At 65.3% G+C, this 43,248-nt stretch carries 39 protein-coding genes and 1 pseudogene; 14 read left to right on the forward strand and 26 right to left on the reverse strand.

Annotated elements, in window-relative coordinates; all coding sequences use genetic code 11:
* Nucleotides 1-754: 754 nt before the first annotated feature.
* A complete protein-coding gene (locus DY467_RS01960; RefSeq protein ID WP_164633823.1) occupies nucleotides 755-1,345 on the forward strand; it encodes an HdeD family acid-resistance protein in 591 nt (196 codons plus the stop codon).
* 26 nt (nucleotides 1,346-1,371) lie between these two features.
* On the opposite strand, the gene DY467_RS01965 is transcribed toward DY467_RS01960, so the two are convergent.
* From DY467_RS01965 to epmA, 3 genes are all read right to left on the reverse strand, one after another.
* Complete coding sequence (locus DY467_RS01965; protein ID WP_164633824.1) at nucleotides 1,372-1,635, reverse strand: hypothetical protein; 264 nt, start codon at nucleotides 1,633-1,635, stop codon at nucleotides 1,372-1,374.
* A 158-nt stretch (nucleotides 1,636-1,793) separates the two neighbouring features.
* Entirely contained in the window at nucleotides 1,794-2,885 is a 1,092-nt protein-coding gene (locus DY467_RS01970) for a lysine-2,3-aminomutase-like protein (RefSeq protein WP_164633825.1), read from the reverse strand.
* Entirely contained in the window at nucleotides 2,882-3,937 is a 1,056-nt protein-coding gene (gene epmA / locus DY467_RS01975; protein WP_164633826.1) for an EF-P lysine aminoacylase EpmA, read from the reverse strand. Before epmA ends, DY467_RS01970 begins: the two co-directional genes overlap by 4 nt.
* Nucleotides 3,938-4,074: 137 nt before the next feature.
* Between epmA and efp the strand changes: the two genes are divergently transcribed.
* A complete protein-coding gene (gene efp, locus DY467_RS01980; RefSeq protein ID WP_107344436.1) occupies nucleotides 4,075-4,641 on the forward strand; it encodes an elongation factor P in 567 nt (188 codons plus the stop codon).
* A gap of 67 nt (nucleotides 4,642-4,708) precedes the next feature.
* Here efp and DY467_RS01985 read toward each other — a convergent pair whose 3' ends face one another.
* Nucleotides 4,709-5,647 carry a lipid kinase gene (locus tag DY467_RS01985; protein ID WP_349627599.1) on the reverse strand — a complete coding sequence of 313 codons (939 nt, stop codon included), beginning with the start codon at nucleotides 5,645-5,647 and terminating at the stop codon, nucleotides 4,709-4,711.
* A gap of 278 nt (nucleotides 5,648-5,925) precedes the next feature.
* Between DY467_RS01985 and DY467_RS01990 the strand changes: the two genes are divergently transcribed.
* From DY467_RS01990 to DY467_RS02000, 3 genes are all read left to right on the forward strand, one after another.
* On the forward strand, nucleotides 5,926-7,155 hold the full coding sequence (locus DY467_RS01990) for a lytic murein transglycosylase (protein WP_164633861.1): 1,230 nt from the start codon (nucleotides 5,926-5,928) through the stop codon (nucleotides 7,153-7,155).
* Between the two features lie 17 nt (nucleotides 7,156-7,172).
* Nucleotides 7,173-8,291, forward strand: coding sequence for an FUSC family protein (locus tag DY467_RS01995; RefSeq protein WP_164572060.1), 1,119 nt, complete (start codon nucleotides 7,173-7,175; stop codon nucleotides 8,289-8,291).
* 84 nt (nucleotides 8,292-8,375) lie between these two features.
* Nucleotides 8,376-8,666: a hypothetical protein gene (locus DY467_RS02000; protein WP_011158059.1), complete on the forward strand. Its 291-nt coding sequence runs from the start codon at nucleotides 8,376-8,378 to the stop codon at nucleotides 8,664-8,666.
* 163 nt (nucleotides 8,667-8,829) lie between these two features.
* Here the strand turns inward: DY467_RS02000 and recJ are convergent, their stop codons facing one another.
* The 7 genes from recJ to DY467_RS02035 form a co-directional block, all read right to left on the reverse strand.
* Nucleotides 8,830-10,671: a single-stranded-DNA-specific exonuclease RecJ gene (recJ, locus tag DY467_RS02005; RefSeq protein WP_164633828.1), complete on the reverse strand. Its 1,842-nt coding sequence runs from the start codon at nucleotides 10,669-10,671 to the stop codon at nucleotides 8,830-8,832.
* 112 nt (nucleotides 10,672-10,783) lie between these two features.
* A complete protein-coding gene (locus DY467_RS02010) occupies nucleotides 10,784-11,509 on the reverse strand; it encodes a haloacid dehalogenase type II (protein WP_164633829.1) in 726 nt (241 codons plus the stop codon).
* Nucleotides 11,510-11,623: 114 nt separating this feature from the next.
* Nucleotides 11,624-12,067, reverse strand: a complete 444-nt coding sequence (locus tag DY467_RS02015) for a GNAT family N-acetyltransferase (protein WP_164633830.1) — start codon at nucleotides 12,065-12,067, stop codon at nucleotides 11,624-11,626.
* 16 nt (nucleotides 12,068-12,083) lie between these two features.
* Nucleotides 12,084-13,088 carry a class II fructose-bisphosphatase gene (gene glpX, locus DY467_RS02020; RefSeq protein WP_107344429.1) on the reverse strand — a complete coding sequence of 335 codons (1,005 nt, stop codon included), beginning with the start codon at nucleotides 13,086-13,088 and terminating at the stop codon, nucleotides 12,084-12,086.
* 62 nt (nucleotides 13,089-13,150) lie between these two features.
* Nucleotides 13,151-14,476: a homoserine dehydrogenase gene (locus tag DY467_RS02025; protein ID WP_107355597.1), complete on the reverse strand. Its 1,326-nt coding sequence runs from the start codon at nucleotides 14,474-14,476 to the stop codon at nucleotides 13,151-13,153.
* 78 nt (nucleotides 14,477-14,554) lie between these two features.
* Complete coding sequence (locus DY467_RS02030) at nucleotides 14,555-15,775, reverse strand: LL-diaminopimelate aminotransferase (protein ID WP_164633831.1); 1,221 nt, start codon at nucleotides 15,773-15,775, stop codon at nucleotides 14,555-14,557.
* A 184-nt stretch (nucleotides 15,776-15,959) separates the two neighbouring features.
* Nucleotides 15,960-16,259: a hypothetical protein gene (locus DY467_RS02035; RefSeq protein ID WP_502706435.1), complete on the reverse strand. Its 300-nt coding sequence runs from the start codon at nucleotides 16,257-16,259 to the stop codon at nucleotides 15,960-15,962.
* 338 nt (nucleotides 16,260-16,597) lie between these two features.
* On the opposite strand from DY467_RS02035, the gene DY467_RS02040 reads away from it, so the two are divergent.
* Entirely contained in the window at nucleotides 16,598-18,403 is a 1,806-nt protein-coding gene (locus DY467_RS02040) for a PHA/PHB synthase family protein (protein WP_164633832.1), read from the forward strand.
* A 41-nt stretch (nucleotides 18,404-18,444) separates the two neighbouring features.
* Here DY467_RS02040 and DY467_RS02045 read toward each other — a convergent pair whose 3' ends face one another.
* From DY467_RS02045 to DY467_RS02060, 4 genes are all read right to left on the reverse strand, one after another.
* Nucleotides 18,445-19,722, reverse strand: coding sequence for an amidase (locus tag DY467_RS02045; RefSeq protein ID WP_164633833.1), 1,278 nt, complete (start codon nucleotides 19,720-19,722; stop codon nucleotides 18,445-18,447).
* Nucleotides 19,723-19,794: 72 nt separating this feature from the next.
* Nucleotides 19,795-20,772: an ABC transporter substrate-binding protein gene (locus DY467_RS02050; protein ID WP_164633834.1), complete on the reverse strand. Its 978-nt coding sequence runs from the start codon at nucleotides 20,770-20,772 to the stop codon at nucleotides 19,795-19,797.
* Between the two features lie 55 nt (nucleotides 20,773-20,827).
* Nucleotides 20,828-21,706, reverse strand: coding sequence for an ABC transporter permease (locus tag DY467_RS02055; RefSeq protein ID WP_107355592.1), 879 nt, complete (start codon nucleotides 21,704-21,706; stop codon nucleotides 20,828-20,830).
* The gene (locus tag DY467_RS02060; RefSeq protein WP_349627597.1) at nucleotides 21,706-22,788 is read right to left on the reverse strand and encodes an ABC transporter ATP-binding protein; all 1,083 of its coding nucleotides are present in this window, start codon (nucleotides 22,786-22,788) and stop codon (nucleotides 21,706-21,708) included. Before DY467_RS02060 ends, DY467_RS02055 begins: the two co-directional genes overlap by 1 nt.
* Before the next feature lie 15 nt (nucleotides 22,789-22,803).
* Between DY467_RS02060 and DY467_RS02065 the strand changes: the two genes are divergently transcribed.
* Nucleotides 22,804-23,502: a GntR family transcriptional regulator gene (locus tag DY467_RS02065; protein ID WP_164633835.1), complete on the forward strand. Its 699-nt coding sequence runs from the start codon at nucleotides 22,804-22,806 to the stop codon at nucleotides 23,500-23,502.
* Nucleotides 23,503-23,518: 16 nt separating this feature from the next.
* Here DY467_RS02065 and DY467_RS02070 read toward each other — a convergent pair whose 3' ends face one another.
* From DY467_RS02070 to DY467_RS02090, 5 genes are all read right to left on the reverse strand, one after another.
* Nucleotides 23,519-23,881 carry a hypothetical protein gene (locus tag DY467_RS02070; RefSeq protein WP_011158044.1) on the reverse strand — a complete coding sequence of 121 codons (363 nt, stop codon included), beginning with the start codon at nucleotides 23,879-23,881 and terminating at the stop codon, nucleotides 23,519-23,521.
* 150 nt (nucleotides 23,882-24,031) lie between these two features.
* Complete coding sequence (locus DY467_RS02075; protein ID WP_164633836.1) at nucleotides 24,032-25,828, reverse strand: B12-binding domain-containing radical SAM protein; 1,797 nt, start codon at nucleotides 25,826-25,828, stop codon at nucleotides 24,032-24,034.
* A 254-nt stretch (nucleotides 25,829-26,082) separates the two neighbouring features.
* Nucleotides 26,083-26,682: a class I SAM-dependent methyltransferase gene (locus DY467_RS02080; protein ID WP_107355589.1), complete on the reverse strand. Its 600-nt coding sequence runs from the start codon at nucleotides 26,680-26,682 to the stop codon at nucleotides 26,083-26,085.
* Between the two features lie 68 nt (nucleotides 26,683-26,750).
* Nucleotides 26,751-27,746 carry an N-acetyl-gamma-glutamyl-phosphate reductase gene (argC, locus tag DY467_RS02085; RefSeq protein WP_164633837.1) on the reverse strand — a complete coding sequence of 332 codons (996 nt, stop codon included), beginning with the start codon at nucleotides 27,744-27,746 and terminating at the stop codon, nucleotides 26,751-26,753.
* A 14-nt stretch (nucleotides 27,747-27,760) separates the two neighbouring features.
* The gene (locus DY467_RS02090; protein ID WP_164633838.1) at nucleotides 27,761-28,426 is read right to left on the reverse strand and encodes an FMN-binding negative transcriptional regulator; all 666 of its coding nucleotides are present in this window, start codon (nucleotides 28,424-28,426) and stop codon (nucleotides 27,761-27,763) included.
* Between the two features lie 450 nt (nucleotides 28,427-28,876).
* Between DY467_RS02090 and DY467_RS02095 the strand changes: the two genes are divergently transcribed.
* Nucleotides 28,877-29,422 (forward strand): DUF2087 domain-containing protein, encoded by a 546-nt coding sequence (locus tag DY467_RS02095; RefSeq protein WP_164633839.1) that lies wholly within the window; start codon nucleotides 28,877-28,879, stop codon nucleotides 29,420-29,422.
* Nucleotides 29,423-29,549: 127 nt separating this feature from the next.
* Here the strand turns inward: DY467_RS02095 and DY467_RS02100 are convergent, their stop codons facing one another.
* Both DY467_RS02100 and DY467_RS02105 read right to left on the reverse strand, forming a co-directional pair.
* A complete protein-coding gene (locus tag DY467_RS02100) occupies nucleotides 29,550-30,539 on the reverse strand; it encodes an MBL fold metallo-hydrolase (RefSeq protein WP_164633840.1) in 990 nt (329 codons plus the stop codon).
* An 86-nt stretch (nucleotides 30,540-30,625) separates the two neighbouring features.
* Nucleotides 30,626-31,156 (reverse strand): DedA family protein, encoded by a 531-nt coding sequence (locus DY467_RS02105; RefSeq protein WP_107344413.1) that lies wholly within the window; start codon nucleotides 31,154-31,156, stop codon nucleotides 30,626-30,628.
* 456 nt (nucleotides 31,157-31,612) lie between these two features.
* Here DY467_RS02105 and parE point away from each other — a divergent pair, with 456 nt between their 5' ends.
* A complete protein-coding gene (gene parE / locus DY467_RS02110; RefSeq protein ID WP_164633841.1) occupies nucleotides 31,613-33,664 on the forward strand; it encodes a DNA topoisomerase IV subunit B in 2,052 nt (683 codons plus the stop codon).
* A gap of 45 nt (nucleotides 33,665-33,709) precedes the next feature.
* Here the strand turns inward: parE and aqpZ are convergent, their stop codons facing one another.
* On the reverse strand, nucleotides 33,710-34,432 hold the full coding sequence (gene aqpZ, locus DY467_RS02115) for an aquaporin Z (RefSeq protein ID WP_164633842.1): 723 nt from the start codon (nucleotides 34,430-34,432) through the stop codon (nucleotides 33,710-33,712).
* Between the two features lie 316 nt (nucleotides 34,433-34,748).
* Between aqpZ and DY467_RS02120 the strand changes: the two genes are divergently transcribed.
* Together DY467_RS02120 and DY467_RS02125 are read left to right on the forward strand one after the other, a co-directional pair.
* Entirely contained in the window at nucleotides 34,749-35,225 is a 477-nt protein-coding gene (locus DY467_RS02120; protein WP_205501926.1) for a hypothetical protein, read from the forward strand.
* Between the two features lie 57 nt (nucleotides 35,226-35,282).
* Nucleotides 35,283-35,471 carry a hypothetical protein gene (locus DY467_RS02125; protein WP_042441071.1) on the forward strand — a complete coding sequence of 63 codons (189 nt, stop codon included), beginning with the start codon at nucleotides 35,283-35,285 and terminating at the stop codon, nucleotides 35,469-35,471.
* A 33-nt stretch (nucleotides 35,472-35,504) separates the two neighbouring features.
* Here the strand turns inward: DY467_RS02125 and DY467_RS02130 are convergent.
* Nucleotides 35,505-36,411: pseudogene (locus DY467_RS02130) on the reverse strand (SDR family oxidoreductase).
* A 98-nt stretch (nucleotides 36,412-36,509) separates the two neighbouring features.
* Between DY467_RS02130 and DY467_RS02135 the strand changes: the two are divergent.
* Nucleotides 36,510-37,346, forward strand: coding sequence for a helix-turn-helix transcriptional regulator (locus DY467_RS02135; RefSeq protein WP_164633843.1), 837 nt, complete (start codon nucleotides 36,510-36,512; stop codon nucleotides 37,344-37,346).
* 51 nt (nucleotides 37,347-37,397) lie between these two features.
* On the opposite strand, the gene DY467_RS02140 is transcribed toward DY467_RS02135, so the two are convergent.
* Both DY467_RS02140 and DY467_RS02145 read right to left on the reverse strand, forming a co-directional pair.
* Nucleotides 37,398-38,903 carry a caspase family protein gene (locus tag DY467_RS02140; protein ID WP_164633844.1) on the reverse strand — a complete coding sequence of 502 codons (1,506 nt, stop codon included), beginning with the start codon at nucleotides 38,901-38,903 and terminating at the stop codon, nucleotides 37,398-37,400.
* A gap of 173 nt (nucleotides 38,904-39,076) precedes the next feature.
* The gene (locus DY467_RS02145) at nucleotides 39,077-40,762 is read right to left on the reverse strand and encodes a methyl-accepting chemotaxis protein (RefSeq protein ID WP_164633845.1); all 1,686 of its coding nucleotides are present in this window, start codon (nucleotides 40,760-40,762) and stop codon (nucleotides 39,077-39,079) included.
* A gap of 325 nt (nucleotides 40,763-41,087) precedes the next feature.
* Between DY467_RS02145 and DY467_RS02150 the strand changes: the two genes are divergently transcribed.
* On the forward strand, nucleotides 41,088-42,110 hold the full coding sequence (locus DY467_RS02150; protein ID WP_164633846.1) for an AraC family transcriptional regulator: 1,023 nt from the start codon (nucleotides 41,088-41,090) through the stop codon (nucleotides 42,108-42,110).
* Between the two features lie 272 nt (nucleotides 42,111-42,382).
* Nucleotides 42,383-43,248: DEAD/DEAH box helicase (locus DY467_RS02155; protein ID WP_164633847.1), on the forward strand; the 866-nt coding region annotated here is incomplete at its 3' end.

Below are 43,248 nucleotides of genomic sequence, written 5' to 3' on the forward strand. Positions count from 1 at the left end.
TCCCTGACAGTCCGCTAGGGAGCGCCATCATTCCTTTTGAGCGCTGCAAGGATCCCAGCCAGTCGGTCTCCGGCGAGCAATCCCCATGATGCGTGCGGGTCTGGGCTGACCTCATAGTAATCGGTCTGACCGCAGCTGGCGCATTCGTAGATTCGCAGTTCGATCGATCGCACCGGGGACACCCGGGCGAGCCCCGTGCGAGCACCGCATCTGCTGCAGTGGGGCCGTTTGTCTTTGCACATGCCGCCTCCTAACGGAGACTGATTGCTTGTGGTGCGAACGCCGCGACCACAATTTTAAATTGAATATTTTTCTTTATACTCCCTTTTCGGATGCCCAGCGAATCCAATGTGCAGATTCGGTCGCCGACCGCGCAGGACATGGTTGCGCAAGTGTTTGCCGACGGGTGAATTGGACGCGAACAAGAGGCACGCGCAATTGAGCCTTCCCCGCCCGATCCTCATGATCGGCGGGTGGTGGATATTCTCAGTCTGAAGTCCTGTGCGCTTGAAGTCAGGCGAACACGAACAGCGTGATCGCAAGCGCCAACGCGACCAGATGCAAAACGGCTGGGACCATCGGTCGTCTCCCGCCAAAGTCGTCGCAATCGAACGCTACAATTAACTGATTCCCGACGCCGTTTCGATTCGCCGGCACACCTCGGACCAGCACGCCGAATACCGTTGAACTATTAACGCCGAGGTGCGTTGCGCGGGGTAGGTTCCTGAATGGGAACCATTAAAGGAGAAGTCCCATGTCTCTGCCAGATGACAGCCTTCGCCCCGAAGACGTCCAGCGCCTGCAGGCGCGCGTCGAGGCGGCCATCCGCGATCACTGGAAGGCCTATCTGTTCGAAGGCATCCTGCTACTGATCATCGGCTTTGCGGCGATCCTGCTGCCGCTGCTCGCCAGCATCACCTTCACCATCATGCTGGGCTGGCTGTTCTTCATCGCCGGTGTGGCCGGCGTCGGCTTTTCAATCTGGGCGCGCAAGGGCCCCGGTTTCTGGTGGTCGCTGCTGTCGGCCGTCTTGGCGCTGGTCGCCGGTCTGGTGCTGATCGCGATGCCGCTGCAAGGCACGCTGACCCTCACCTTCATCGTCGGCGTGTATTTCCTGGCCGAAGGTGTCGCGACCATCATGTACGCCTTCCAGCATCGCGGACGGATGTCGGAGCGCTGGGGCTGGATGCTCGCCGCCGGTATCGCCGACATCCTGGTGGCGTTCATCATCATCTCGGGCTGGCCGGGCACCGTCTGGGCGATCGGCCTGCTGATCGGAATCAATCTGGTGTTCGGCGGCACCTCGCTGATCGCGATGGCGCTCGCCGCCCGTAAGAGCACCTAATTGCGCGACGTCTGCCGCGGTTCGCGTCAGCAGCCGCGGCAGATGCTCTTGATCTTGCGGTCGAGCGCCGCATCCGCCGGATCAATCTGATCGATCGTCCGCTCCGGCGGCGTGTCGTTGCGGCGCGGCTGCAGATGCCCGATCGGCGCTTGCCGGAGCCCCGCCCCGCCCCCCGACACGTCCGGCGAAATCGTCGAGCCGGCCGAACCGCCTGTGCCGCTGCCGGATTGCGCCAATACCGCGCTGCCGCTCAGGGTCAGGATCGCGGCGGCGATCATCACAGATTTCATCGGAGCTCTCCTTCCATTCACGCTCCCGCCGCGAGGCTGGGCGCCGATCGCGCCAACATCACGGCAGTCTGCATCGGCCAATGGTCCGCCCAACCCCAGCACCAACGCATCATTCCCGGCCCAGTTGCCGGACTGCACCAGCAACAGAGTACCGCCGCTCATTCCGACCGCGGCGGATACAGATGCACCTCGCCGCAATAGTCGGCGACACGATAGCGCGAATCCGGCTCGGTTCCATCGGCGTCCGACAAATAATTGGGGCCAACCGGCGCCTTGCCGTAGCCGCCGGGAATGTCGAGCACGTACTCCGGCTGGCAAAGTCCAGACACATTACCGCGCAATGCGCGCATCAGGGCCTGGCCCTCGGCGAGCGTGGTGCGCAGATGCGCGGTCCCCGGCGCCAGATCGCCATGGTGCAGGTAGTACGGCTTGATCCGGCACTCGACGAAAGCGCGCATCAACGCCTCGAGCGTCGCGGCGTTGTCGTTCACACCCCGCAGCAGCACAGACTGGCTCACCATCGGAATTCCAGCGTCGACGATCCGCGCGCACGCCGCGCGCGCCGCCTCCGTCAACTCCCGCGGGTGGTTGGCATGCAGCGCGAGCCATGTGGTCTTGCCCGGCACCCGCAGCGCCCGCACCAGATCCGGCGTAATCCGCGCCGGATCTGCGACGGGAAGACGGGTGTGAAAGCGGATGATCTTGACGTGCTCGATCGCGGCGAGTTCGGCCATGATCTCGCCGAGCCGCCGCGGCGACAGCATCAGCGGGTCGCCGCCGGTGAAGATCACTTCCCAGATCTCGTTGTGCGCGCGGATGTAGTCGAGTGCGGCAGCGGTCGCCTCGCGCGACAGCGCATTATCCTTGCCGGGACCGACCATCTCGCGGCGAAAGCAGAACCGGCAATAAACCGCGCAGACATGCACCGGCTTGAACAGCACGCGGTCACGATGCCGATGCACGATGCCTTCGACCGGCGCATGCGCAGCGTCGCCGATTGGGTCGTCACGTTCAAAGGCGAGCGAGGACAATTCCTCGGCGCGCGGGATGTACTGCCGCGCGATCGGATCGTCGGCATCGTCACGATCGATCAGCGCCGCGACCGCCGGCGTCACCGCGATCGCATAGCGCGACGCGACCTCGCTCAGCATTGCGCGATGGTCCGCAGCGGCGAGGCCCTCGGCAATCAGTTCGTCGGGTTGGCGCAGCGTCGCCGCTGCCGGCGTGTTCAATCGGGTGACTTTGGTCATACGCCCTCGCCTGCCGGCGGCGTCCACACCACCTGATCGATCGTGGTTGCACTGGCCGCCAGCATCACCAGGCGGTCGAAGCCGAGCGCGACGCCGCTGGCCTCCGGCATTTCGCCGACCGCCGCGAGAAAGGCCTCGTCGAGCGGATAGCGCTCACCGTAGCGCCGCTCCTTCTCGTCCATCGCGGCGATGAAGCGCGCACGCTGTTCGGCCGCATTGGTAAGTTCGCCGAAGCCATTGGCGAGCTCGACGCCGCAGGCATACAGCTCGAACCGTTCGGCGACCCGCGGGTCGTCCGGCTTGGTCCGCGCCAGCGCCGCTTCAGGCGCCGGATATTCGCTCAGCACCGTCAGCCGTCCATCGCCGAGCCGCGGCTCGACATGCTCGACCAGCACCTTGCTGAAGATGTCGGACCAGGTGTCGTCATCGGCGATCCGCACGCGTGAAGCAGCCGCGTTTGCCAGCGCCGTGCGATCCCCCTCACCGTTGGAGATCGTGGCAAGCAGATCGATGCCGGCAAAACGGGCGAACGCATCGGCCACCGTCAGCCGCTCCGCCTCGGCGCGCGGATCGGCGCGCCGCCCCCTGAACGAAAACGTCGCGATGCCGGTTGCGTCCGCCGCCACGCGGACCAGTGCAACGCAGTCGTCGATCACCTGCTGGTACGGCGCCTCGGCGCGATACCACTCCAGCATGGTGAACTCCGGCAGATGCACGCGGCCGCGCTCACGGTCGCGAAACACTCGGGCAAGCTCGAAGATTCGCGTCTCGCCGGCCGCCAGCAGCTTCTTGCAGGCGAACTCCGGCGAGGTCCGCAGGTATCGGGAGCGCCGCTCGCCGTCCGGCCCTAAGAGGTCCGTGCGCGGGGCGTGCAGATGGGTCTCGTTGCCGGGCGAAATCTGCAGGATCGCGGTCTCGACCTCGGTAAAGCCCGCTGCCTCGAACCAGCCCCGCACGGCCCGGGTCACCGCCCCCCGCGCGCGCAAAAACGGCTGACGGTCCAGATACCTATCCTTGTTCCACCAGGGCGACGGTTGGCTTGTCGCCTCCATCTCAAGTCGCCCCCATCCGGCCGCGCAAAACACTGGCATCAGCGCCACAAATCAGTATGTTGCGCCCCGAAACCGTTTCGGCCTCGGGATACCAACGCCCGGATCGGGCCCGGACCTGAACGACAGGAAACATTCCTTTGAGAGTCATCGCCAGTTCTATTCGCAAGGGCAACGTCCTCGAGCAAGATGGGAAGCTTTACGTCGTCCTGTCTGCCGAAAACATTCATCCCGGCAAGGGCACGCCCGTCAGCCAGATCGAAATGCGCCGAATCAGCGACGGCGTGAAGATCTCGGAGCGCTACAAGACCACCGACCAGGTCGAGAAGGTCACCATCGAAGAGCGCAATTACACCTTCCTGTACGAGGATGGCGAAGGCTTCCACTTTATGGAGCCGGAGTCCTACGATCAGGTCCAGGTCGCCAAGGACGTCGTCGGCTCGGCGGCGCCTTACCTGCAGGAAGGCATGGTGGTGAAGCTGTCGATGCACGACACCACCGCGGTTGCGATCACCCTGCCCCAGCGCGCCACGCTCGAAGTCGTCGAGACCGAGCCGGTGACCAAGGGCCAGACCGCGTCGTCGTCCTACAAGCCGGCGGTGCTGTCGAACGGCGTCCGCACCCAGGTCCCGCCGCACATCGGCACCGGCACCCGCATCGTGGTGCTGACCGAAGACGGCTCCTACGTCGAGCGCGCCAAGGACTAATTGCAATCAGCTCTGCTGACTGCCGCAAAGCCCGCCGCAACCCGGCGGGCTTTTTCGTTGGCGTTGTTCAAGGACGCGGCGGCGGCTGTTTCGGCGCGAATACGCTGACCGCGTTGCGCAGCAGCTCGAACCGGGCCGGCGTAAACGTCACCAGTTCGCCATCGGCATTCACCGGCCGCGGTTTGCGGGTGCGGATTTCGAACGACGTGCCGCGCGCGGCACGCACCTCGCGCCACAACACGTGGCGGCCTTTGCGGAAGTCGTAGGCCACCGCCAGCAGCTTCCACACCTGCGCAAATTCCAGCGAATACAGATCGAACTGGCCGTCGTCGATTTCAGCGGTTTGCTCCACCGCCATGCCGCCGCCGTAGTAACGACCGTTGCCGACCGCGACCTGCATGGTCTTCACCCGCACTTGCTCATCGCCCGACACGATTACCGCATGAAACGGTCGCGCCTTACTTAGGACCTTCGCGGCGGTGAGCGCGTAGCTGAGGCGGCCGAACCTGCGCTTGCTTTCGCCGCTCAGTTCGCGCGCCAGATCGGCGCTCAGCCCGACGCTGGCGACGTTGAAGAACTTGTGCCCGTTGACGTCACCGAGGTCGATGGTCTTGCGATGCCCCGCCGCGATCACGTCTGCGGCGGCTTCCATATCGAGCGGCAGACCGAGCGTCCTCGCAAGGTCGTTGGCGGTCCCCGCCGGGATGATGCCGAGCGGCAGACCGGTCGTGACCAGTGCCGGCGCGGCCGCGTTCAGCGTGCCGTCGCCGCCGGCGATTACAACGCCTGCGGCGCCTTCGGCATGGGCTTCGATCCACGGCGCGACCTCGTGGCGGCTGGAAGGTGCCGAGACCACCAGGTCGAAACCCGCGGCGCTGAGTTTGGAGCCGGCCAGACCGACGGCCTGGCTGCCGGAGCGGCTGCCGCGGTTGATCACCATCAGCAACCGGCGCGGCGGCGCCGCCTGGGCAACGGCGCTGCAAAGGTCGGAGCCATCGCTGGGCACAGCCTCTTCGAGGTCCGGCTCTTCGAGGTCCGGCCCGATCTCGGATTCGCGGTCCACTCAACTCCCCATTGGCTGTCGGCTGCAGCGCGCCTCGAATGGCCGAGGCTGCGGAAGGCAGGTCGGTGTCACCAGTTGGGCGCAGAGCGCGGCGGTACAAGGGCACAGGCGGAGACATCGTGTCGCTGCCGCCTGTTGGAACAATCGGCGGCCTGCTTGCGCAGCTGCTATCGAGGCGCAGCGGCTTTGGGGACGACCTCAATGCCGCTACACTGCCGGCCATGGTCGATCACGATTCCCCCACCTCCCTCACCCGTCGCCACCTGCTCCAGGCGGCCGTCGGCGCCGCCGTGATGCTGCCTGCCGCAGCTGCGGCCGCGGCGCCGGCCGGCTTCGATGAGTGGCGCGACGCGTTCCGGGCCAAGGCGCTCGCCAAGGGCATCTCGCCGCGGACCTGGGATCGGGTGATGGGATCGCTCGAACCCGATATGAGCGTGTTCAAGAACTTCCAGAAGCAGCCCGAATTCAACGAGCAGCTCTGGCAGTACATCAACCGGCGGGTGTCGGATTGGCGGATCACCGCCGGCCGCGAGGCGTTGCGCAAGAACGAAGCGTTGTTCGCGCGGATCGAGCGCGATTTCGGCGTCGAGCGCGGCACGCTGCTGGCGCTGTGGGGCGTCGAGAGCGCCTATGGCGATCCCTTGGTGCAGCAGAACCATATGCGGCCGGTGTTTCCGTCCCTCTCCGCGCTGGCGTGGCGCGAGCCGCGGCGGCGATCGTATTGGGAAACCGAGCTGATCAACGCGCTGCGGATCGTCGACAAGGGCTGGTCGACGCCGGAAGAAATGCGCGGCTCCTGGGCCGGCGCGATGGGCCACAGCCAATGGATGCCCGAGGTGTGGCTGAACGTCGGCATCGACTATGACGGCGACGGACGAGTGTCGCCGTTCGGCCGGCCCGACGACGCCCTCGGCTCGACCGCGAAGTATCTAGTCCGGCGTGGCAACTATCGTCGCGGCGAGCATTGGGGCTACGAGGTCGAGGGCCCCGGCGGCACAGGCAGCGGTCGCCGCAGCTATTTGGAGTGGTCGCGTTCCGGCGTCACCCGCGCCGATGGCCAGCCATTTCCCAATTCCTCGGCCAGCGCGACGATGTGGGTGCCGGTCGACGGCGGCCCGAAATTCCTGATCGGGCCGAACTTCTACGCGGTGAAGAGCTACAACCCGTCGATGAACTACGCGCTGGCGATCTGCCACCTCGGCGATCGCATTCTCGGCGGCAGCCCGTTCATCCATCCCTTCCCCGGATCGGAGCGTGCGCTGACGCTCGCCGAGGTGCAGGAGATGCAGACCCGGCTGACCCGCGCCGGCTTCGACACCGGCGGCACCGACGGCCGGGTCGGCAACGACACCATGAAGGCAATCCGCGACTTTCAGCTCAAGACCGGCCTATCGCCCGCCGACGGCTATGGCGGGCTCAAGGTGCTGGCACGACTGCGGCAGGGTGGATAGAGGCCGCAGGCTTTTCGATGATTCAACATCACTGGACGTGGCACCGGATCAAGGCGCTGGCGCACGAGGAGTGGCGCGAGCTCGTCACCTTCAATCCCAGCGACCGGCCGTGGCAGATGCCGTTCTCGGCCGCACTCGCCGCCGGCGTGCCGATGCTGATCGGCGCGTATTTCGATCATCTCGACTACGGCCTGATCTCGTCGCTCGGCGGCATGGCGTTTCTGTATCTGCCGCGCACCCCGCTGCACCACCGCATGGTCTCGATGATGGCGGCCGGCTTCGGCTATGCGGCCTGCTACACGCTCGGGCTGGTGGTGCATCTGCTGCCGTGGTTGCTGGTGCCGGCGATCACCTTCACGGCGATCGTGGTCACCATGCTGTGCCGGTTCTATCGGGTGGGACCACCGGGTAGCATGTTCTTCGTGATGGCCGCGGCGATCGCCGCCTATACGCCCAGCGACCTGATGCAGCTGCCGCTGAAGGCGGGGCTGTTCGTGCTCGGCGGCCTGCTCGCGACCCTGATCGCGATGATCTACTCGATCGTCGTACTGCGAATCCGCGATCCGCTGCCGGTGCCGCCGCTGGCGATCGACGATTTCGAGCACGTCGTGCTCGACTCCGTGGTGATCGGCATCTTCGTCGGATTAGCGCTGGCTCTGGCTCAGGCGCTGCAGCTCGAGCGGCCGTATTGGGTGCCGGTGAGCTGCCTCGCCGTCATTCAAGGCCTGTCGGTGCGCGCGATCTGGAATCGGCATCTGCACCGCCTGCTCGGCACCGCGATCGGCCTCGGCCTCGCCGCGGTGCTGCTGGCACTGCCGCTGGAGAAATGGAGCATCGCGTTTGCGGTCATCGCGCTGAGCTTCGTGATCGAGACGGCGGTGATCCGGCACTACGGCTTCGCGGTGATCTTCATCACCCCGCTCACCATCTTCCTCGCCGATGCCGCGACGCTGGGTCAGGAGCCGGCGCACCAGATCATCGAGGCGCGGTTTATCGATACCGTGGTCGGCTGCGTGGTCGGCCTGCTCGGCGGCGTCTGCCTGCACCATCCAGGCTTCCGCCATGTGACGGCCCGCTTGATCCGCCGGCTGATCCCGGCCTATCTGATCCCAGCCAAACACGACCGGGGCGATTGACCAAAAGTCAGGGTTTTGCCCGGGCCGAGCCGTGGAATAATACCCTTCCTCCGTTTCTTCAGGATGTATCGCCGGATTTGAGCCATGACCGACGTGCGCCCTCAGGCCGAGACCTTCCAAGCCCCACTGGACGAAATCGTCTGGAACACCACCTTCCGCCGCGGCTTCGCCGAGGCCCGCTCGGGCCGTACCCCGCGCTATGACGACGAGGTGATGTTCCAGGACGGCCTCGCCTGGGTCTACGAATGGGGCCGCCAGTTCGCCATCCTCGCCCCGCCGGACCTGCCCCTGGTGCTGCCCGAAGAAGGCGCACTCAATCCCAAAGCGGTCGAGCTGTTTCGGGAAATGATCATCCAGGGCGAGATTTGTACCTGAGAGCTCGTTCAATACTCAAGCGGATCCACTTGACCTATCGTCATCGCCGGACTTGATCCGGCGATCCATCTTGCAAGGATGATGGATGGCCGGGTCGAGCCCGGCCATGACCGCCGCCTACTAATCCGGATTCCTCATCCCGTGGCCGCCTCGACCGCACTGCTCACCTGATCATCGTCGGCCCGGCATCCGGGACCGCGACGTCGATGACGCGGAGCTGCACGCGTTCGGCGCCTTGCCAGCGATCGACGCTGAGGCAGCCGGCGACGTGGAGCGTCTGACCGCGGTTCTCGGTCAGCGCGTTGCCGAGCTTCTGGCCGACGCTGCGGAATGCGATGCCGTTGACGAACGCGCCGTCGCCGGCCTTGAAGCGCAGCCGCAGATGCGCCTGGCCGACCTCGTCGGCATAGACGAGCTGATGCGCCGGCAGCGCGACGATCGGCTCCGGATTGCCGGCGCCGAACGGCCCTGCCCGGTTAAGCGTCGCTGCCAGCTCTGTCGTGACGCCGCGCGCCGACACCGCGCCGTCGATGTACAGTTCGTTGACGTGGCGCGACTTGGCGACGTCATCCGCCAGCGTCGTTTCCAGCCAGGCCCGGAATTCGGCGAGCCGCTCTTTGCGCAGCGTCACGCCGGCCGCCATGGCGTGGCCGCCGCCCTTGAGCAGCAGCCCATCGTGCACCGCCTGGCGCACCGCCTTGCCGAGATCGACGCCGGAGATCGAACGGCCCGAGCCGGTGCCGATGCCGCCGGGCTCCAGCGCGATCGCAAACGACGGCCGTCCGAACTTCTCCTTCAGACGCGACGCGACCAGCCCGACCACGCCAGGGTGCCAGCCTTCGGACGCGGTGACGATCACCGCGCCCTTGTCCTCGAGCCCGAGCGACGCCATCGCCTCGGCTTCCGCCTGGGCTTCGGCCCTCTGTTCGATCTCTCGCCGCTCGCTGTTGAGGCGATCGAGTTCGGCGGCAATGCGGGCGGCTTCAGAGACGTCGGACTCCAGCAACAGCCGGACGCCGAGATCGGCGCGACCGATACGGCCGCCGGCATTGATCCGCGGCCCCAGCATGAAGCCGAGATGCCACGCCTCCGGCGGACCGTTCAGCCGCGACACGTCCATCAGCGCGGTGTGGCCGACGTGATCGCGGCGGCGCATCGCGATCAGGCCCTTGGCGACGAAAGCACGGTTCAGCCCGACCAGCGGCGCGACGTCCGCCACCGTGCCGAGCGCGACGTGGTGCAGCATGTCGAGCAGGTTCGGCTCCGGCCGCTCCGCGGTCCAGAACCCGCGATGCCGTAGCTCGCGATTGACCGCGACCAGCGTCATCAGCACCAAGCCGACCGCGGCAAGATGGCCGAGCCCCGACAGATCGTCCGGCCGGTTCGGATTGATCAGCGCTTCGACCTCGGGCAGTTCGTCGCCGCATTGGTGATGATCGATCACCACGACGCTCATCCCGAGCCGCCGCGCTTCCGCCAGCGGCTCCAGGCTGGTGGTGCCGCAGTCCACGGTGATCAGCAGCGTCGCGCCTTTGCCGGCGAGCATACGGATCGCGTCGATATTCGGGCCGTAGCCTTCGAAGATGCGATCCGGAATGTGGATCAAAGGATCGAGCCCGCAATGGCGCAGATGCCAGGCGAGCAACGCCGACGAGGTCGCGCCGTCAACATCGTAATCGCCGAAGATCGCGACCTTCTCGCCGCGCGAGGCGGCATCGGCGATCCGCTTGGCACCGGCTTCCATCTGGGTCAGCGACGCCGGATCTGGCATCAGCTTACGGATCGTCGGATCGAGAAAGTCCTCGACTTGGTCGATCTCCACGCCCCGCCCGGCCAGCACCCGCGCCAGCATCTCGGGCAATTGATAGCGCTGCACCATTGCCTGCGCCTTCGCAGTGGCGCGCGCGTCGAGCCGGTCGCGCCACGCCTTGCCGGTGGCAGAGCGGGTCACGCCGAGAAACGCCGGCACGGTTTCGGCCGGCAAAACGGAGATGGGAGGCGTCATGGTCCGCGCAGATAAGCACGAAGCGCCGACAGCGCAAACCGCCAGGACGGCGGCCGGAGAAGCCCGCTGCCCGTCATTGCGAACGAAGCGAGAGGTTTGACCTTCTCGCGGGTCAGCACCCAAGCCGATCGGCGACACCGGCCAGATCATCGGCCACGATGGTCCAGTCGCCGGTAGCATCGAAGTCGATCGTCTGCAGCGGGCCGTACTCGGTCGGACGCGGGATGAAAGCCGTTTTCAGGCCCAACGCTTGCGCGGCCTGAAGATCATAATTGTGCGCGGCGACCAGCATCACTTCGCCCGGCTGCAGATTGAGCAGCTTCGCGGCACCGAGATAATTCTCCCGATCCGGCTTGTAGTGGCGGAAGATGTCACTGCCGAGAACCAGATCCCACGGCAGGCCCGCGTTCTTCGCCATCCGGGTCAACAGCCCGACATTGCCGTTCGATAGCGGGGCCAAAATGTACTTGGTCTTCAGCCGCTCCAGCGCTGCGACCACGCCCGGCCACGGCTTCAACCGATGCCAGCCGGTGACCATGTAGTTGAGATCGTCCTCGGTCAGTCCCTTGATGCCAAATTCGCCGACAAGCCGCTTCAGCGATTGCCGATGCAGTTCGTCGAGGGTGAGGAATTCGGCTTGTGGATTGTTGCGGACCGCATCCATCGACGGCACATAGGCCTGCCGCCATGCATCGATCAATCCGGTCCAATCGCCTTCGAGGCCACGCCCAGCCGCATAGGCGGAAAGATCGTCGATCAGGCTGCTGCGCCAGTCGACGACAGTGCCGAACACGTCGAATAGCAGGGCTTTGACGTCTGTCGCATCGGACACCGGCATGGCGTTCGTCCCTTGTTGTTCTTCGTCATTGCGAGCGCAGCGAAGCAATCCAGTCACACATGCAGACTGGATTGCTTCGTCGCTTCGCTCCTCGCAATGACGTTGTTAGGCTGGCTACAGTATCTTCCGATACTGCATGAAGCCGGAATCCTCGGCAATGCGGTCGTAAAGCAGCCGTGCGGTGGCGTTGCCGGTTTGGGTCAGCCAGTGCACGCGGCTGCAGCCGTCGGCTTTGGCACGCGCGTACACGGCTTCGATCAGCTTGCGGCCGAGGCCGAGCCCACGGGCGCTGTCGTCAACGAACAGGTCTTGCAGATAGCAGTAATTGCCGACCGTCCAGCACGACCGGTGATAGATGAACTGCACGATGCCGGTGAGCTTGCCGTCGACATAAGCGCCGAGCAGATGCATCGGCTCGGCGGGATCGTGAAACCGCGCCCAGGTGACGTCGGAGACCTCGGGCGCCAGTGTCGCCTTGTAGAACGCGAGGTAACCGGCCCACAGCGGCTCCCAGGCGGCCCGCTCGTCGGGGCCGACGGGACGAATCTCGACGGCCATCCGACGTCTCCTTATCTTAATCGAGGTGGAACTTCTCGAGCTGGCGGTGGTCCGCCTTGATGTAACGCACCGTGCCGGTGACCGACCGCATCACCACGGTCTCGGTCTGGATCACGCCCTTGCGGAACTTGACGCCCGAGAGCAGCGAGCCATCGGTGACGCCGGTGGCGGCGAACAGGCAGTCGCCCTTCACCATGTCCTCGATCTGGTACACGAAGTTCGGATCTTCGATGCCCATCGACTCGGCGCGGTTGCGCTTGGAGTGAGTATCGAGCAGCAGCCGGCACTGCATCTGACCGCCGATGCAGCGCAGCGCCGCCGCGGCCAGCACGCCTTCCGGCGCGCCGCCGGTGCCCATGTAGATGTCGACGCCGGTGTTGTCCGGGTCGGCACAGTGGATTACGCCGGCAACGTCGCCGTCGGTGATCAGCTGGACGCCGGCGCCGGTGGCGCGGATCTTGGCGATCAGCTCGGCGTGGCGCGGACGATCGAGCACCAGCACGGTGATGCCGTGAGTCGGCACACCCTTAGCCTGCGCCAAGCGGAGGATGTTGTCTTCCGGCGGCGCATCGATGTCGATCAGGTTCTTCTCGTAGCCCGGACCGATCGCGATCTTCTGCATGTAGACGTCGGGCGCGTGCAGCAGCGTGCCGCCTTCGGCCATCGCCATGGTGGCGATCGAGCCCGGCATGTTCTTGGCGCACAGCGTGGTGCCTTCGAGCGGGTCGACCGCGATGTCGACCTTCGGACCGGCGTTGATGCCGGCACCGACCTTCTCACCGATGAACAGCATCGGCGCTTCGTCGCGCTCGCCCTCGCCGATCACGATGGTGCCTTCGATCGGCATCTTGTTGAGCTCGCGGCGCATCGCATCGACCGCGGCCTGGTCCGCGCCCTTTTCGTTGCCGTGGCCGCGCAGCCGCGCCGCAGACACCGCGGCGCGCTCGGTCACGCGCACGATCTCCAGGGTCAGGATGCGTTCCAGCAGCAATTGCGGCGGAACGGAAATGGTGGTCGACATCGGCCCAGCTCCTCAAAACAGCGCCCCCGCGCTTATGGCGGGGGCTGTACAAATGGTCGAACTCAGTTCTTCTCGATCCGGATCACCTGTGGCCGGCCGCTGATCACCTTGTCGCGCTGCACGGCTTGCAGCGCGCGGCGCACCGCGTCTTCAGCGGTGGCGTAAGTAATCAGGATCACCGGCACCGGGACCGACGATTTGGCGGCCTTGCCATTGGCATCGACGCTGCGGTGCGGATGCCGCTGCACGATCGACTCGATCGAGATGTCCTGCTCGGCAAGCCGCTTGGCGATGGTCGCGGCGGTGCCGGCGTGATCGCGCGCCAGCAGCCGCAAGTAATAGCCGCCCTCGTGGCGTTGCATCGGCGCCTTCGCGGTGGCCTTCAGCCCGGATACCGGCCGGCCGAACGGCACTGCGCGGATGCCGCGGGCGACATCGGCGATATCCGCCACCACCGCGGATGCGGTCGCGGCGGCACCGGCGCCGGCGCCGACCAGGGTGATCGGCGGAATGCCGTCGCCGTCGATCGAGACGGCGTTGGTCACGCCCATCACCTGGGCGATCGACGAGGTCTTCGGCACCATGGTCGGATGCACGCGCTGCTCGATGCCCTTGGCGGTGCGGACCGCCACGCCGAGCAGCTTGACGCGATAGCCGAGGTCATCGGCCGCGCGGAGATCTTCCGGCGTGATCGAGCGGATACCTTCGACGTAAACCGAGCTCTCCGACACCTTGGTGCCGAACGCGAGGCTGGCGAGGATCGCCAGCTTCTGCGCGGTGTCGTGGCCGTCGATATCGAAGGTCGGATCGGCTTCGGCGTAGCCGAGCCGCTGGGCGTCGGCGAGGCAGTCGTCGAACGACAGCCCCTCCTGCTCCATCCGGGTCAGGATGTAGTTACAGGTGCCGTTGAGGATGCCGTAGATCCGGTCGATGTCGGTGCCGGCGAGGCCCTCGCGCAGCGTCTTGATCACCGGGATCGCGGCGCCGACGGCGGCCTCGTAGTTCAGCGCCGCATTGTGCTTCTCGGCAAGCGACGCCAGCTTGAGGCCGTGCTTGGCGATCAGCGCCTTGTTGGCGGTGACCACCGCCTTGCCGGCGGCCAGCGCCGCTTCGATCGCCGGACCGGCGGGATCGCCGGCGCCGCCGATCAGTTCGACGAAGCAATCGACCTCGGGATCGGTGGCGATCGCCAGCGGGCTCTTGGCCCATTTGATGCCGGACAGATCAAGCCCGCGCTTCTTCGCTTTGGAGCGTGCGGTGACCGCGACCACCCGCACGGGGCGGCCGCAGCGAGCGGACAAGGTCCGCTCCTGCCGTTCGATGACGCGGACGACTTCGGCACCCACGGTGCCGAGACCCGCAATACCCACTCTGAGTGGCGCGACCATGACGCGCTGACCTGCTGCCGGAACCGGCGTTTCTTGGGGAAGAACCCGGAGGCCGGCGGGCGGCCCCCAATGACGGGCCTATCGCTGAGCAGCGAGAGGCACGACGTTGTGCAACGTTTCGACGCCGCTTTCAAGGAAGCGCCGGACGCCGCGCGCCGCCTGGCGGATGCGCTGCTCGTTTTCCACCATCGCGATGCGGACGAAGCCCTCGCCGTGCTCGCCGAAGCCGACGCCGGGCGACAACACGACACCGCACTTCTCCACCATCAGGGTGGCGAACTGCATCGAGCCGATCTCGCGGAAGGCCGGCGGCAGCGGCGCCCAGGCGAACATCGACGCCGACGGCGGCGGGATGTCCCAGCCGGCGCGGCCGAAGCTCTCGACCAGGATGTCGCGGCGCTTCTTGTAGGTCTCGCGCATCTCCTTGATGCAGTCGTCCGGACCGTTCAGCGCGGCGGTGGCGGCGACCTGGACCGGGGTGAAAGCGCCGTAATCGAGATACGACTTCACGCGGGCCAGCGCGGCGATGATGCGCTCGTTGCCGACCGCGAACCCCATCCGCCAGCCGGCCATCGAGAACGTCTTCGACATCGAGGTGAACTCGACGGTGACGTCCATCGCGCCCGGCACCTGCAGCACCGACGGCGGCGGATTGTTGTCGTCGAAATACACTTCGGCGTAGGCCAGATCCGACAGGATCATGATCTCGTGCTTCTTCGCGAACGCCACCAGATCCTTGTAGAAGTCGAGGCTGGCCACATAGGCGGTCGGGTTCGACGGATAGCAGGCGATCAGCGCGATCGGCTTGGGGATCGAATGGATGATCGCCCGCTCGGCCGCGGCGAAGAAATCCGGGGTCGGCTCGGACGGCACCGAGCGGATCACGCCGCCCGCCATCAGGAAGCCGAAGGCGTGGATCGGATAGCTCGGGTTCGGGCACAGCACGACGTCGCCGGGGGCGGTGATCGCCTGGGCGACGTTGGCGAAGCCTTCCTTGGAGCCGAGAGTCGCGACCACCTGGGTGTCGGGGTTCAGCTTCACGCCGAATCGGCGTTCGTAATAAGCGGCCTGAGCCCTGCGGAGACCGGTGATACCGCGGGAGGCGGAATAGCGGTCGGTGCGCGGCTTGCCGAGGGTGTCCTTTAGCTTCTCCAGGACGTGCGGCGGAGCCGGCAGGTCCGGATTGCCCATCCCGAGATCGATGATGTCGGCTCCGGCGTTGCGCGCGGCGGCCTTGGCCCGGTTGACCTGCTCGAACACGTAGGGCGGCAAGCGGCGGATGCGGTAGAATTCTTCCATGGTCCTCGACTCCGGGTAACGGTGGGATCGTTACCGCGTTCTTGATCGGAGGGGAATCCGATAAACGTGCAGCAACGCCCTGATTCGATCGAATTTGCGGCTGTTTGCGACAAGGCTGACATGCAGCCCGCTCGCGATCGTCACCTGCCCCGGCGGCGGGTCGTCGATGGCGGCGTCGGTCCGGCTATCTCGACGCCGCCGTTCTGGCGGCCGCGGTGCCCGCGGCCGGCGCGGCGGCACCTGCAGCGGCATTCGCGTTCGCTTGGCGTTCGCGGGCTGCAATCAATTCCTGCTCGATCTTATTGCGCTCGGCGGGCGCCAAAACCGCTTCATCGCGATTGGCCGGCAAATCGTTCACGGCCGGAAAAGCGTCGGCTTGCTTAGGCTTGGCGGGGGCATCGCTGCTGCCGAGCAGCGGCATATCGGACAGCGAGACCGAGCAGCCGCCGAGCGCGCAGCCGGCCACGACCAGCGCAGCTGCCACAGCAGCCCGCATGCCGGGTCCCGTCCGTCCACCCGTGCCTGCCACTCGCATCACCCTGCTTGCCTTCACGCGGCCCCGCCTTCCCGATCGTCGCCGCTCGCAACAATCGTCGCACTCGAGGATTAAACCTTAGCTCATTTCGCCTCGAACCGGCCAGCGCCGAGCGGCGACATTAACCGACCCGACCGCCTCAGTGGGATGCCAATGTGGCTAAATCAAGCGCAATTTGTCGCACTGCAGCACATCGAAATCAGCGACGTTTACCGAACTATGCCATCATCCGGGGGCGCGACGACAAATCTCAGCGGATTTTCTGCACTGGATTGTAGTGTTGATTCATGACCGACATGCTCGCAGAACCCAAGGCGGCCCCGAAGTTCGATCCTGACGCATTCGCCCGCAATCTGGCGCAGGCGATGGAGACTGGTAGCCAGGCGCTTGCGACGATGATGAAGTCGCAGAACGGTGCCGTGCCACCGGACGGTCATCCGCCGGCCGGTCTGACCGAAATGGTGAAGAGCTTCTCCACCGTCGCCAATTACTGGCTGTCCGACCAGGACCGTTCCAAAGAGCTGCAGCAGCGGCTCGGCAAGTCGTATCTCGAACTGTGGGGCGCGGCCTCCAAGCGCCTCGCCGGCGAACAGGCCGAACCGGCGATCGCCCCCTCGCCGCGCGACAAGCGGTTCGCCTCACCGGAATGGAAGGCCAACGCGTTCTACGACTTCCTGATGCAGGCCTATCTGCTCACCACGCAGTGGGCGGACGAATTGGTCAAAAACGCCGAGATCGATCCGCACACCAAGCGCAAGGCGGCGTTCTACGTCCAGCAGCTCACCACCGCGCTGGCGCCCTCCAACTTCGTGATGACCAATCCCGAGCTGACGCGCCACACGCTGGAGGCCAGCGGCGACAACCTGGTGCGCGGCATGAAGATGCTGGCCGACGACATCCAGTCCGGCCGCGGTCACCTCAAGATCCGGCAGTCCGATCCGGCCGGGCTCGAGGTCGGCGTCAACATGGCGGTCACCCCCGGCAAGGTGATCTTCCAAAACGAGATCATGCAGCTCATCCAGTATGAGCCCGCCACCGAGACGGTGCAGCGCACGCCGCTGCTGATCGTGCCGCCGTGGATCAACAAATACTACATTCTCGACCTGAAGCCCGAGAAATCGTTCATCAAATGGTGCGTCGACCAGGGCCTCACCGTGTTCGTGATCTCCTGGGTCAACCCGGACAAGAGCCTCGCCGACAAGGATTTCGCCGACTACATGAAGCTCGGGCCGCTGACCGCGATGGACGTGGTCGAGAAGGTCACCGGCGAGATGAAGGTGCACACGCTGGGCTACTGCGTCGGCGGCACCCTGCTCGCCTCGACGCTGGCCTGGCTCGCCGAGCGCCGCCGGGTGCGGGTCACGTCGGCGACCTTCCTGACCACGCAGGTCGACTTCACCCATGCCGGCGACCTGATGGTGTTCGTCGACGAGGAACAGATTTCCGCGGTCGAGCGCGAGATGAAGGTCACCGGGGTGCTCGAAGGCGCCAAGATGGCGATGGCCTTCAACATGCTGCGGCCGAACGACCTGATCTGGTCCTACGTCGTCAACAACTACCTGAAGGGCCAGCCGCCGCAGGCGTTCGACCTGCTGCACTGGAATTCCGACGCCACAAGGATGCCGGCGGCGAACCACTCCTACTACTTGCGCAACTGCTACCTCGACAACAAGCTGTCGGCCGGCACCATGGTGCTGGACAACACCACGCTCGACCTCGCCAAGGTCAAGGTGCCGATCTACAACCTCGCCACCCGCGAAGACCACATCGCTCCGGCGGAGTCGGTGCTGTACGGTTCGCAGTTCTTCGGCGGTCCGGTGAAATTCGTGCTGTCCGGCTCGGGCCACATCGCCGGCGTGATCAATCCGCCGGCGGCGAACAAGTACCAGTTCTGGACCAACCCAGACATCTTCGCCGGCTCGGTCGCCAACTGGCTGAACGGGGCCGAGGAGCACAAGGGGTCGTGGTGGCCGGACTGGCGCGCCTGGATCGGCGCGTTCGACGACGAACAGGTCCCCGCCCGCGCCATCGGCAACGAAGCCTACCCGCCGCTGGAAGATGCGCCGGGCAGCTACGTCAAAGTGAGGTCCTGACCGACGCGCGGCGGCAAAGCTTTAGCCGCGCGTCGATCGAGTCAGTTCGCCAGCTTCGCCTCGACCACCCGAGCGGTGCGCAGCAGCTTGGCGTCCTCGCCAAAGCCAGCGACCACCTGCAGGCCAAGCGGCAGGCCGCGGCCAGACCGGGCGATCGGCATCGTCAGTGCCGGCACGCCCAGCATCGTCCACAGCGCGCAAAAGCTGGCGTCGCCGGTATAGGCCAGTCCTTCCGGAGCCTCGCCGGGCGCCGGCACCGTCACGATGCCGTCGAGACCACTGAGATGCCGCGGAAGCTCCTCGCGCAGGGATGCCTGCAGTTGCCGGGCTTCGATGTAGCGCGGTGCGCTGATCGCGTTGCCGGTCGCCACCAGCTCCTTGAGCTGCGGGCTGGTCAAATCGGGATGTTGCGTGATCAGCCCGTCGAAGATCGCGGCCGCCTCCGCCGCCAGAATGATCTCCGCAGCTTCGAACCCCTTCCAATAGCGCTCGGGAAGCTCCAGCGGTACAATGCTGGCCCCTGCGCGCTGGAGCGTCTCCAGCGCCGCCTCGAACGCCTGGTTCTGTTCGGCACTGACCCGATCCCAGATCGGCGGGCGAACTACACCCAGCCGCAGTGACGAGGCGACAGGAAGCACGTCTCCATCGACGGCTTCGGCTGCCGTCCCCGCGTCGGCGCCGTCGGCCAGCAAGCCAAATGCGAACGCAGCGTCCTCGACCGATCGGGTCAAGAATCCGACGTGATCGAGCGATTGCGCCAATGGGTGAACGCCATCGCGAACAATCGCGCCGAAGCTCGGTTTGAAGCCCACGATGCCGCAATAGGCAGCGGGGCGTACCACCGAACCGACCGTCTGGGTGCCGAGCGCCATCGGCACGATGCCGGCCGCCACCGCGGCCGCCGATCCGCTCGACGAACCGCCGGGCGTGTGCTGCGGATTGTTGGGGTTGACCGTTGGCCCCGGGCTCCGCCAGGCAAATTCGGTGCTCACCGTTTTGCCGAACACGATGCCGCCAAGCTGTTTGATGCGCGCCACGATCGGCGCGTCGTGATCCGGGATGTGGTCGGCATAGACCCGTGATCCGTTGGTAGTCGGAATGCCGGCCGTCGCGATGATGTCCTTGATGCCGATCGGGATGCCGGCGAGCGGCCCCTCTCCGCCCGTGAGCTGATCTCCGGGCAGCCGATGACAGAACGCTTTCAGCCAAGGCTCGACCTCGTCGGCGCGCTGGGTGCAACTGGCAATGTAATCGGCGGGGCTCAACGTTCCTTCACGGAACGCGCGATGGACTGCGAGCAGTCCCAGCGGATGCGACATGGTTGAGATCGTCCTTGAAACGCAAAAGAAGACGCCGGCGATCGCCTCCGATCGCCGGCGTTATGGGCTTAGTTATTTCAGCGCGAGCGCCGGCTTGACGTAGTCCTGAATGACGAAGTCCTCGTACTTCGGCGCCTGCTTCAGATTGCCGAGCGCGATCTGGGTCTGCATCGCGGTCTCGTAGGCCTGCTGTGTGGTCTGCACGCTGCTCGGATAGACGTTTTCGGCGATCATCCGACGGACGGCCGCCTCGACGATCTTCGGATCCAGCGTCGGGAATTCCTTCTGGGCGATCGCGACCGCATCATCGGGATTGTTCTTCATGAAGCGCAGCGCCAGCTCCATCGCGTTGACCACCGCCTGCGCATCCTTCGGATCGACGTTCTTGCGAGCGGTGATCGACGAGAACGCATACGGACCGTAGGCTTTCGGGAAGCCGATCACCACCTTCATGCCCTTGGCCACCACCTGATCAAGGCCCGGCTCATACAGCACCGCCACCTTGGCCTGACCGCCGAGGAATGGCCCCGGCTCGGAGCCGATCTGCACCTGCAGCAGATCGACGTCGGTGTCAGGCTTCATGCCGTTGTCCTTGAGCAACTTCATGAACAGCGAGGTGCTGGTGGTCGGCATCAGGCCGGCCACGACCTTCTGGCCCTTCAGATCCTGGAGCGTGTCATATTTGAAGTCGGGCGCCGCAGCGACCCACACCGCGGCGCCATTCACCACGTTGCAGATGATGCCGACATCGGCGCCCTTCGAGTTGGCGATCGCAGTCCATTCCGGGCCGTGGATCGAGAACGACGCACTCCCCGACAGGACCGCGGACAACGCTGTGGTCGGCGAGCCTGCGGTCTCCTTGTCGACGTCGAGGCCCTGCTGCTTGAAGAAGTCCTTATCCAGCGCGACGTAGAACGGCAGGTAGAGCATGGACTGGAAGGCCTGAGAGATTTTGACCTGCTTGGCCATCGCGGCGGTGGGAACCACCGTCGAAGCTACTAACGACGCCACGACGGTGGCTGCACCGACAAGTCTTCCGATCGAACGCATAAGGTTTCGGCTCCGAGGTTGGGTGAAGGATGTGGTGGGAGTGGGTGCGGCGCGTCTAGGCCTGAATCCGGACGTGTCCGGTGTCCTGCTTCCAGGGAAGCAGGTAGCGCTCGAGCGCATCGATCCCGTGGTAGAGCACGAAGCCCATGAACATCAGGACGAACAGGCCGACCCAGACCGAGTTGAGGTCGTAGAGGCTCGATGCGTTGTAAACGAGATGGCCAAGGCCACGCTTGGACGAGATGAACTCTCCGACCACCGCGCCGACCAGAGCAAAGCCGATGTTGATCCGGAAGGTCGCGATGATCGCCGGCAGCGACGACGGAACGACCACGCTGTAGAAGATCTGGTGTTTGGAGCCGCCCATCGACAACATCAGCGACTGCAGATCCTTATCGCTGTCTTTGGCGGCTTGATACGCCGCGATCAGCGCCACCAGCGCCGTCATCGACACCACCAGCACCACCTTCGACAACAGGCCTGTGCCGAACCACAGCAGGATCACCGGGGCGAGAGCAATCTTCGGAACGCTGTTGAGCGCCACGATGAAGGGCTCGACCATCCGGGCGATGAAGATTGAGTACCACATCGCCAGACCGAGAACCGAACCGACGATGGTGCCGACGACGAAGCCGATCAAAGCTTCGTAGAGGGTGTAGCCGCTGTCGACGAACAGCGATCCGTCGAGCAACTGGGTCTCGAACCGCACCCAGATCCCCGACGGCTTCCCGACCAGGAACTCCGAGATCCAGCCCATGCGGACTCCGAGCTCCCACAGCAGGAAGAACGCGACCACCGCGAGCGCCTGCAGCGCGGTGCGACCGAGATGCGTGTCGAAGGTGACGACCAGACGCTGGGTCAGGCTGATCGTTTCGCGATTGGGCCGGATGGCAGTGCCGCCGGTGCGGGGTGCGACGTCTGTTGCGCTGGTCATCAGTTGGACTTCACTTTTCGGGTCTGAATGTCGAGCTCACCGCAGAGCATGTGGAAATAATCGGAGAAGCGGTGATCGCTGCGCGCCTCCACGGGACCGGTGCGCTCGATGTCGATGTGATGGACATTCTTGACCCGCGTCGGCCGCCCGCTCAGGGCGACGACGCGCTTGGACAAGGCGACCGCTTCGTCGACGTCGTGGGTGATCAGAATGACGGTCTTGTTGAAGGTCTCGACCGCTTCCATCAGCACGCCTTCGAGATAGAGGCGCGTCTGGTAGTCGAGCGCGGAGAACGGCTCGTCGAGCAGCAGGATGTCGGGATCCATGATCAGCGTCCGGATCAGCGCCACACGCTGGCGCATGCCGCCCGACAAGGTCTTCGGATAGGCCTTCTCAAATCCCGAGAGACCGAAGGTCGACAGATATTCCCGCGCAGTGTCGAGCGCTTCGGCATCGGCGACGCCACGCACGCGCAGGCCGAGCAGCACGTTCTCCAGCACCGTCCGCCAGGGAAACAGCAGGTCCTTCTGCATCATGTAGCCGATGCGGCCGCGCAGACTGCTGACCTGCTCCCCGCGATAGATCAGGCTGCCGCTATCGGCATTCAGTAGTCCCGCGATCACGTTGAAGATCGTCGTCTTGCCGCAACCGCTCGGCCCGATGATGCTGACGAAATCGCGCTCGTAGATGTCGAAGGACAGTCCGTCGAGAACTGGCACCGGGCCCCCTTTTCCGGGAAACACCTTGCGAACGTCTCGAACGCTGAGTTGGATCTGCGGCTCTGCCATGGATTTGCTCCTTTGCGAATGCTTTGCAAAGCCCATGCCAGCACATTCGACAAAGGTCGAAGAACGCCAATTCCCGCTGCAGCGCAGGCGATTAGCGAAAGGTCGCCTGCCCTCGCGGCAGATGCCGCCGCCGTGCTTCGCCCCATCCCGCCGCTCAAATGCATTGTGCATTGTGCACACCGAAGCGGCACCGGTCCGGGCGCGTTCTGTGATATCGAGATTGAAACGACGACTAATCCGCGCGCGAGACGAAGCTGCCGACGGCTGCCTCGTGATCGCCTCGGCGATCGGCACTTAAGGGAGTGAAAGATGCGGAGACGTGGACAACCCACGACGGTCCGCCAGCATGTCCTACTCGATCTGCGGACCAAGATTCTGCAGGGGCGCTATCCGGCCGGCACGAGGCTGCGGCAGGAAGAGATCGCGCGTCAGCTCGACGTCAGTACGACGCCGGTGCGCGAAGCGTTTCGCGACCTGCTGTCGGAAGGGCTGATCTCACTCGACGCACGGCGCGGCGCCGTCGTTCGCGGGCTGACGCTGGACGACGTGCAGGAGATCTACCAGATGCGAATGCGCCTGGAGCCTCTGTTGGCCGCCCGCTCCTTCGATCGCGTCACTGACGACGATCTCGCCCGCGCCGATGCCTGCCATCGCAAGATGTGCGGCAAGGTCTCGGCGCAAAGCTGGGCCAATCTCAACGAGGAATTTCACGCCGCCCTGACCGGCAACACCACCGGCGGCCGGCTCGGCAGCGTGGTTTACAACCTTGCCCATGCGGCCTCGCCTTATGTCGTCCTGTCACTGTTCGCCGATCCGGATATCCGCGACATGAACAACCGCGATCACGCCGAACTGCTGGCGCTCTATCGGAGCCGCGACCGCGAAGGTGTAGTGGCAACGACCGAGCGCCATCTGGCGCAGACATTGCGACTGATCGAACAGGAGGCGCAATTGAAGTTGGCGCCCGCTCCGACAGACGTCAGCGAACTGCTCACCGAGGCCCGTTGAGGCCGACCGACCGACGCTAGGTCCCCGACACCCAGGCCAGCAGCAGCGCGAAACCGGCGAGACCGACGGTGACGTGCGTGCCGAGCAGGACGTTGGCGCCGACCGGCGAGCGCCGAGCCAGCGCGGCGATGAAGCCGGAGAAGGCCGATACCGCGAACAGACCGGCCGCGATCTTGCCGAAAGAGACGCTATCCGTCGTCGCAGCTCCATCCGGCGTGCCGTGCAACAGCATAACGAGCGTCTCGAGCCCGCCAAAGCCAAGCAGCATGTGCAGCGCGACCAGCCCCTGCTTGCGGTCACCGCGCAGATAAAGCAGCCCGAGATACAACCCCAACGCCGTCGCCGCGCTGAGGATCACCAGCACAGGAGCCACCGTCATTCCGCCTCCGAAGCCGTTTGAATGGAACGGAGCGATTTAAGCATGACGGCGGGAACTTGAGAACAGATCCGAAAGAGCGTCGCCTCGCCGTCATTCCGGGGCGCGAGCGCTACTCGCGAACCCGGAATGACGGAGACAAACAGCAGCCGCCTACGCCACCGATTTGGCGTGGGTGAGCTGGTTGATCTTGCGGATGTGCTCCACGGCGTCCTGGGCGGCCTGGGTGTGGGTGAACAGCTCCAGCTCCTCGACCTCGTGGTCGCCGACCGGGGTGATCGCGGTGTCGGTGTAGCTCAGCCGGTTCGGGTCGCTGCGGATCTTGCGGCGCAGGCCGTCGATCCAGAACCAGTGCCGGACGTTCTGCACCAGCTTGCGGGCCCCTTCCGCGATCAGCTTCGGATAGAACACCAGCGCCGGCTCGACCGGCAGCGACGGGCGGCGGTCCAGCCGATACTTTAGCCGGATGATGCCACCCTGCAGCGGGTGGACCTTCTCGATCCGCACCATCGACGAGAACAGGAAGATCATCGACGCCAGCCGTGACACGCCGACACCGGTCGCGGCGGCGCGGCGCATCATCCGTTCGATGTGCTCGGCCGAATAGTACAGCTCCCAAGCCTTGAGATACGCGCCCTGCCACTCCTCCCGGCTCATCTTCGGATGCGGCGTGACCACGTGTTCGATGTCGAACCGGTTGAGATCGCTGTCCATCGCCACGCCCTGATTGAACAGGCGCTGGTGATCCTCGGAGCCCGGCAACGGCGTCAGGCAGAAGAACTCGAGGATATCGAGCGGCAGCTCCTTCTGGATGATCGCAATATCTTCGGCGATGCTCTCCGGCGTGTCGTGCGGGAACCCGAGGATATAGCCCGCATAGGTGATCACCCCGGCCTTTTTCCAGGCCAGCAGCATCTGCCGATATTCGGTGATCTTGTTCTGACGCTTCTTCGCCGAAGCGAGATTTTGCGGGTTGATACTCTCCAATCCGAGGAATGTACGGACCACGCCCGCAGCCCGCGCCTTCTCGATGAAGCCATCGATCTTGTGGCACAGCGTGTCGACCTGGATGACCAGCTTGATGTCCCTCTGCCCGGTCGCAGCAAATTCGCGGCGCAGCGCGGCGAGCCGATCGAGGATCACCTCCCAGTCCTTGTTGCGGGCGAAGTTGTCGTCGGTCATGAAGAACCAGTTGACGCCCTGCGCCATGTTGGCGCGCACCAAGCGCTCGATATCGTCGGCGCTGCGGCCGCGCGACTTGCGGCCCTGGACGTTGATGATGGTGCAGAACGAGCACTGATACGGACAGCCGCGGCCGGCATCGAACGAGGTCTGCAGGCTAAAGGTGCCCTTGAGAAATTTGCGCGGCAGCACCGGCGTCGGCACGCCCTCCAGGCACGGCAGGTCGTTCAGGTATTTGTAGAGCGGCTTCAGCGCGCCGCTGGCGGCGTCACGCAGCAGCTCGTCGCAGCGGCCTTCGAGCTCGCCGGCATACAGGGTGACACCGAGGTCGAGCGCCTGCTGCAGATCGGGCTGGATCCCGGGGAGCATCGCGATGCAGCCGGAGACGTGGAAGCCGCCGATCGCCACCGGAACGCCGGCGGCCCGCAGCGGCCGGGCGATATCCATCGCGCGCGGGAACTGATTGGACTGAACCCCGACGATGAACACCAGCCCGAAGAAGTCTTGGGCCCGGAACCGCTCGATGATCTGCGGAATACGCGTTCGGGTGTTGATCTCGTCGGCAGCGGTAATGTCGATCTCGACGTCGCCCAACGCGCGGCGCTGCCGGGCGTCCTCCACTAGGCTGTAAACCACCGCCAGTGAGTTGGAGGGAATGAATGACCTGAACCACTGAATGACGTAGCCGTCGTCATCGTAATGCGACGGTTTGATCAGTGCGATCTGGAACCGCTTTGACGGCCGCGCCGCCGGTTGCACACTCGCCATTGCCGCCCTCACCTGCTCTCGCAACCGAAAGCGATCCCGCCTTCGGCCTCCCGCGTGGAGCTTGGCTCAGGTCGCCGGGCGCTGGCAAGGACGCCCGGCACAACTCACTCAATTATCACTGCAAGCTAATCGCATATGCTGCAGCCGTGGTACTAACCGTGCGCTAACTGAACAGCAGCCGACTTGGTGAGACGCAACAGCAACACTGTGTCTCACTTTGCACAGTCGCCTGGGAACTCAGTGACGGTAAGCAGTCACTCCGGCTTCCGTACCGTGACATGAAGGAACTGAGCAAGTTCCTGGTCGAACCCCTTGCCTTCGCTGGTCTCGACCGCGACCGATGCCCAAGTGCCAGCTTCCGCATAACGCCCACGAAGCCACTCCTCGGACGGGTAATTGTAGTAGCGCGCGAGCTTGTCCCGCCCCTCGCTGTCGCCGGACTTGTAGCTGGCATAGAACAGTCCGCCGGGCTTCAGCGCCCGCCAGATCAATTTCAGCACGTCGGCAAGCTCATCGCGCGGCACGTGCAGCAGGCAGGCGTGAGCCCAAACCGCATCGTAAGCGTCGATCGCGTCGAGCTGATGGAACAACATGGTGCGGACCGGTCGCCCGAGCCGGCGCGAAGCCTCAGCGGCGAGTTCCGGGGAGCCGTCGGTCGCATCCACATCGAAGCCGGCCGCGAGCATCGCTTCGGCCTGGTAGCCGGCCCCGCAGCCGAGCTCGAGGATCTTGGCGCCCGCCGGCAGTTCGCCCAGGAATTTGGTCAGCGTCGCGCTCCGCGGCTGACGCTCGGCGTAAGCGGTGGCATTGCCGCGGTAGAACCGCAGCGTGTCGTCGTCGAAAGCTTGAGTCATGTCAGGTTCCAAAAATGACGTGGCTCCCGCCCAAAGGACGGGAGCCACTCCACAGCAAAGCGAGGCGGCTAATCGACCCCGCCAGTATCAGGCAAGCCGAGCATCAGCCGCATGTTCTGCACGGCGGCACCGGAGGCGCCCTTGCCAAGATTGTCGAGCCGCGCCACCAGCACCGCCTGGCGGTGCGTGTCGCTGCCGAACACGTAGAGTTCGAGCTGATTGGTGTCGTTCAGCGCTTCCGGCTCGATCCGGCCGCCCGCGTACGGCGCAGCATTCAGAGGCGGCACCGACACATAGGTGCTGCCGGCATAACGCTGCGCCAGCGCGGCGTGCAGGTCGGCGACCGCCGGCTTGCCCGGCAGCGTATCGAGATGCAGCGGCACCGATACCAGCATGCCCTGGCGGAAGTTACCGACCGAGGGAATGAAGATCGGCCGCCGCGACAGAGCCGAGTACTTCTGGGTTTCGGGCAAATGCTTGTGCGCCAAGCCGAGGCCATACAGCTCGAACGCCGGCGCGGTACCGGCCTCGTAGGCCGCGATCATCGACTTGCCGCCGCCGGAATAACCGCTGACGGCGTTGATCGTCACCGGATAGTCGGCCGGCAGCAGGCCGGCGTCGACCAGCGGCCGTAGCAGCGCGATGCCGCCGGTCGGGTAGCAGCCGGGATTGGCCACCTTCTTGGCGGTGCGGATCTTGTCGGCCTGGTCCGGCGCCAGCTCGGCGAAACCATAGACCCAGTCCGGGGCGACCCGGAACGCGGTCGAGGCGTCGAGCACCTTCGGGCCTGCCGCGCCGAGCTCGTCGATCAGCGCCACCGTCTCCTTGGCGGCATCGTCCGGCAGGCACAGGATGACGAGATCGACTTCGGCCATCAGCGCGCGCTTGGCGCCAGGATCCTTGCGCTTGTCGTCGGGGATGTCCTTCACGGTGACCTGGCCGTGGCGGGCCAGCCGCTCGCGGATGCCGAGGCCCGTGGTGCCGGCGGCGCCGTCGATGAACACCACCGGCTTGCCGCTCGCAGCCTTCGCCTGGCCTGGGAGGGTGCTGTCGGTCAGGGTCATGTGAAGCTCCTTGATCAAGCGGGTTCGCCGGCGAGTGCCGGGACGGTGTAATCCAGATGCGGCCGCAGCGCGACCATCTCGGCCGCGATTTCCTGCGAGCCGGCGTCGGGCTGACGCGCCAGCGCGGTGGCGACCGCGACGTGATCGGCGTCGGACTTGTGCTGGTTGAGCTTGAAGCTGCCCGCCACCGAATCCACCCGCATCATCACCCCGACGATCGCCTGCTTCATCGCATTGCGCCGGCCGGCCGCCATCTTGGCCATGGTCCACGGCCGCTTCGGCGCCAGCGCGGTCTCGAACACGGCGCTGACGTCGTCGAGCTGCGCCTCCAATTCGCTGGCGGACATCACCGCCGCCGGCCCCGTCAGCTGCACGCTGCGATACAGCCAGGTCGGCACCTGGTCCGGGGATGCGTACCAGTCCGCCGACACATAGGCATGACCGGCGGTCACCGCCATCAGCCACGGGGTGCGGGCGTCGGCGCAGCGCGCCAGCGGGTTGTTGCGCGCGATGTGGAACGACAACAGCGGGGTGCCGTCGCTGGCATATTGGATCGCGAATGGCAGCGGCGAAGCGATCGGCCCGGCGGCGTCATGGGCGCAAGCGAGGCCGAAACCGCGCGCCGCCGCGAACGCAAGGCAGGCGGACCGGTCGGGCTTGAACTGGGGTGGCGCATACATGGCGATAAGCTCCTGATTTGAACGGGAGCCGCCGGATCGATGCGCGTAAGGGGGATTTGAAGCTCACCTGCCGCGGACCGTAACCGGCGGCAGGGACGACGCTGTCAGACGCGCGCGTCAACCCATGCCGCGGGAATGCGGCGGCGGGCTTTGGCGGTGGTGAGCGCGTTGAGCATGGCGCGTTGATAGGAGCGGTTACGTACCAGGTCAACCCATGACGCGCGCAGATCTCAGGCTCGCTCATGGCGGCGCTGCCGCACGCATAGCTTGCCAATCGCGCGATGGGGCTGTATTTCCCCGCGCACTGGTCGGCAGTTCACCAAGGCGTCGCTGTCCCCTCGGGGAAGCTAAACCTGCCTGTTTCCTTGATCGGCAGACACTTATCCCGTGCCGCCGTCGTAAGTCAGCGACCAACGACATTCATCGTTCGGCACGATCGAGGATGAGGTCATGACCAGAACTGCTTTCCCCTTCGCCACCCAGGATGTGTCCGCGCTGGCGCGTGCGCTCAACCGCGAGCTCGACGCCCAGGGCCACAAGCTCGGCCATGTCGAGATGCTGAACCTGCTGGCGCGCTCGGCCGGCTATCGCAACTTCCAGCACTTCCGCGCCCAGTTCGACGCCGAGGAGCAGCTGCAACGCCAGCCCGAGCCGGAGCCGGTCCCCGATCTGCAGAAGGTCGCGCAGGCGACGCGTTACTTCGATGCGAGCGGCGGTCTCGCCCGCTGGCCGAAGAAGGCCAGCTATCGCCTGCTCTGCCTATGGGTGATGTGGTCGCGCGTGCCGGCGGGCCGCGAACTCAGCGAGAAACAGCTCAACGAGCTGCTGCTCGCCCATCACGGCTTCGGCGATCACGCGCTGCTGCGACGCATGATGTGCGACTACGGCCTGATGACCCGCACCCGCGATGGCCGGGTGTATCGCCGGGTCGAACAGAAGCCGCCGCCGGAGGGCGTGGCGCTGATCCGCCACCTCGCCCCGCGGCTCGCGGCCTGAGCCCCCGGCCCTTGCGAGGAGCACCCGGACCGGCGCTCCGCGACGAAGCAATCCAGCTCCGCTCATTGAGCTCTGGATTGCTTCGCTGCGCTCGCAATGACGATATTCTCAAGTCTCGGGAACGATCTCAGATCACCGGATTCCACGGCGACGGCACCAGGCGGTAGCCGTCGGCGGTCTTTTCGACATGCCCCATCGCCGGGAACGGGAAATGGAAGCCCTGCACCCGCATCTTCTCGGCGGCGAGCATGTCGTAGGTCTTGCGGCGGGTGGTCTCGGCCATCGCCGGATCCTGATCGAACATCAGGTGCCAGCCCGGATGCGTGACGAACAGCGCCGGCACGTTGGTGACGTCGGACTGGATGAACACCTTGTCGGCGCCGGACGACAGCACGAACGAAGTGTGGCCGGGCGTGTGGCCGCGGGTCTCGACCGCCAGCAGGCCCGGCGCGACGTCCTTGCCCCACTCGTAGGGCGTGACCTTCTTGTTGAGCCCGGTGTCGAACACTTTCCGCGCGGTCTGGAACACGCTCTGCATCCGGCCCGCCGGCGCCCGGCTCATCTCGCCGTCGTCCATGAAGTATTTCCACTCCGCGGCCGGGACCAGCACCTCGGCGTTCGGAAACGCCGGCTGCCCCGACGCGTCAAGCAGGCCGTTGATATGGTCGCCGTGGAAATGAGAGATCACCACCAGATCGACGGCCTTCGGATCGAACCCTGCGGCCGCCATGTTGCTGGCGAATTGGCCGACATTGCCCTTGCTCGACGCGAACGCGCCGGGGCCGTTGCCGGTGTCGAGCACCACCAGCTTGCCGCCGGTGTTGATCACCAGCGGCGCGAAATGGATCGAGACTTTGTCCTTGGGCAGGAACGCCGCTTCCAGCGCCTCGCCGACGTCGTCCTTCATGGCGTTGAGCACGAAGCCGTCGGCCAGCGGAAAGGTGCTGATGCCGTCGGACACCACGTTCACCTGAACGTCGCCGACCCGGTAGCGATAGTAGCTCGGCGCCTGCTTGTCGGCGACCGGCGCCGCGGCGTGGGCGGGCGCGCTGCGCAGCAGCGGTGCCGCCGCGAGCGCGGCAGTCGCAGTGAGGGCGTGACGTCGGGTCAGATCCATGGCGTGTCCTCGCTGGTGATTTGCGGCGCAGTCTAAGCCGCAACTCATGGCGCGATCACGTCATGACGCGCATTTGATCGGGACCGTCAGACCGAGCGCAGGATCCAACCGAGCCCGATCGACAGCCCGTCGCCGAACAGCAGCAGCACCGCCGACCACACCAAGGCCGACACCACATTGGCGATCTGGAACGGCCAGAATGGCATCTCGAAGATGCCCGCCGCGAGCGGCACCGAGGCGCGCAGCGGCCCGAAGAACCGGCCGATGAAGATGCTGGGCACGCCCCATTTGCGGACGAAGTCCTCACCCCGCCGCAGCAGCCCGGGATATTTCGACAGCGGCCAGATCTGGGCGACGTTGTCCTTGTAGCGGTAGCCGAACCAATATGAGACCCAGTCGCCGAGCGCAGCGCCGACGCCGCCGGCGATCCATACCGGCCAGAAGCTGAGGCCGGAGACGCCGATCAGCGCCCCGATCGCAACCAGGGCGCCCCAGGCCGGGATCAGCAGCGAAATGAAGGCGAGCGACTCGCCGAAGGCCAGCGCCAGGACGACGGGTGCGGCCCACGCCTGATGCTGGCGCACGAACTCGGCGATGTCGTGGATATAGGCTTCCATTGTCTTTCAGGTGGCCGCCGTCCCCCGACGCGACCTTTCATATGGCTGTCGCAATAGCACGGACCACGGCGGGTCCAACATGCGACACGCCCTCCCGACCAGACCGGCATGGCCGCAATGCGGCCGGCCGGCGCGACCTCGCGCCTCAGCCCGGAAGATTGATCCGGCACAAGCCTTTGCCGGTATTAAGGTATCGCTGCAACGCAGGGTCCCGAGGCGCGTCGGCTCTATTCAACCCTGCCCGAGGAGCCTATATGGCCTCCCGGTAGTCGGTCGGCACCGGTTTGCGGGGTGCACATTCTCGTGCATCCGCCCGGCCCGCAGCCCCTGTCGACGCCCTGCGCCGGCCGGGTCTCGACCCAGCGTCACACCCGTAGCCCTTCCATGGCATAGTGCAACACAGCGATTCGTACGGCTTCGGCCGTTCGCACGACATCAGAACAGACTCCAGGACTCATGGCCAAGGCATTGAAGGCAAGCTCGAAATCGAAATCAGCCAGCGACCTGTTCGGGGCTGCGCCGAAGCCCGCCGAGCCCAAGGCGGCGGCGAAGCCGAGCGGCGCCGAGGACGGTTATACCGCCGCGGACATCGAGGTGCTGGAGGGGCTGGAGCCGGTCCGGCGCCGGCCCGGCATGTATATCGGCGGCACCGACGAAAAGGCGCTGCACCATCTGTTCGCCGAAGTGATCGACAACTCGATGGACGAAGCGCTGGCGGGCTACGCCACCTTCATCGAGGTCGAGCTGTCGGCCGACGGCTTCCTCACCGTTTCCGATAACGGACGCGGCATTCCCGTTGATCCGCATCCGAAATTCCCGAAGAAGTCGGCACTCGAAGTGATCATGTGCACGCTGCACGCCGGCGGCAAATTCGACAGCAAGGTGTACGAGACCTCGGGCGGTCTGCACGGCGTCGGCGTCAGCGTCGTCAATGCGTTGTCGTCGCGTCTTGAAGTCGAAGTGGCGCGCAATCAGCAGCTGAGCCGCATGGTGTTCGAGCGCGGCCATCCCAAGGGCAAGCTCGAGGACCTCGGCAAGGTCAACAACCGCCGCGGCACCCGCGTCCGCTTCAAGCCCGACACCGAGATCTTCGGCGCCAAAGCCGCGTTCAAGCCGCAGCGTCTGTTCAAGATGGCGCGGTCGAAGGCGTATCTGTTCGGCGGCGTGAAGATCCGCTGGAAGTGCGATCCCGAACTGCTGAAAGGCATCGAGGACGTCCCGGCCGAGGACGAGTTTCACTTCCCCGGCGGCCTGAAGGACTTCCTCGGCGCCGCGATCCACAACGACACGCTGGTGCACCCGGACATCTTCGCCGGCAAGTCGGGCCGCAACGGCGCGCACGGCGCGTGCGAATGGGCGGTCGCCTGGACGGCCGATGCCGACGGCTTCCTGTCGTCGTACTGCAACACCGTGCCCACGCCCGACGGCGGCACTCACGAATCCGGCCTGCGCAGCGCCCTGCTCCGCGGCCTCAAGGACCACGCCGAGCGCGCCGGCCAGGGCAAGCGCGCCTCGTCGATCACCTCGGAAGACGTGATGGTCGGCGCCGCGGTGATGCTCTCGGTGTTCGTGCGCGAGCCTGAATTCCAGGGCCAGACCAAGGACCGCCTCGCCACCGCCGAAGCGCAGAAGATCGTCGAACAGGCGATCAAGGATCCGTTCGACCATTGGCTGTCCGGCAACCCGGTGCAGGCTACCAAGCTGCTCGACTTCGTCATCGAGCGCGCCGAGGAGCGGCTGCGCCGCCGCCAGGAAAAGGAAATCTCGCGCAAGACTGCGGTGAAGAAGCTGCGGCTGCCGGGCAAGCTGGCGGACTGCACCTCGACCGCGGCCGAAGGCTCCGAGCTGTTCATCGTCGAGGGCGACTCGGCCGGCGGCAGCGCCAAGCAGGCGCGCGACCGCTCGACACAGGCGGTGCTGCCGCTGCGCGGCAAGATCCTCAACGTCGCCTCCGCCGGCAAGGACAAGGTGGTGGCGAACGCCCAGCTGTCGGACCTGATCCAGGCGCTCGGTGTCAGCACCGGGGTGAACTACCGCGAGGAAGATCTGCGCTATTCGCGCATCATCATCATGACCGACGCCGACGTCGACGGTGCCCACATCGCCTCGCTGCTAATCACCTTCTTCTACCGGCAGATGCCGAAGCTGATCGACGAGGGCCACCTCTATCTCGCCGTGCCGCCGCTGTACCGGCTGACCCATGGCGCCAAGACGGTTTACGCCCGCGACGACGCTCACAAGGAAGAGCTGCTGCGGAAGGAATTCAACGCCAACGCCAAGGTCGATGTCGGCCGCTTCAAAGGTCTTGGCGAGATGATGCCGGCGCAGCTCAAAGAGACCACGATGGATCCGGCCAAGCGCACGCTGCTGCGCGTCGTGCTGCTCCCCGACGACCGCGACGGCACCGCCAATTCGGTCGAGCGGCTGATGGGCACCAAGGCGGAAGCCCGTTTCGCCTTCATCTCCGAGAAGGCCGAGTTCGCCAGCGACGAGTTGCTGGACGTGTGAGACGAAGACGCGCCGCCGCCGGAAGCGGCGGCGCAGACCTCGCGGCTATCGCGCCTTGACGCCTTCGACCACGCCGGTCGGCTCAGGGCTGAGCACACGATAGATCACGCCGCCGAGCACGCCGCCGATCAGCGGCGCCACCCAGAACAGCCAGAGCTGACCGATCGCCCAGCCGCCGACGAACAGCGCTGGACCGGTGCTGCGGGCCGGATTGACCGAGGTGTTGGTCACCGGAATGCTGACCAGATGGATCATCACCAGCGCCAGGCCGATCGCCAGCGGCGCGAAGCCGGCCGGCGCCTTGCCGTGGGTCGAGCCCATGATCACAAACAGGAACATCATGGTCATCACCACTTCCATGACGAAGCAGGCGACCAGATTGTACTGGCCCGGCGAATGCGCGCCGTAGCCGTTTGAGGCAAAGCCCTTGGCGAGGTCGAAGCCGGCCGCGCCGCTGGCGATCAGATACAGCAGCGCCGCCGCGGCGATCGCGCCGAGCACCTGGGCGATGATGTACGGGGCGATCTGCTTGACCGGAAAACGTCCCCCCGCGGCGAGGCCCAGCGTCACTGCCGGATTGAGGTGACAGCCGGAGATGTGCCCGATCGCGTAGGCCATGGTGACGACGCTGAGCCCGAACGCCAGCGACACGCCGACAAGGCCGATGCCGACCTCGGGAAATCCCGCTGCGATCACCGCACTGCCGCAGCCGGCGAAGGTTAGCCAGAACGTGCCGATCATCTCAGCAAGATACTTATTAATATTCATGTCTCTTTCCTCGATCATCACGACCGAATTGACGGCGTGAGGCGCAGTGCTTTGCCGAGTGGTGGTGGCGGAGCTAAGCGAGGCCACGAGCGAATTGATGGCGCACTGCGTTTTTAATAAAGATTCGCAAACTGAATATCGCATATCAAATGCGACACTGCACAGGCATCGTCACCAGTCGATCTTGCTCGTACCGTCCGCACCTGATCGGCCGTGCGCCCTGCCCGCCCCGCCGAAACCAGCGAGGCTCGACGCGTTCGCTCGCAACCTTGCCGGCCATGCCACGTTGATCGCTCGGCAACTCGGAGCGGAGATCATGATGAGACCCTGGATCCTGGCGATCACCGCCGCGGCAATGCTGGGGCCAAACCTTGCACAGGCGCAGCAAGCGGACGGTTGGCAGCGCTACACGATCCGGGACAGCGGCGCCTCGGTCGCTGTGCCGACCGCGATCTTCAGCGACGATGGCGGAGCCGCACAGAATGGTCCGGGCCGCCGCTTCGTCACCGCGGATGGGCGGGCCGACCTCACGGTGCAGACCGTCGCCAACCCAAGCGGCATGTCTCCGGCCGCGTTCCTGGCGGCGCGCAAGCCGCCGTCGGGCATCATCTATCGCCGCGTCACCCCGCGGTTCTTCGTCGTCTCCAGCATCCGTAACGATCGCATCTGGTACAATCGCTGCAATCGAGCGGCGGGCGTGATGCACTGCGTGCTGATCAACTATCCCGCGGCCGAGAAGCGCCGCTGGGACCCGATCGTCACCCGGATCAGCCGCTCACTCAGCGGCGGCTAGTCCAGGTCGACCTTCGCGGGTCTTGTGCCGGTCGGCCAAACCGTGCCTAATTCGTCCATGCGCACATTGTTTCTCGTCATCGGCGTCATCGCCCTGCTCGTGGGGCTGGTCTGGACCGGCCAAGGCGCCGGCCTCATTCAATGGCCGGCTCAGAGTTTCATGATCAACCAGTCGCAATGGATGTGGTACGGCGCCTCGACCGCATTCGGCGGGCTGCTGCTGATCTTCATTTCGCGCAAGGCGTGAGACGGCACGCGGCAAGCGGCCGCCTCACGATGGTCAGCTCGCCGTGCGCAGCTTGTGATAGTCCATCGCCCTTAGATCGGTGAGCAGGTCGGGGCCGGTCGGTGTCCAGTTCAACCGGCTACGCGTTGCGGCGCTCGACGCCCGCATGTCTATCGCCATGAACGGCGCCAGCCAGCCGAAGTGACCGACCGCCTCGTCCGCCTGCAACGCGGCCACCGGAACGCCGAGACCTGCACCGATCGTCTCGGCGATTCGGCGCATACTGACGCCTTCCTCGGCGACCGCATGATAGCGGGCGCCAGCCTGGTGATGTTCGAGAGCGAGCCGATACAGGCGCGCGGCATCGTCGATATGGACAGCCGACCAAAGGTTGCTGCCGTCGCCCACATAGGCCGACACGCCCTTAGCCCGGCCGATGTCGATCAGTGGCGAGATCAGACCCTGCTTTTCGGTGTCGTGCACCTGCGGCAGCCGCACCACCGCTACCGAGACGCCCTTGCCGGCGGCCTCCCGGCCGGCGCGCTCGCTGGCGATCCGGGGCAAAGCGTGAGCCCAGTCGACCACCTCCTCCACGGCCGGCAGACCGGCCCCGGGGGAGGCCGATGCCGGTCGCCGACGTAATAATCAGCGGCCGGTCCGAGCCCTTCAGCACCTCCGCCAACGCGCTGATCACGCGCGCGTCCTTCGCGCAATTCTCAAGATAGCGCGAGAAGGTGTGATCAAACGCCGTGTGGATCACGGCATCCGCCTGCTCGGCCCCGCGCGCGAGACTGCCGGCGTCTTCCAGTGTGCCGCGATGAACGCTGGCGCCTGCCTGAGCCAGCCAACGCTCGCCCGCATCGGAGCGGGTCAGCCCGGTCACCTGATGGCCGGCGGCAAGCAGTTCTTTAAGGACGTGCGAACCGACGAAGCCAGTCGCACCAGTGAGGAAGACACGCATCAGACACCTCCGAGTTTGTTCGGCGGCAAATCTGGCGGTATGTCTAAACCTGTTAAAGCCGTGACATTATCCTGGTATAATAATCAACAGGATCAGACGTGACTCCTGATCAGAACGCGCTCGGTTCCTATTTGCGCAGCCGCCGGACCCGACTCGACCCGGCCGCGCTCGGTTTCTCCATCGGTCGGCGCCGCACGCCTGGACTGCGGCGCGAGGAAGTGGCGCAGCGCGCTAATATCAGCCCCACTTGGTACACTTGGCTCGAACAGGGCCGCGGCGGCGCGCCGTCGGCCGCGGTGCTTGATCGCATCGCCAAGGGCCTGATGCTGACCGAACCCGAGCGGGAGCATCTGTTCATGCTCGGCCTCGGCCGGCCGCCGGAAGTGCGATACACGCCCGCCGACGGCATCTCGCCGCGATTGCAGCGGGTGCTGGATGCGATGCCGCTCAGTCCGGCCATTATCAAGACCGCAACCTGGGACGTCGTCGGCTGGAACAAGGCAGCTGCGGCACTGCTTACGGACTACAGCATGCTGCCGCGCGAGCAACGCAACATCCTGCGCCTGCTGTTCGGCAATGCTCGCAAGCGAGCCCGGCAGGAGGACTGGAGCAGCGTGGCGCGCTTCGTCGTCGGCGCGTTCCGTGCCGACGTGGCCCGCGCCGGGGCCGCCGGTACTGAAGAGGTCTCCCGACTGGTGGATGAGCTGTGCCGGCTCAGCACCGAATTCGCCGCGCTGTGGCAGGACAACGACGTCGTCGCACATGGCGAAGGCGTCAAGTGTATCAAACACCCAGAGGCCGGTCGTCTGGACCTGGAGTTCTCGTCCTTCACGGTCGAGGGGCGCCCCGAACTCGGCATGATCGTCTATAATCCTGCCTCGCCGCAGGTGGCCGAGCGCGTTCGTGCACTGATCGAGGCGAAGGGCGCCTCATGACGGACCTGTGTTCCTCCAGCCGAGCCCCAACCGATCGCTGCGACACGAGCCTCACCGGCGGAACGTCTTGATCTCCGACACGCTGCCGTCACGGTAGGTCAGCTCGACCGACACCGATTGCACGTTCGGAGCCAGCTTCAGATAGGGCTGTGCGCTGCTCGGAATCGCGATCGGATCGCGCATATCGCAGGGCGGCATCTTCAGCACCTTGTCCGGCACCGCACTGTCGATCCCGATCCGGACTTCCCGGATCGCGCAGCGATACGACATCAAATGCGTGTAGTACACGAGCAGGCCATTGTAGTCGCGGAACGACAGCCAGCTGGTCGCCGTCATGTCGAGGATCTTGCGCTGATCGCGGATCAGCGCCGCCTCCGGCTCGAACTTGATCGGAAACGGCCCCTGCATCTCGCCCTGCGCATCGATGTAGCGCAGCTCGATGGTGCCGGCGGGCGCGTCCGCGGGAAGTTGGATCGACGGGTTCGGCATCCGCTTGCGGGTGCGCGGATCGAGCGCGTCCATGAAGCCGGTTTCGCGGAATGCGCCCTCGCCCATCCGCCACGAGATGCCGAGCGTCGGATCGGCAATCGAGAACGACACCGTCCATCCGCCGTTATGCCGGGAGAAGCTGGCGATCGGCGCATTCAGCGTCTCAGAGGCCGGCGGCTTCAGCGGCGCGACCGGCGGCAGTGCGGCGACCTTCTGCGTAGGCTCCGTCGCGGCGGCGCTCGGCTGCGGCCGGCCGTTCAGGAAGACGTCGTCGACCATCTGGTCGAAATACACCGGCACCTGTTTGTGGCCGATGGTATCTGCCATCTCGCTGACGGCGCGCCGGGTGCGCTGCGCCACCTGCACCAGGTTATCGCCGGGATCGAGCAACTGCTTCACGAACACCCGGGTAAACACCGAGTTCGGGTTGCTATCGTTATCGGACAACCGATCAAGCGCGGTCTGCCGCGGGCCGGCTGAGAAAATCGAAAATACGCCTTCAGGCAGCGTCGTCATCGGCGCGAGCCCGCCGCGACCCGCCAGTGCTCGCACGCCGCGGCGTTCGAACGGATTGTTGCGGCAAGCGTCGAGCACCAAGATCGCGGTGCGTGCGCCGCGGTTCTGCAGCCGGTCGATGATGCGGTCCGCCATGATCGAGGCGTCACGCACCAGTTCCTCCTGGCCCTCGGTGGCGGCCGGCACGTCGATCGGCAGCAGGTAGTTCTGCCCCGCGATCTCGAAGCCATGACCGGCGTAGAAAAAGAACGCGGTGTCGCCGGGTTCGATCGTGGTGTCGAACGCCAGCAGGCTTTGGCTGAACGCGGCGCGAGTTTGGTTCTCGGCCACCATCACCTGGAAGCCGAGGGTCTTCAGCGCGTCGCCAATCGTGCGCGCGTCGTTGACCGCCTTCTGCAGCCTGGGGACGTTGCGGTAATCGTCGTTGCCGATCACCAGCGCGACCCGCTTCGCAGCCGATGCGGGGCCGGCGACCAGCAGCGCAAGCACGCAGGTGACGGCCGCAAGTAGCGCAGCTCCGTGCCGCGTGCCGGCCCTTCCGATCGATCGCATTCCAGTCCCTCAAACGAAGCGGCCGGATCGCGTCCGCCTGCGCCATAGTCGGTCAGAACCCGAGCACGGTTCAACCGAAAAGGACGTCGAGGCGGCCACGATCCGGCCGGGTGGTGCGGGCTTTGACAGCCCGCACCCGGGGCAACTGGTTGTCCGCGGAAGAGCCGCGACGCTTACGCCGCGCGGACCGTCTCGAGGAACTTGCCGACTTCCATCCTCAGCCGGTTGCTGTCATTGGCGAGCGATTGCGCCGCCGCCAACACCTGCGTCGATGCCGAGCCGGTCTCGTTGGCGCCGCGCTGCACGTCGACCACGCTCGCAGAGACCTGCTGCGTACCTTGCGCGGCCTGTTGAACGTTGCGCGAGATCTCCTGCGTCGCGGCGCCCTGCTCCTCCACCGCCGAGGCGATGGTCGACGCAATCTCCGACATCTTCGAAATCGTCGAGCCGATCTCGCGGATCGCGTTCACCGATTCTTGCGTCGCAGCCTGGATGCCGCCGATGTGCTGACTGATCTCACCGGTCGCCTTGGCGGTCTGCTCGGCGAGCGCCTTCACTTCCGCCGCCACCACCGCAAAGCCACGGCCCGCCTCGCCGGCGCGCGCTGCTTCGATCGTGGCGTTGAGCGCCAGCAGATTGGTCTGGCCGGCGATGGTGTTGATCAGTTCGACCACATCGCCGATCCGCGTCGCCGCCTGCGACAGATCGCCGACGCGTTCGTTGGTGCGTTGCGCCTGAGTCACCGCCTCATGGGCGATGCGCGCGGAGTCCTGAACCTGCCGGCTGATCTCGGTGACCGACGAGGCCATCTCCTCGGTCGCTGACGCCACCGACTGCACGTTCGCCGAGGCCTGCTCGGAAGCCGCCGCAACCGACGTGGTGACTTCCTGCGCACGCTGCGCGCTCGACGTCAGCGTCGTCGCCGACGCTTCGAGCTCGGTCGAGGCGGACGACACCGCGCGGATCACTTCACCGACCGCAGCCTCGAACTGATGCGCGAGCTTCTCCATCTCCTGCTTGCGCTGGACCGCAATGATGCGGTCCTGCTCGGCCTTGCCGGCGGCTTCCTGCCGGGCCTTCTCGGCGAGCATCAGCTTGATGCCGTTGACCGCATTGGCGGTCTGGCCGATTTCGTCGCCGCGTTCGGTGCCCGAGACCTCGACGTCCTGGCCTCGCGCCATCGCCTGCAGATCGCCGACCAGCCGACCAATCGGACGGGCGATGCCGAACTGCACGATCGCAAAGGCAAGCGCCAGCACGGCGAGGAAGCCGCCGCCGACAAGCAGAACCGTCAACTTGATGGTGCTGGCGACATCGGCCGACGCCGCGTGCGAGCGATCGCTCAGCTCCTTGTCGAGCTTATTGCTGATTGCAAATTGAGCATCACGCACGGCTTGATTGTGTTTGGCAATGTCCTTGGCCAGACGGACCGCGAGCTCGTTGTTGTTGGCCATTGTGGCCTGCTCGAGTGGGGGGTATTCCTTCGTCATCATGTCGTCGAACATCCGATCGATCCGATCGAAGTCCGCGGCAAACTGCGGCAGGCCTTTTTTCGCCTGCGCGATGAAATCGCTGAATTCCTTATGATTGGCCGCAATTTCTCGGCTGAGCTTCTGCATTTCCGCCGGATCGGTTTCGGCGATGATCCGCCATGACATCCGCCCGAAATTGAACAGGCGGGCGTTGGCGCGGAAGTTCGCCTTCATGCCCTGCACTTCGTTTTCGAGCATCGATGCGTAGGTCCGGTCGATCTCCTCCATCTTCGAAGCGGCGAACCAGACTCCGAAGCCGACGACGACGCTGAGCAATAAGAAACAGCCGATGATCTTGTAGAGCAATTTGACGTTCGAAAGCTGCATGGCAGGTACCCCAACCCTTAATGTGCCGACCCGTCGCACCATACGTTCGAGCATTGGCCGATGTTGTTAGCGCCGACGGGGCGGGCTTCCGATAAACTGGCTGCTTCACGACGTTGTCGTGCGATGCGCAAATTGATCAAAGAGCTCGCTATCCCGACGGTGGTGCCCCGAACACGCAACACCGATCATCGTCCGTATCAGCAGGCTGCTAAGCGCGAGTAAGTACAAATTCGGTCAGGTAGGACAAAACCGGGAGACGGGTCGACAAAGCTGTCACAAGGGTCGAAATAGCCAGACCATCCACTGGAGTCAGCGTGAGCGTCAGATGAATTCGGAAGACATCGTTTCATATTCGGATCAGGAATTACTGCAGGATTTTCCGCTGGTGCGGAGCCACGATCCGGTTGAAGCGAGAGACATCCTGCGGCGCTACGGCGTCGACATGATCGTCTCGAATCCCAGCGACTTCTTCATGCGGACCAACCTCGCCGAGCTGCCGCATATCGGCTTGTATTTCGTTCACAGTTCCGGTGCGACCCGGCTACTGATCCCCGAGCGCGAGATTGCCCTGGTGCATCTTTGCCTGGAGGGCGATGCGCTACTCACCAGTGGCAATCGCCGCGTCGAACTGTCGCAAGGCGCAGCTTGTATTTGTTCGCCGGGGGTGAGCGCCCAGCTCGAATTCGGACAGAACTCGCGACAATTGTTGCTGCGAATGCCGCAGCGGGTGCTGGAGCGGACCGTCTCGTCGCTGGTCGGCTTCAAGCCGCGGCAACCGATCCTGTTCGAGCCGGCGATCTGCAACGACGAGCCACGCTATCTCGGCTTCAGAGAGCTGACGACGCTGATCGCGTCACGGCTGGACTCCGCCTACTCGGTGTGGCCGAAGAACGTGCTGCTCCATCTGGAGCAGTCTTGCATCACGGCGCTGCTGTATTGCAGCCGGCACAATCTCGGTCATCTGCTGGAGAATGCCAACGCGGTGAGCGACGACGTGCCGCGCTACGTCCGCACGGCGGAGCACTACGTCGAGAGCCACCGCGACGAAGACATCAGCGTCGAGGACGTTGCGCGGATTGCCGGCGTCAGCATCTCCACCCTCACCCGCGCCTTCCTCAAGCATCGCGGCTACTCGCCGTCGGCCTACGTCAAGCGCGCCAAGCTCAATCACGCCAAGCAGCTGCTGGAGACCGGCGCTGCGACGACGCTGATCGGCGTCGCGCTCCGCTGCGGCTTCGCCAACCCGAGCCGGTTCGCTCAGGACTACCGGGAGGCGTTCGGGGAATCGCCGACCGAAACGCTGCGCCGCTGCCGGCCCGATCGGGGCCCCGAGACGCAAAAACATTAAGCTATTTCAGCCGTTTCATGCGCCGGCGCATTGACTTTGGCCGATTCCGGCCTATGTTCCGCCCGTGATGCGGCCCGGTATTGCGTCAAGTGATACCCAGATTGAGCCGCCTGTCCGCGATCCGACTTCCCCGTGCACGATTGCTAGCCGCTCCGGGGTTGAGCGCGACAGAGATTTCGCAGAATCCATGCGGCGGTTCGATTAAGTGGCGTGACCCCCGAGTTCCGGCCGATGGTGTTAGAACCAGGCCGCGCCCCGACAACAGAGGCTCGATGTCTTTTTCCAATCTGGGACTTTCCGAGAAAGTCCAAGCCGCCGTCGCCGCCGCCGGTTACGTTTCGCCCACTCCCATTCAACAGCAGGCGATCCCCCACGTCCTCGCCCGCAAGGACGTCCTCGGCATCGCCCAGACCGGCACCGGCAAGACAGCAGCCTTCGTGCTGCCGATGCTGACGATGCTGGAAAAGGGCCGCGCCCGGGCCCGGATGCCGCGAACCCTGATCCTCGAGCCGACCCGCGAACTCGCCGCCCAGGTCAAAGAACAGTTCGACAAATACGGCGCCGGCCAGAAACTCAACGTCGCCCTGCTGATCGGCGGCGTCTCGTTCGGTGATCAGGACCTCAAGCTCACCCGCGGCGTCGACGTGCTGATCGCCACCCCGGGCCGCCTGCTCGACCACACCGAACGCGGCGGCCTGCTGCTCACCGGCGTCGAGATGCTGATCATCGACGAAGCCGACCGGATGCTCGACATGGGCTTCATCCCGGACATCGAGCGGATCTGCAAGCTGGTCCCGTTCACCCGCCAGACCCTGTTCTTCACCGCGACGATGCCGAACGAAATCCGGCGCATCACCGAGACCTTCCTGCACAATCCCGAAAAGGTCGAAGTCAGCAAGCCCGCCTCGACCGCGGTGACGGTGACCCAGTCGCAGGTTCCTTGCGGCCGCGAGCCGCACGAGAAGCGCGAGACGCTGCGCCGGCTGATCCGCGGCGCCACCGACCTCAAGAACGCGATCATCTTCTGCAACCGCAAGCGCGAAGTCGCGCTGCTGGCGAAGTCGCTGCAACGTCACGGCTTCAGCGTCGGCGCGCTGCACGGCGACATGGACCAGACCGCGCGCATGGCCTGTCTCTT

The sequence above is a fragment of the Rhodopseudomonas sp. BR0G17 genome (genome assembly GCF_010907025.1).
Taxonomy (GTDB): Bacteria; Pseudomonadota; Alphaproteobacteria; order Rhizobiales; family Xanthobacteraceae; genus Rhodopseudomonas; species Rhodopseudomonas palustris_H.

Coding starts and splice junctions, on each gene's coding strand:
- DY467_RS02025 (WP_107355597.1), bottom strand. CDS start 14,476: ATGGTCGCGCCACTCAGAGTGGGTATTGCGGGTCTCGGCACCGTGGGT.
- DY467_RS01995 (WP_164572060.1), top strand. CDS start 7,173: ATGATTCAACATCACTGGACGTGGCACCGGATCAAGGCGCTGGCGCAC.
- aqpZ (WP_164633842.1), bottom strand. CDS start 34,432: ATGAATATTAATAAGTATCTTGCTGAGATGATCGGCACGTTCTGGCTA.
- DY467_RS02145 (WP_164633845.1), bottom strand. CDS start 40,762: ATGCAGCTTTCGAACGTCAAATTGCTCTACAAGATCATCGGCTGTTTC.
- recJ (WP_164633828.1), bottom strand. CDS start 10,671: ATGACGCCTCCCATCTCCGTTTTGCCGGCCGAAACCGTGCCGGCGTTT.
- DY467_RS02125 (WP_042441071.1), top strand. CDS start 35,283: ATGCGCACATTGTTTCTCGTCATCGGCGTCATCGCCCTGCTCGTGGGG.
- DY467_RS02140 (WP_164633844.1), bottom strand. CDS start 38,903: ATGCGATCGATCGGAAGGGCCGGCACGCGGCACGGAGCTGCGCTACTT.
- DY467_RS02075 (WP_164633836.1), bottom strand. CDS start 25,828: ATGGCGAGTGTGCAACCGGCGGCGCGGCCGTCAAAGCGGTTCCAGATC.
- DY467_RS02010 (WP_164633829.1), bottom strand. CDS start 11,509: ATGCCGGTGTCCGATGCGACAGACGTCAAAGCCCTGCTATTCGACGTG.
- parE (WP_164633841.1), top strand. CDS start 31,613: ATGGCCAAGGCATTGAAGGCAAGCTCGAAATCGAAATCAGCCAGCGAC.
- DY467_RS02030 (WP_164633831.1), bottom strand. CDS start 15,775: ATGGAAGAATTCTACCGCATCCGCCGCTTGCCGCCCTACGTGTTCGAG.
- DY467_RS02040 (WP_164633832.1), top strand. CDS start 16,598: ATGACCGACATGCTCGCAGAACCCAAGGCGGCCCCGAAGTTCGATCCT.
- DY467_RS02065 (WP_164633835.1), top strand. CDS start 22,804: ATGCGGAGACGTGGACAACCCACGACGGTCCGCCAGCATGTCCTACTC.
- argC (WP_164633837.1), bottom strand. CDS start 27,746: ATGACCCTGACCGACAGCACCCTCCCAGGCCAGGCGAAGGCTGCGAGC.
- DY467_RS02045 (WP_164633833.1), bottom strand. CDS start 19,722: ATGTCGCATCCGCTGGGACTGCTCGCAGTCCATCGCGCGTTCCGTGAA.
- DY467_RS02120 (WP_205501926.1), top strand. CDS start 34,749: ATGATGAGACCCTGGATCCTGGCGATCACCGCCGCGGCAATGCTGGGG.
- DY467_RS02105 (WP_107344413.1), bottom strand. CDS start 31,156: ATGGAAGCCTATATCCACGACATCGCCGAGTTCGTGCGCCAGCATCAG.
- DY467_RS02090 (WP_164633838.1), bottom strand. CDS start 28,426: ATGTATGCGCCACCCCAGTTCAAGCCCGACCGGTCCGCCTGCCTTGCG.
- DY467_RS01965 (WP_164633824.1), bottom strand. CDS start 1,635: ATGAAATCTGTGATGATCGCCGCCGCGATCCTGACCCTGAGCGGCAGC.
- epmA (WP_164633826.1), bottom strand. CDS start 3,937: ATGGAGGCGACAAGCCAACCGTCGCCCTGGTGGAACAAGGATAGGTAT.
- DY467_RS01970 (WP_164633825.1), bottom strand. CDS start 2,885: ATGACCAAAGTCACCCGATTGAACACGCCGGCAGCGGCGACGCTGCGC.
- DY467_RS01960 (WP_164633823.1), top strand. CDS start 755: ATGTCTCTGCCAGATGACAGCCTTCGCCCCGAAGACGTCCAGCGCCTG.
- DY467_RS02055 (WP_107355592.1), bottom strand. CDS start 21,706: ATGACCAGCGCAACAGACGTCGCACCCCGCACCGGCGGCACTGCCATC.
- DY467_RS02000 (WP_011158059.1), top strand. CDS start 8,376: ATGACCGACGTGCGCCCTCAGGCCGAGACCTTCCAAGCCCCACTGGAC.
- DY467_RS02080 (WP_107355589.1), bottom strand. CDS start 26,682: ATGACTCAAGCTTTCGACGACGACACGCTGCGGTTCTACCGCGGCAAT.
- DY467_RS02015 (WP_164633830.1), bottom strand. CDS start 12,067: ATGGCCGTCGAGATTCGTCCCGTCGGCCCCGACGAGCGGGCCGCCTGG.
- DY467_RS02050 (WP_164633834.1), bottom strand. CDS start 20,772: ATGCGTTCGATCGGAAGACTTGTCGGTGCAGCCACCGTCGTGGCGTCG.
- glpX (WP_107344429.1), bottom strand. CDS start 13,088: ATGTCGACCACCATTTCCGTTCCGCCGCAATTGCTGCTGGAACGCATC.
- DY467_RS02150 (WP_164633846.1), top strand. CDS start 41,088: ATGAATTCGGAAGACATCGTTTCATATTCGGATCAGGAATTACTGCAG.
- DY467_RS02070 (WP_011158044.1), bottom strand. CDS start 23,881: ATGACGGTGGCTCCTGTGCTGGTGATCCTCAGCGCGGCGACGGCGTTG.
- DY467_RS01990 (WP_164633861.1), top strand. CDS start 5,926: ATGGTCGATCACGATTCCCCCACCTCCCTCACCCGTCGCCACCTGCTC.
- DY467_RS02100 (WP_164633840.1), bottom strand. CDS start 30,539: ATGGATCTGACCCGACGTCACGCCCTCACTGCGACTGCCGCGCTCGCG.
- DY467_RS02095 (WP_164633839.1), top strand. CDS start 28,877: ATGACCAGAACTGCTTTCCCCTTCGCCACCCAGGATGTGTCCGCGCTG.